At 68.4% G+C, this 56510-nt stretch carries 56 protein-coding genes and 1 tRNA gene (2 of these 57 cut by a window edge); 30 read left to right on the top strand and 27 right to left on the bottom strand.

Annotated features, from left to right (window positions below; translation table 11 throughout):
- The 6 genes in view from HYU53_05825 to HYU53_05800 are tightly spaced (at most 50 nt apart) and all read left to right on the top strand, a layout consistent with a single transcriptional unit that may run on beyond the window.
- Window positions 1–732, top strand: the 3' portion of a protein-coding gene (locus HYU53_05825; protein ID MBI2220709.1) for a tetratricopeptide repeat protein. Its footprint begins 243 nt before the window's first position; the window shows 732 of its 975 coding nt (coding positions 244–975); the start codon falls outside the window, past its left edge; its stop codon occupies window positions 730–732.
- 10 nt (window positions 733–742) lie between these two features.
- On the top strand, window positions 743–1453 hold the full coding sequence (locus tag HYU53_05820; protein ID MBI2220708.1) for a YggS family pyridoxal phosphate-dependent enzyme: 711 nt from the start codon (window positions 743–745) through the stop codon (window positions 1451–1453).
- Window positions 1446–2006, top strand: a complete 561-nt coding sequence (locus HYU53_05815) for a DivIVA domain-containing protein (GenBank protein ID MBI2220707.1) — start codon at window positions 1446–1448, stop codon at window positions 2004–2006. Before HYU53_05820 ends, HYU53_05815 begins: the two co-directional genes overlap by 8 nt.
- 50 nt (window positions 2007–2056) lie before the next feature.
- A complete protein-coding gene (locus HYU53_05810; GenBank protein ID MBI2220706.1) occupies window positions 2057–2371 on the top strand; it encodes a DUF167 domain-containing protein in 315 nt (104 codons plus the stop codon).
- A gap of 37 nt (window positions 2372–2408) precedes the next feature.
- Window positions 2409–3650, top strand: coding sequence for an imidazolonepropionase (locus HYU53_05805; GenBank protein MBI2220705.1), 1242 nt, complete (start codon window positions 2409–2411; stop codon window positions 3648–3650).
- Complete coding sequence (locus HYU53_05800; GenBank protein MBI2220704.1) at window positions 3640–4224, top strand: cyclodeaminase/cyclohydrolase family protein; 585 nt, start codon at window positions 3640–3642, stop codon at window positions 4222–4224. Before HYU53_05805 ends, HYU53_05800 begins: the two co-directional genes overlap by 11 nt.
- Here the strand turns inward: HYU53_05800 and HYU53_05795 are convergent, their stop codons facing one another.
- The 3 genes from HYU53_05795 to lepA are packed head-to-tail and all read right to left on the bottom strand — an operon-like array spanning window position 4225 to window position 7090.
- Entirely contained in the window at window positions 4225–4563 is a 339-nt protein-coding gene (locus HYU53_05795; protein ID MBI2220703.1) for a hypothetical protein, read from the bottom strand. It lies immediately after the preceding gene.
- A 12-nt stretch (window positions 4564–4575) separates the two neighbouring features.
- A complete protein-coding gene (gene lepB, locus HYU53_05790) occupies window positions 4576–5256 on the bottom strand; it encodes a signal peptidase I (protein MBI2220702.1) in 681 nt (226 codons plus the stop codon).
- 28 nt (window positions 5257–5284) lie between these two features.
- Window positions 5285–7090 carry an elongation factor 4 gene (gene lepA, locus HYU53_05785; GenBank protein ID MBI2220701.1) on the bottom strand — a complete coding sequence of 602 codons (1806 nt, stop codon included), beginning with the start codon at window positions 7088–7090 and terminating at the stop codon, window positions 5285–5287.
- A gap of 99 nt (window positions 7091–7189) precedes the next feature.
- On the opposite strand from lepA, the gene HYU53_05780 reads away from it, so the two are divergent.
- Together HYU53_05780 and HYU53_05775 are read left to right on the top strand one after the other, a co-directional pair.
- Window positions 7190–7444 (top strand): antitoxin, encoded by a 255-nt coding sequence (locus HYU53_05780; GenBank protein ID MBI2220700.1) that lies wholly within the window; start codon window positions 7190–7192, stop codon window positions 7442–7444.
- Window positions 7441–7833: a type II toxin-antitoxin system VapC family toxin gene (locus HYU53_05775; protein ID MBI2220699.1), complete on the top strand. Its 393-nt coding sequence runs from the start codon at window positions 7441–7443 to the stop codon at window positions 7831–7833. The genes HYU53_05780 and HYU53_05775 overlap by 4 nt, the downstream gene beginning before the upstream one ends.
- 48 nt (window positions 7834–7881) lie before the next feature.
- On the opposite strand, the gene HYU53_05770 is transcribed toward HYU53_05775, so the two are convergent.
- From HYU53_05770 to HYU53_05760, 3 genes are read right to left on the bottom strand one after another with little or no spacing between them, the layout of a single operon-like run.
- Complete coding sequence (locus HYU53_05770) at window positions 7882–9024, bottom strand: citrate synthase (GenBank protein MBI2220698.1); 1143 nt, start codon at window positions 9022–9024, stop codon at window positions 7882–7884.
- A complete protein-coding gene (locus tag HYU53_05765) occupies window positions 9021–9431 on the bottom strand; it encodes a hypothetical protein (protein ID MBI2220697.1) in 411 nt (136 codons plus the stop codon). Before HYU53_05765 ends, HYU53_05770 begins: the two co-directional genes overlap by 4 nt.
- Window positions 9432–9476: 45 nt before the next feature.
- On the bottom strand, window positions 9477–10970 hold the full coding sequence (locus tag HYU53_05760) for a glycosyltransferase (GenBank protein ID MBI2220696.1): 1494 nt from the start codon (window positions 10968–10970) through the stop codon (window positions 9477–9479).
- 70 nt (window positions 10971–11040) lie between these two features.
- Here HYU53_05760 and larB point away from each other — a divergent pair, with 70 nt between their 5' ends.
- From larB to HYU53_05725, 7 genes are all read left to right on the top strand, one after another.
- Window positions 11041–11802, top strand: a complete 762-nt coding sequence (gene larB / locus HYU53_05755; protein MBI2220695.1) for a nickel pincer cofactor biosynthesis protein LarB — start codon at window positions 11041–11043, stop codon at window positions 11800–11802.
- Window positions 11803–11882: 80 nt separating this feature from the next.
- Window positions 11883–14348, top strand: a complete 2466-nt coding sequence (locus HYU53_05750) for an endonuclease MutS2 (GenBank protein ID MBI2220694.1) — start codon at window positions 11883–11885, stop codon at window positions 14346–14348.
- A gap of 11 nt (window positions 14349–14359) precedes the next feature.
- Window positions 14360–16138: a DNA primase gene (gene dnaG, locus HYU53_05745; GenBank protein MBI2220693.1), complete on the top strand. Its 1779-nt coding sequence runs from the start codon at window positions 14360–14362 to the stop codon at window positions 16136–16138.
- Window positions 16139–16151: 13 nt separating this feature from the next.
- Window positions 16152–17858, top strand: a complete 1707-nt coding sequence (rpoD, locus tag HYU53_05740; protein MBI2220692.1) for an RNA polymerase sigma factor RpoD — start codon at window positions 16152–16154, stop codon at window positions 17856–17858.
- 97 nt (window positions 17859–17955) lie between these two features.
- Window positions 17956–18028, top strand: a tRNA-Ile gene (locus HYU53_05735).
- A gap of 87 nt (window positions 18029–18115) precedes the next feature.
- Entirely contained in the window at window positions 18116–18844 is a 729-nt protein-coding gene (locus HYU53_05730) for a hypothetical protein (protein MBI2220691.1), read from the top strand.
- Between the two features lie 22 nt (window positions 18845–18866).
- A complete protein-coding gene (locus HYU53_05725) occupies window positions 18867–19277 on the top strand; it encodes a reverse transcriptase-like protein (protein ID MBI2220690.1) in 411 nt (136 codons plus the stop codon).
- Here the strand turns inward: HYU53_05725 and pgeF are convergent.
- Window positions 19237–20016, bottom strand: a complete 780-nt coding sequence (gene pgeF / locus HYU53_05720; protein ID MBI2220689.1) for a peptidoglycan editing factor PgeF — start codon at window positions 20014–20016, stop codon at window positions 19237–19239. The two genes, HYU53_05725 and pgeF, sit on opposite strands and share 41 nt — an antisense overlap.
- On the opposite strand from pgeF, the gene acpS reads away from it, so the two are divergent.
- Together acpS and HYU53_05710 are read left to right on the top strand one after the other, a co-directional pair.
- Complete coding sequence (acpS, locus tag HYU53_05715; protein ID MBI2220688.1) at window positions 20015–20422, top strand: holo-ACP synthase; 408 nt, start codon at window positions 20015–20017, stop codon at window positions 20420–20422. The two genes, pgeF and acpS, sit on opposite strands and share 2 nt — an antisense overlap.
- 204 nt (window positions 20423–20626) lie before the next feature.
- Entirely contained in the window at window positions 20627–20929 is a 303-nt protein-coding gene (locus tag HYU53_05710) for a hypothetical protein (protein MBI2220687.1), read from the top strand.
- Between the two features lie 27 nt (window positions 20930–20956).
- Here HYU53_05710 and HYU53_05705 read toward each other — a convergent pair whose 3' ends face one another.
- The 15 genes from HYU53_05705 to HYU53_05635 all read right to left on the bottom strand — a co-directional run bounded on the left by HYU53_05705 (window position 20957) and on the right by HYU53_05635 (window position 39382).
- Complete coding sequence (locus tag HYU53_05705; GenBank protein ID MBI2220686.1) at window positions 20957–22702, bottom strand: radical SAM protein; 1746 nt, start codon at window positions 22700–22702, stop codon at window positions 20957–20959.
- A gap of 147 nt (window positions 22703–22849) precedes the next feature.
- The gene (gene ftsZ / locus HYU53_05700) at window positions 22850–24091 is read right to left on the bottom strand and encodes a cell division protein FtsZ (protein ID MBI2220685.1); all 1242 of its coding nucleotides are present in this window, start codon (window positions 24089–24091) and stop codon (window positions 22850–22852) included.
- A 1-nt stretch (window position 24092) separates the two neighbouring features.
- Window positions 24093–25328 carry a cell division protein FtsA gene (ftsA, locus tag HYU53_05695; protein ID MBI2220684.1) on the bottom strand — a complete coding sequence of 412 codons (1236 nt, stop codon included), beginning with the start codon at window positions 25326–25328 and terminating at the stop codon, window positions 24093–24095.
- A gap of 53 nt (window positions 25329–25381) precedes the next feature.
- Entirely contained in the window at window positions 25382–26227 is an 846-nt protein-coding gene (locus HYU53_05690; protein ID MBI2220683.1) for an FtsQ-type POTRA domain-containing protein, read from the bottom strand.
- Entirely contained in the window at window positions 26224–27603 is a 1380-nt protein-coding gene (locus HYU53_05685) for a UDP-N-acetylmuramate--L-alanine ligase (protein MBI2220682.1), read from the bottom strand. The genes HYU53_05690 and HYU53_05685 overlap by 4 nt, the downstream gene beginning before the upstream one ends.
- A gap of 48 nt (window positions 27604–27651) precedes the next feature.
- The gene (gene murG / locus HYU53_05680) at window positions 27652–28770 is read right to left on the bottom strand and encodes an undecaprenyldiphospho-muramoylpentapeptide beta-N-acetylglucosaminyltransferase (protein ID MBI2220681.1); all 1119 of its coding nucleotides are present in this window, start codon (window positions 28768–28770) and stop codon (window positions 27652–27654) included.
- Window positions 28767–29876 (bottom strand): putative lipid II flippase FtsW, encoded by a 1110-nt coding sequence (gene ftsW / locus HYU53_05675; protein MBI2220680.1) that lies wholly within the window; start codon window positions 29874–29876, stop codon window positions 28767–28769. Before ftsW ends, murG begins: the two co-directional genes overlap by 4 nt.
- A 271-nt stretch (window positions 29877–30147) precedes the next feature.
- Window positions 30148–31512: a UDP-N-acetylmuramoyl-L-alanine--D-glutamate ligase gene (gene murD / locus HYU53_05670; protein MBI2220679.1), complete on the bottom strand. Its 1365-nt coding sequence runs from the start codon at window positions 31510–31512 to the stop codon at window positions 30148–30150.
- Window positions 31513–31516: 4 nt separating this feature from the next.
- Complete coding sequence (locus tag HYU53_05665; protein MBI2220678.1) at window positions 31517–32611, bottom strand: phospho-N-acetylmuramoyl-pentapeptide-transferase; 1095 nt, start codon at window positions 32609–32611, stop codon at window positions 31517–31519.
- A complete protein-coding gene (locus tag HYU53_05660) occupies window positions 32611–34020 on the bottom strand; it encodes a UDP-N-acetylmuramoyl-tripeptide--D-alanyl-D-alanine ligase (GenBank protein MBI2220677.1) in 1410 nt (469 codons plus the stop codon). Before HYU53_05660 ends, HYU53_05665 begins: the two co-directional genes overlap by 1 nt.
- The gene (locus HYU53_05655; protein MBI2220676.1) at window positions 34017–35531 is read right to left on the bottom strand and encodes a UDP-N-acetylmuramoyl-L-alanyl-D-glutamate--2,6-diaminopimelate ligase; all 1515 of its coding nucleotides are present in this window, start codon (window positions 35529–35531) and stop codon (window positions 34017–34019) included. The genes HYU53_05660 and HYU53_05655 overlap by 4 nt, the downstream gene beginning before the upstream one ends.
- Complete coding sequence (locus tag HYU53_05650) at window positions 35528–37612, bottom strand: transpeptidase family protein (GenBank protein ID MBI2220675.1); 2085 nt, start codon at window positions 37610–37612, stop codon at window positions 35528–35530. Before HYU53_05650 ends, HYU53_05655 begins: the two co-directional genes overlap by 4 nt.
- Before the next feature lie 11 nt (window positions 37613–37623).
- Entirely contained in the window at window positions 37624–38016 is a 393-nt protein-coding gene (gene ftsL, locus HYU53_05645; GenBank protein MBI2220674.1) for a cell division protein FtsL, read from the bottom strand.
- Window positions 38013–38894 carry a 16S rRNA (cytosine(1402)-N(4))-methyltransferase RsmH gene (gene rsmH, locus HYU53_05640; protein MBI2220673.1) on the bottom strand — a complete coding sequence of 294 codons (882 nt, stop codon included), beginning with the start codon at window positions 38892–38894 and terminating at the stop codon, window positions 38013–38015. Before rsmH ends, ftsL begins: the two co-directional genes overlap by 4 nt.
- 47 nt (window positions 38895–38941) lie before the next feature.
- The gene (locus tag HYU53_05635; GenBank protein MBI2220672.1) at window positions 38942–39382 is read right to left on the bottom strand and encodes a division/cell wall cluster transcriptional repressor MraZ; all 441 of its coding nucleotides are present in this window, start codon (window positions 39380–39382) and stop codon (window positions 38942–38944) included.
- 211 nt (window positions 39383–39593) lie between these two features.
- Here HYU53_05635 and ychF point away from each other — a divergent pair, with 211 nt between their 5' ends.
- From ychF to HYU53_05570, 13 genes are all read left to right on the top strand, one after another.
- Entirely contained in the window at window positions 39594–40685 is a 1092-nt protein-coding gene (gene ychF, locus HYU53_05630) for a redox-regulated ATPase YchF (GenBank protein MBI2220671.1), read from the top strand.
- A 2-nt stretch (window positions 40686–40687) separates the two neighbouring features.
- A complete protein-coding gene (locus HYU53_05625) occupies window positions 40688–41548 on the top strand; it encodes a glycosyltransferase family 2 protein (GenBank protein ID MBI2220670.1) in 861 nt (286 codons plus the stop codon).
- The gene (locus HYU53_05620; protein MBI2220669.1) at window positions 41545–42252 is read left to right on the top strand and encodes a polyprenol monophosphomannose synthase; all 708 of its coding nucleotides are present in this window, start codon (window positions 41545–41547) and stop codon (window positions 42250–42252) included. The genes HYU53_05625 and HYU53_05620 overlap by 4 nt, the downstream gene beginning before the upstream one ends.
- Before the next feature lie 32 nt (window positions 42253–42284).
- Window positions 42285–43052 (top strand): glycosyltransferase family 2 protein, encoded by a 768-nt coding sequence (locus HYU53_05615; GenBank protein MBI2220668.1) that lies wholly within the window; start codon window positions 42285–42287, stop codon window positions 43050–43052.
- A complete protein-coding gene (locus HYU53_05610; GenBank protein ID MBI2220667.1) occupies window positions 43049–44077 on the top strand; it encodes an NAD-dependent epimerase/dehydratase family protein in 1029 nt (342 codons plus the stop codon). Before HYU53_05615 ends, HYU53_05610 begins: the two co-directional genes overlap by 4 nt.
- Window positions 44074–45171: a DegT/DnrJ/EryC1/StrS family aminotransferase gene (locus tag HYU53_05605; GenBank protein ID MBI2220666.1), complete on the top strand. Its 1098-nt coding sequence runs from the start codon at window positions 44074–44076 to the stop codon at window positions 45169–45171. Before HYU53_05610 ends, HYU53_05605 begins: the two co-directional genes overlap by 4 nt.
- 6 nt (window positions 45172–45177) lie before the next feature.
- Window positions 45178–46140 (top strand): GDP-mannose 4,6-dehydratase, encoded by a 963-nt coding sequence (locus HYU53_05600; GenBank protein MBI2220665.1) that lies wholly within the window; start codon window positions 45178–45180, stop codon window positions 46138–46140.
- A gap of 108 nt (window positions 46141–46248) precedes the next feature.
- Complete coding sequence (locus HYU53_05595) at window positions 46249–46935, top strand: hypothetical protein (GenBank protein MBI2220664.1); 687 nt, start codon at window positions 46249–46251, stop codon at window positions 46933–46935.
- 15 nt (window positions 46936–46950) lie between these two features.
- Window positions 46951–48024 carry a GNAT family N-acetyltransferase gene (locus HYU53_05590; GenBank protein MBI2220663.1) on the top strand — a complete coding sequence of 358 codons (1074 nt, stop codon included), beginning with the start codon at window positions 46951–46953 and terminating at the stop codon, window positions 48022–48024.
- An 11-nt stretch (window positions 48025–48035) separates the two neighbouring features.
- Complete coding sequence (locus HYU53_05585) at window positions 48036–48482, top strand: GatB/YqeY domain-containing protein (GenBank protein MBI2220662.1); 447 nt, start codon at window positions 48036–48038, stop codon at window positions 48480–48482.
- 283 nt (window positions 48483–48765) lie between these two features.
- Window positions 48766–50340 carry a murein biosynthesis integral membrane protein MurJ gene (gene murJ, locus HYU53_05580; protein MBI2220661.1) on the top strand — a complete coding sequence of 525 codons (1575 nt, stop codon included), beginning with the start codon at window positions 48766–48768 and terminating at the stop codon, window positions 50338–50340.
- On the top strand, window positions 50337–51518 hold the full coding sequence (locus HYU53_05575) for an MFS transporter (protein ID MBI2220660.1): 1182 nt from the start codon (window positions 50337–50339) through the stop codon (window positions 51516–51518). The genes murJ and HYU53_05575 overlap by 4 nt, the downstream gene beginning before the upstream one ends.
- 19 nt (window positions 51519–51537) lie before the next feature.
- On the top strand, window positions 51538–52287 hold the full coding sequence (locus HYU53_05570) for a rhomboid family intramembrane serine protease (GenBank protein MBI2220659.1): 750 nt from the start codon (window positions 51538–51540) through the stop codon (window positions 52285–52287).
- Here HYU53_05570 and HYU53_05565 read toward each other — a convergent pair.
- The 5 genes in view from HYU53_05565 to HYU53_05545 are tightly spaced (at most 26 nt apart) and all read right to left on the bottom strand, a layout consistent with a single transcriptional unit that may run on beyond the window.
- Window positions 52281–53279 carry a M48 family metalloprotease gene (locus HYU53_05565; GenBank protein ID MBI2220658.1) on the bottom strand — a complete coding sequence of 333 codons (999 nt, stop codon included), beginning with the start codon at window positions 53277–53279 and terminating at the stop codon, window positions 52281–52283. The genes HYU53_05570 and HYU53_05565 overlap by 7 nt on opposite strands.
- The gene (locus tag HYU53_05560; protein ID MBI2220657.1) at window positions 53276–53836 is read right to left on the bottom strand and encodes a LemA family protein; all 561 of its coding nucleotides are present in this window, start codon (window positions 53834–53836) and stop codon (window positions 53276–53278) included. Before HYU53_05560 ends, HYU53_05565 begins: the two co-directional genes overlap by 4 nt.
- A gap of 18 nt (window positions 53837–53854) precedes the next feature.
- On the bottom strand, window positions 53855–54646 hold the full coding sequence (locus tag HYU53_05555; GenBank protein MBI2220656.1) for an SDR family oxidoreductase: 792 nt from the start codon (window positions 54644–54646) through the stop codon (window positions 53855–53857).
- A 26-nt stretch (window positions 54647–54672) separates the two neighbouring features.
- Window positions 54673–55038: a cupin domain-containing protein gene (locus tag HYU53_05550; protein ID MBI2220655.1), complete on the bottom strand. Its 366-nt coding sequence runs from the start codon at window positions 55036–55038 to the stop codon at window positions 54673–54675.
- Window positions 55035–56510, bottom strand: partial view of a M28 family peptidase gene (locus HYU53_05545; GenBank protein ID MBI2220654.1) — the 3' portion only. Its footprint extends 660 nt past the window's final position; only the last 1476 of its 2136 coding nucleotides appear in the window; the start codon falls outside the window, past its right edge; it ends in the stop codon at window positions 55035–55037. Before HYU53_05545 ends, HYU53_05550 begins: the two co-directional genes overlap by 4 nt.

Raw genomic sequence — 56510 nt, 5'->3', positions numbered from 1 at the left:
TACAAGGTGTCGGCCGAGAAGGACAAGCTGTTTCAGAGCTTTGACGTGCGGGTCCGCCTAGGCGACCCGATGAACGTCAACTTCGTCCTGGTTGCCGGGGCTGGGGCCGCCAACCCCGAGGAAGCGACCAAGAAAGCCGCGGCCCTCCGCGCCTCGTTCGACGAGGCCGTCGCCCTCAGCCAGGCCGGCAAGAACGAAGAGGCGATCGCGAAGTTCAACGAGATTGCCGTCTCGGCGCCGACCTGCGCCACCTGCTTCGCGAATATCGGCGCCATCCACCTCAAGTCCTCGAAGTACGACGACGCCGAGGTCGCTTACAAGAAGGCGCTCGAGGTCGATCCGAACCTGATCGCCGCCAAGACGGGGCTGATGAACGTCTACAACGCGCAGCGCAAGTTCGACCTCGCCGAGAAGATGGCGGCCGAAGTCGCGCAGGCGTCAGGCGGAGGCGAGGGGGGCGGCGGGAATCCCGACGCGCTCTACAACCAAGGCGTCGTCCAGTGGAACGCGAACAAGTTCCAGGAAGCGCAGGCGGCCTTCGAGGGTGCGATCACGGCGGATCCCAACCACGCCGAATCGCACTTCATGCTGGGCAAGGTGTTCATCAACCTCGGCAAGCTCGCCGAGGCGGCAGCCGAGTTCGAAACGTACCTCAAGCTCGCGCCCGACGGCCCGAACGCCAAGGAAGCGCAGACGAACTTCGACGCGCTGAAGGGGTTCATCAAGAAGTAGGAACCGGACACTGATTACCGGGCACGACATCGCACAGAACCTCCAGGCGGTCCGCGAACGGCTTGACGCCGCGGCGCGGGCCGCCGGACGAGACCCCTCGTCGGTCCGTCTCATCGCCGTTTCGAAAACGTTCAGCCTCGACTACGTGAGGGCGGCGGCAGCCGCCGGCCAGCAGGATTTCGGCGAGAACCGCGTGCAGGAGGCCCTGCAGAAGATCGAGGCTTCGACCGAACAACAGGTGAGGTGGCATCTCATCGGCCACCTGCAGTCGAACAAGGCCCGCAGGGCCGTGGGTGCATTCGCCTGCATCCACTCGGTGGACAGCCTGGAGCTGCTGCGCAAGCTGGACGAGGCCGCGGTCGCGCAGGGGGTGCGGCCGGAGGTGCTCGTCCAGGTGGACCTGGCCGGCGAGTCGACCAAATTCGGGGCCCCGCCGGACGAGGCGCGCCGGATCGTCACGGAGGGGGCCGCGTGCCGCGGGCTCCGGCTGGCGGGGCTGATGATCATCCCGCCGTTCCTGGACGAGGCCGAGCAGGTGCGCCCCTACTTCGCCCGGCTGCGCGAGTTCCGCGACGAGCTGGCGCGGGGGGACGCCGACGCCGCGAGCCTTCGCGAGCTGTCGATGGGCATGAGCCACGATTTCGAGGTCGCCGTGCAGGAAGGGGCGACCATGGTCCGGGTTGGGACGGCCATATTCGGGAGGAGAGCGACCCATGTTTGACCCGCGAAAAGAAGAGACCTCGGCGGCGCCGCCCGAGCGCATCATGCGCGTGTCGCCGCTCGACGTGCGGCAGCAGCGCTTCAAGAAGGTCCTGCGCGGCTACGACCGGGCCGAGGTGGTCGCATTCCTCACCGAAGCGGCCGACGATTACGAGCAGGCGCTGCTCGAGATCGACCGGCTGCGCGAGGACGTCAGGCGGCTCGAGGCGCTGCTCGGCGAGCACCGCGAGCGCGAGGCGAACCTGCGCAACACGCTGCTGACCGCCCAGCGGCTCGCCGATGAGATCAAGATCGCGGCGCAGAACGAGGCGAAATTGATCGTCCGCGAGGCGGAGGGGCGCGCGGACATGCTGCTCCAGAAGGCGCAGGGTCGGCTCGACGAGATCGACCGCGACATCAACGAGCTGCGGCTTCGGCGGCGGAACGTGGAGGGATCGCTCGAAGCGTCCATCCAGGCGCTCTACAGCGCGCTCGAGTTCATCCGGGAACAGGACCGCACGCGCGACGAAGGCCAGGTGCTGCTCCACCGCCCGCGCGCGGCCGGCGAGCCGTGACAAAGCGGCCGGTGAAAAAGGGGTCGGGAGCCTTTTTCCCTTCGCGCGACATGAACAAGGCTCCCGACCCCTTTTCCACGGGTGCGCGCGGCGTGGTGATCGCGGTCCGCGCGATGCCGCGTGCCGGTCGCAGCGGCATCGCGGGGCTGCGCGCCGGCGCCCTCCTGGTCAAGCTCGCCGCGGCGCCGGTGGACGGCGCGGCGAACGAGGAGCTGATCGACGTCCTCGCCTCCGCCCTCTCCCTGCCCAGACGCCGGCTTTCCGTTGTCAGCGGCGAGCGCGCGCGCGACAAGCGCGTGCTGGTTGAAGGCGCGTCGCTTGCCGAGATCGGGGCTCGCCTGTCAGATATAATCCGACCGGCCTGACGGTTTCGCCGGCCTGCCCGTTCCCATTTTCCCGTCCGTGACCGCCGACCTCCTCATCCGCCACGCGCATCTCGTCACCGCCCACGGCTCGACACCGCTGGCCGGCGAGGCGCAGCGCGCGGTGGTGTCCGTGCCCGACGGCACGATTGCATCCGCAAACGGACGCATCGTGTACGCGGGCGCCGATCCCGACGGCGGTATTTCCCTCGCGCCGGACGCGACCACGATCGATGCGCAAGGCGGAGCGCTGGTGCCGGGTTTCGTCGACCCGCACACCCACGCGATGTTCGCGGGCGACCGCCGCGCGGAGCTGCAGCGCCGGCTTGCCGGCGCGACCTACGCGGAGATCGCCGCCGGCGGCGGGGGCATCATCGCCACGGTGGCCGCCACGCGCGCGGCGGGCCGGGCGCAGCTCGTCGCGGAGACACGCACGCGGCTCGACGAGATGCTGGCGTGCGGCACGACGACAGCGGAGGTCAAGAGCGGATACGGTCTCGAGACCGGCGCGGAGTTGAAGATGCTGCGGGCGATCCGGGAGCTGGACGCCTCGCACGCGATCGATCTCGTGCCCACCTTCCTCGGGGCGCACGAGGTGCCGCCCGAGTACCGCTCGCGCCGGGAGGCGTACGTGCGTCTCCTGATCGACGAGATGATTCCGGCGGTCGCGCGCGAGCACCTCGCGGCCTGGTGTGACGTGTTCTGCGAAACGGGCGTGTTCACCCCGGGAGAGTCGCGCGACATCCTGCGGGCCGGTGCCGCGGCGGGAATGCAGCCGCGCGTCCACGCCGACGAACTCGGCGCGAGCGGCGGGTCGCAGGTCGCGGCGGAGGTCGGCGCGCGGTCGGCCGATCACCTGATCTTCGCGCCGCCCGAGGGCATCGACGCGATGGCCCGCGCCGGCGTCATCGCGACCCTCCTCCCGTGCGCCGCGTTCTACTTGAAGCTCGGCCGGTTCGCCCCGGCGCGCGAGTTCATCGCCGCGGGCGTGCCGGTGGCGCTCGCGACCGACGTCAACCCCGGCGGGGGTCTGTCGCCGTCCATGCCGTTTGCCATCGCGCTGGCCTGCTTCGGCATGCAGATGACGCTCGAAGAAGCGCTCGCCGCCGCGACGCTGAACGCCGCGTGCGCGCTCGACGCCGGCGATCGCATCGGCACGCTCGAGCCCGGCAAGGCCATGGACGCCGTCCTCGTGGACGGGCTCCCGATCAATCTCGTCCGCGTGGGCGCGCCGGCGATCCGCGCGGTCATCAAGTCCGGAAGGGTCGTTCATGCTCGTTGAGAAGACCGTCTCACAGATCCTGGATGCGTTCGCGTCGTCAGATCCCACGCCCGGCGGGGGATCCGCGTCCGCGCTGGCGGGGGCCGTCGGCGCGTCGCTCCTGCTGATGGTGGCGCGGATGCCGAAGACGAGGACCAGCGCCGAAGCCGACCGTCCATCGCTCGACGGTGCGGTCAACGTGGTCGGGCCCGCCGCCGCTCAGTTGCGCCAGCTGATCGATCGGGACACCGCGGCGTACGACGAGGTGGTCGCCGCCTACCGGTTGCCAAAGGCGAGCGACGAGGAAAAAGCCGCACGCAAGGAGGCCATCCAGCGCGCCGTGCGATCGGCCATCGAGGCGCCGCTCGCGGTGATGCGCGCCTGCCGCGCCGCGCTGGAGGCGGCCTCCGCGATCGAGCGCCACGGCAACCCGAACGCGGCCAGCGACGTGACGGTCGCAACGGAACTGCTGCGCGCGGGGCTCAACGGCGCCCGGGCGAACGTGGCGATCAACCTGCCGTCGATCACCGACGCGCAGTACGCCGACCGCGTGCGCACCGAGATCGCGGGATCTGAGATCCGCACTCTGCGGTGATCACGGCTGGACGTGCCAGGAATCTCCTTTGGGCTCCAGCCTGATCTCGTACACGTAGTTCGGGAGCAGCTTGATGCGCGCCGTGTACGGCGCGGCGATGCGGGTCGCGTTGGTGTCGGTGAGAATGACGACCGCGTCGGGGTCGAGCGGGATCTCGTACTCCGCCGCAAGCTGCAGGACGCGCTCCTTGAGTTGCTCCGGGGTCCGGCCGCGGCCGTAGCGCGCCGTCTCGGTCAGCGCATCATCGAACTGGAAGTAGTGGAGGTAGGCGACACCGGCGTTCCAGCCGGCGTAGAAGATCGCGGCGGCGATCGCGAGCTCGATCAGGCGTTTGAGCATCGGGGCCTCCGATCAGCGGATCACGTGCAGTAGCCGCTCCCAGCGTGTGCGCGTGAACACGTGCGCGACACCAGACACCATGCGGCCGAACGCGCCGTCCTCGCCCGCCTCCGGCTGCGTTTCAAACGACCAGTACACGAGCAGCGCCCTGCCCTTGACGTACTCGCGCGGCAGAAAACCCCAGTAGCGGCTGTCCTGCGAGTTGTCGCGGTTGTCTCCCATCACGAAATATTGATTGGGCGGGACGGTGACCGGGCCGTACTGCTCGCGCACGTCGAACGCGGCGAGCTCGCCGTACGCGCCGGCCGGCTGCAGGAAGTGGACGTACGGCTCGTCGAGCGGCCGGCCGTCGATGTAGACCGTCTTCGCCCGCACTTCCAGCGTTTCTCCCGGCAGCCCGATCACGCGCTTGATGAAGTCCCGCTCCGGATCCTCGGGATACTTGAACACCACGACGTCGCCGCGCCGGACCTGGTCGATCGGGAGCAGCGCGCGCTCGAGGCCGCCGGCGGTCGGGCCGTACCGGAACTTGTTGACGAGGAGATGATCGCCGACAAGCAGGTTGTTTTCCATCGAGCCGGTCGGGATCTTGAAGGCCTGCACGACCCAGGTGCGCACGAACAGGGCGAGGATCACCGCGATGACGATCGACTCGAAGTATTCGCGCAGGGTCGACTTCTGAAACTCGGCCATCGTTATCTCACCGGGCGGACCGCGGCCGCTACCCTTCCTGCCCGACCTTGAGCACCGCGAGGAAGGCTTCCTGCGGGATCTCGACCCGGCCGACGCGCTTCATCCGCTTCTTGCCTTCCTTCTGCTTCTCGAGCAGCTTGCGCTTGCGGCTGATGTCGCCGCCGTAGCACTTCGCGAGCACGTTCTTCCGCAGCGCCTTCACGCTCTCGCGCGCGACAATCCGGCTGCCGATCGCCGCCTGGATCGCCACCTCGAACATCTGCCGCGGGATCAGCTCCCGCATCTTCGACGCCAGCGCGCGCCCGCGCTGGTACGCCGCGTCGCGATGGACGATGATCGACAGGGCGTCCACGGGGTCGCCGTTCACCAGGATGTCGAGTTTGACCAGGGGGGATTCCCAGTAACCGGTCAGATGATAATCGAGGGAGGCATACCCGCGCGAGATCGTCTTCAGGCGGTCGTAGAAATCGAGCACCACCTCTGCGAACGGCAGCTCGTAGGTCAGCATGACCCGGTCCGACGCGAGGAATTCCATGTGCTTCTGCACCCCGCGCTTCTCCTGACAGAGCTGCAGGATCCCCCCAACGTGCTCCGACGGGGTGATGATGGTGGCCGTGATGACCGGCTCCTCGAACTTCTCGATCCGGCCGCTGTCGGGCAGCTTTGCCGGGCTGTCGATCTCGCGCACCTCGCCGTCGGTGGTCGTCACCCGGAACAGCACGCCCGGCGCGGTCGTGACCAGATCCACGTCATATTCGCGCTCGAGCCGCTCCTGGACGATTTCCATGTGCAGGAGCCCCAGGAACCCGCAGCGGAACCCGAACCCCAGCGCGGCCGACGTCTCGGGCTCGAAATGGAACGAGGCGTCGTTCAGGCGAAGCTTCTCGAGCGCCTCGCGCAGTTCGGGATACTCGTGTCCCTCGACGGGGTACAGCCCCGCGAAGACCATCGACTTCAGCTCCTTGAACCCGGGAAACGGGGCCGCGGTCGGACGCGCCGATTCGGTGATGGTGTCGCCGATCTTGGCGTCGCTCACCGTCTTGATGTTGGCGACGAGGAAGCCCACCTCGCCGGCGCCGAGCGCCTCGACGGGCACGGGCTTCGGCGAGAACACGCCCACCTGCTCGATCTCGTACTCCTGCCCCGCCGCCATCAGCGTGACCTGCATCTTCGGGCGGAGCACGCCGTCGATGACCCGCGTGAGAATGACGACGCCGCGGTACGGGTCGTACCAGGAATCGAAGATGAGGGCCTTGAGCGGCGCGTCCAGGTCGCCGGAGGGCGGAGGCAGCCGCTTGACGACCGCCTCGAGGACGTCGCGCACGCCCGTACCGGCCTTGGCGCTGGCGAGCACGGCATCGTGCGCGTCGAGCCCGATCACTTCCTCGATCTGACGCCGCGCTTCGTCCGGCTGCGCGCCCGGCAGGTCGATCTTGTTGATCACCGGGACGATCTCGAGGTTGTTCTCGACCGCGAGATACGCGTTGGCGAGCGTCTGCGCCTCGACCCCCTGCGACGCGTCCACGAGCAGCACGGCCCCCTCGCACGCAGCGAGCGACCGCGTCACCTCGTACGAAAAGTCGACGTGTCCCGGCGTGTCGATCAGGTTGAGGACGTACTCCTGGCCGTCGTCAGCCCTGTAGGTGAGCCGGACCGCGTGCGCCTTGATGGTGATGCCGCGTTCGCGCTCGAGGTCCATGCTGTCCAGGACCTGCTCCTCCATCTCGCGCGCCTGGAGCGCCCCGGTCAGCTCGAGAAACCGATCCGCCAGGGTCGACTTGCCGTGATCGATGTGGGCGATGACGGAGAAATTCCGGATGTACTGGCGATCCATGCGTGGCCGATCCAGAGATTATAGCATTGCGGATCAGGCACTTACCGGCGCCGCGCGGACGCCCGGTGCCTTCTGGCATACGTATGGTATACTCATCATGTGAGTAAGAGGCTTCAGGTGCTGCTCGAGGAGACCGAGTACCGGCGGCTGCAGCGCCAGGCGCGGCGGCACGGCACCACGGTGGCCTCGCTCGTCCGCGAGGCCCTGCGCGCCGCCTGGGACGAGGAGCCGGCCGCCAGCCCGGAACGGAAGCTGGCGGCGGTCCGCGCCGCTGTCCGGCACGCGTTTCCGATTGGCGAGATCGGCCAGGTGCTCGACGAGATCGAGCGCGGGCGCCGCGACCTGTCCCTGTGATCTTCATCGACTCCAATATCCCGGTGTACCTGGTGGGCCAGCCGCATCCCCACAAGGCGGACGCGCAGCGGCTGCTCGAACGGCTCGTCGCCACGCGCCAGCGGCTGGTGACGAGCGCGGAGGTGTTCCAGGAGATCCTGCACCGGTACGCGGCCATCGCCCGCCGCGACGCCATCGCGCCGGCGGTGGAAGCGCTGGACGGCCTGGTCGACAACGTGTTCGGCATCGACATCCAGGACGTCCGGCGGGCGCAGGGCATCGTGCTGGCGTACCCGGTGAGCGCGCGCGACGCGCTGCACGTGGCCGTCATGGAGCATCACGGGGTGAAAGAAATCCTGACGTTCGATCAGGGCTTCGACGGATTCCCCGGCATCACGCGTATCGCCTAGCGACGGCCGCGGCCGGCGTTCGGGCCCGCCGGGCCCGTGGCGTCAGCCTCAGCGCTCTTCGAGGCGCAGGAACCGCTGCGGATATTCCGGCCCGACGTACTCGGTCCGGGGGCGAATCAGGCGGTTGTTCGCATACTGCTCGAGGACGTGCGCGGTCCATCCCGAGACGCGCGAGACCGCGAAGATCGGCGTGAAGAGGTCGATCGGGATGCCCAGCATGTAGTAGGTCGAGCCCGAGTAGAAGTCCACGTTCGGGTACAGCTTCTTCTCGGCCGTGACGATCTGCTCGATCTGCTGCGAGATCTCGAACCAGCGCGCGTTGCCGGCGCGCTCCCCCAGCTCCCTGGACATCCGGCGCAGGTGCGTGGCGCGCGGATCTTCGGTCCGGTACACGCGGTGGCCGAACCCGGCAATCTTCTCCTTGCGGGCGAGCTTGGCCCGCAGGGCATCCTCCACGCGCGAGGCCGGCGCGTCCTGCCCGATCTCCAGCAGCATCCGCATCACGTCCGCGTTCGCACCGCCGTGCAGCGGCCCCTTGAGGGTGCCGACCGCCGCCGTGATGGCGGAGTGGATGTCGGTCAGCGTCGCGGCGGCGACCCGCGCGGCGAACGTCGACGCGTTCAGCTCGTGGTCGGCGTGCAGGATCAGCGCGACATCGAATGCGTGCGCCGCGACCGCGTTGGGCCGATCGCCGGTCAGCATGTAGAGGAAATTCGCCGCGTGCCCCAGGACCGGGTCTGGCGCGATCGGCCCCTTCCCCGCCGCGAGCCGCCCCCACGTGGCGACCACCGACGCGATCTGCGCCGTCAGGCGCACGGCCTTCCGGTCGTTGGCCGGCTGTGAGTGGTCCTCGGCGTCGGCATCGTAATGGGCGAGGGCGGACGCCACCGTCCGCAGCGCGTCCATCCCGTCCACGGGAGGCAGGGACCGCATCAGGCGGATGACGGCTTCGGGAAGCGGCCGCGCGGCGGCAAGCTGCGACTGCAGATCCCCCAGCTCCGCGCGCGTCGGCAGGCGCCGGTGCCAGAGGAGATAGCAGACTTCCTCGAACGTCGCGCCGTGCGCGAGGTCGTGGATGTCGTACCCGCAGTACGCGAGCACGCCGCGCTGCCCATCGAGGTAACAAATCGCCGAGGAACCCGCGACGACGTCTTCGAGCCCGGCCTTGGGTTTCGCGTCCTCAGGGGTCATTTGCGCCTGTACACCATCCCCACCACTGTCCCGTAAATCGCGAACTCGACGATGTAGTCGATGACCAGCGCGAGGAGGAACGTACGGGACAGCGGATAGGCCATGTAGTCCCACACGAGAACAAAGGCGATCAGCATCACGCCGACGAGGACGCCGAACCGCAGCCCTTCCTGGATGCCCGTGCCCCCCTCGTAGCCCTTCGCGTAGGCATAGGCGAAGGCAAAGAACCCGATGAGGGCCGCGGCGAAGGCGAGCGGCAGCCGGGCATTGGCATCGGCGGTGGGCCGCATGAACGCGCTGTGCGCCCCGTAGAGGTCCTCCATCAGAACGGCATGCGCCACGAAGCCCACGATGCAGAAGACGACCCAGGCGGCAAAACCGGCGAGCGCGACCCTGGAGAGATTCATGCGGACTCCTGCCTGATGTGCTGGCGCATTATCAGGCAGGAGTGCTTAATTGGCAATTTCCGGGGCTTTCACGGTCAGGTCGCCCGCGAACTGCTGGACGAGCGACAGGAGGCCCGTGTACAGGAAGCCGACCTGGAAGAGCATCAGGAACGGCAGCGTGCCGTAGATGCCGTTCGACAGCGCATAGACGACCGCGCCCGTGAAATAGATCCCGAGCGACAGCTCGATCAGGGGCTGGAGCGCCATGGTCTGGTGGTACTTCTTGCCGACCCACTCGTCGGCGGTGCGCTCGATGCCGTATTTCGGCGTCCGGGCGAACTCGGACTCCCGGCGCAGCAGCGCTTCGAGCACCGCGCGCGTGTTGTTGATGCAGAGCCCGATGCCGATCGCCATCAGGAACGGCAGGTACTTCACCCGCGACTTCCAATCCGCGTACGCCTCGCGCTGCGACACCAGGTAGAAGTTCGCCACCGACATCGTCGCCGCGAGGAACAGGGGGATGTCGATGAGGAGCATCTCGGTCCAGCCCATGTTGTAGCGGACGTACATCGCCGGGAACATCAGGATGGAGAGCAGCACCATCAGGATGTAGTTGAAGTTCGCGGTGAGGTGGAAGAACGCCTCCGCCTTGACGTGCAGCGGCAGGTCGGACGCGAGGATCGCGGGCAGCACCTTGCGGCAGGTCTGAATCGACCCCTTGGCCCAGCGGTGCTGCTGCGACTTGAAGGAGTTCATCTCCACCGGCACTTCGGCGGGCACGACGAGGTCCGGCACGAAGAGGAACTTCCAGCCGCGAAGCTGCGCGCGGTAGCTGAGGTCGAGATCCTCGGTGAGCGTGTCGTGCTGCCAGCCGCCGGCGTCGCCGATGGCGGCGCGCCGCCAGATGCCGGCCGTGCCGTTGAAGTTGAAGAAGCAGCCGGAACGATTGCGGCCGCCGTGCTCGAGGACGAAGTGCCCGTCGAGCATGATCGACTGGATCTTGGTCAGCAGCGAGTAATCCTGGTTCAGGTGCCCCCAGCGCGCCTGCACCATCGCCACCTTCGGGTCGACGAAGTAGTGAACCGTCCTGGCCAGGAAATCGCGGCCGGGCGTGAAGTCGGCGTCGAAAATCGCGACGAAGTCCCCGCGGGCCTCGCGCAGCGCGGCGTCGAGCGCGCCGGCCTTGAGCCCGGTGCGGTCGGTCCGGTGAAGGAACTTGATGTCGATGCCGCGCTGGGCCTGGCGGCGCACCGCGAGGTCCGCAATCTGCGTGGTCTCGTCGGTGGAGTCGTCCAGCACCTGGATCTCCAGCAGCTCGCGTGGATAATCGAGCTCGCAGACCGCGTCGATCAGCCGCTCCGCCACGTACATCTCGTTGTAGATCGGCAGCTGGACGGTGACGACGGGGAGCGGATCGAAACCGCGTGCGGGCGGCTTCGGCACATTGTCCTTGTGTTTCATGTAAAGATACACAATGTAGTACCGATGCCATCCGTAAACGGCCAGGATGCTCAGGATGAAAAAGTAGAGAACAAGGATGAGCGTTTCAGACGCCGTCATATGAGTGTGGGCCCGCTCCACGGGGCCAATCGCTAATCATATCCAAAGTTCATCCGGTAATAGTCAATAAATGACCGCGAACGAGCTTGAAGCGCTCCTCGAGGCCGTGCAGCGGGGGTCGGTTTCCCCGGCCGATGCGCACCACCGCGTCCTACAATTCGTACGCCAGGCCCCCTTCGAGGACCTCGGGTTCGCCCGCGTCGACCACCACCGCGGGCTCCGGCAGGGCTTCCCCGAGGTCGTGTACGGCCAGGGGAAGACGCCCGAGCAGATCGCATCAATCGCCGAGCGTATCGCAGGCCGCGGACATAGCCTGCTGGTGACCCGAACGTGCCCGGAGGCGTTTCTGGCGGTGCAGGCGCGGGTGTCCGGTGCAGCTTTCCATGACACGGCGCGCGCGATTACGCTCCGGCAGCAGGACATCCCGCCCGGGGTGGGCACGATTCTCGTGGCCGCGGCCGGCACGTCGGACCTCCAGGTGGCCGAGGAAGCGGCGGTCAGCGCGGAGTGCATGGGCAACCTCGTCGACAGGATCTATGACGTCGGGGTGGCCGGCCTGCACCGGCTGCTCGCCGAAACCGGACGCCTCCAAGACGCCCGGGTCGTGATTGCCGTGGCGGGGATGGAGGGGGCGATGCCGAGCGTCATCGGCGGCCTCGTGGCCGCACCGGTCATTGCGGTCCCTACCAGCGTGGGCTACGGCGCGAGTTTCGGGGGTTTGACCGCACTGCTTGGGATGCTGAACAGCTGCGCGTCCGGGGTGGCTGTTGTCAATATCGACAACGGCTTCGGCGCCGCGGCGATGGCGTCGGCCATCAATCATCTGCGCTGAAGATTGCCAAATTGCCAAGTCCGCCTATCTTTAAGTAAACTATCCGTTTGCCCGCAGTCTGGCGCCCCCTGCCGGAACAGATGCATCTCGGAACACTGAAGGCCCTCGAATTCGATCGGATCGCGACCGCGGTGCGACGGTTGGCGTTGACGCCGCTCGGCGCCGCGCGCCTGGCAGAGCTGCGTCCGGTCACCGATGCGCGGCAGGTGGCTGCCTTGCTCGGAGCGACCACCGAAGGCGTCCGGTTCACCGGCGAAGGGGGCGCGTTCCCGCTCGATGCGCCCGCCGATCTGGATGGCGCGCTCACGGCGCTGGCGGTCGAGGGGCGCGCGCTCGAGCCGATGCCGCTGCTCGGCCTGGCGCGCTTTTTCGGGTCGGTCGAATCCACGCGCTGCGGCATCCGGCGAGCCCGGGGCCACTACCCTGCCCTGCGCGCGATCGTCGAATCGGCGGCGAATTTCGACGCCGAAGTCGAAGACATCCGGCGGAAGATCGAACCCTCGGGCGAGGTCTCCGACGATGCGTCGCCGCAGCTGCGCGCGATCCGGGAGCGCCTGCGCAAGCAGCGGTCGCGGCTGCGCTCGACGCTCGAGTCGTACTTGCGCGGCAAGGACACGGCGCGCTACCTGCAGGATCAGATCGTCACGGACAGAAACGGCCGCTTCGTGCTGGTCGTCAAGGCGGAGAACCGCGGCGCAATCCCCGGCATCGTGCACGGCAGCTCGGCGAGCGGTGCCAGCCTCTATCTCGAGCCGCTCAGCACGGTCGACATCAACAACGACATCGTCGCGCTCGAGCAGCAGGAGGCGGAAGAAGTGCACCGCATCCTGCTCGCGTTGAGCGACGCGTTCCGCCGCCGCGCGATCGAGCTGCAGCGCACGCTCTCGGCCGCCACCGAGCTGGACGTCGTCCAGGCGAAAGCGCGCTTCTCGGCGCTGTGCGATGCGAGGGAGCCGCTGCTGGCGCAGGACGGCCGCCTGGAAGTGCGGGGCGCGCGCCATCCGCTGCTGATTCCCTCCGTCAGGGATCTGCTGCGCGAGGAAGGAGACGAGTCGCGCCCCGCGCTCGCCGGCGGGCGCGCCACGGCGGGCCCGGTTCCCGTGGACATCCTGCTGATTCCGCCCACGCGCGTGCTCATCATCAGCGGGCCGAATACCGGGGGCAAGACCGTTGCGTTGAAAAGCGCGGGACTGCTGGCGCTGATGGCCCAGGCGGGGCTGCACGTGCCCGCGGAAGACGGAACGCAGGTGACGCCGTTCCGCTCGGTCTTCGCCGACATCGGCGACGAGCAGTCGATCGCGGCGAGCCTCAGCACGTTTTCGTGGCACATCACGAATATCTCGTCGATGGATCGGACCCTGGCGCTGCCCGCGCTGGTGCTGATCGACGAGGTGGGCGCCGGAACGGATCCGAACGAAGGCGGCGCGCTTGGCACGGCCATCATCGACCACTTCCGCAAGCGCGGCGCGCTGGTCGCGGCCACGACGCATTACGACGCGCTGAAGTCCTACGCGGGCACGACCGAGGGTGTCGAGATTGCCGCGTTCGGGTTCGACCCGGAGTCGTTCGCACCCACCTACCGGCTGGTGTACGGCTCTCCGGGACGCAGCCTGGCGCTCGAGATTGCCGCGCGGCTCGGGATCGCGCCGGCCATCATCGAGGCCGCCCGCGCGTATCGCAGCGAGCGCGAGACGCAGCTGGCCGAGCACCTCGCGCGCATGGAAAAGGAGTTGAACGCGCTCGACCATGAGCGTCGCCTCACCGCGCGGGAGCGCGAGACGCTCGCGGACACGACCGCGCGGCTGCACGCGCGCGACGAGGAACTGAAGCGCCGGGAGGAGGCGTTCCAGCGGCGTTTGCGGGAGCGCGCGGACGAACGGCTGCGCGACGCGCGCCGCGAGATCGACGAGGTCGTCAGGGAGCTGCGGCAGCGCGCGGCGACCATGGCCGGCGCCCCCCGGCACGTGCCCGCGCTCTCCACGGGCGAGACCGGCGCGATCCGCGCGGAGGCCCGCGCCGCGCTCGAGGCCATCGAAGGGCGGCTGGCGAGCGGCACGCCGGCGCCGGCGCCGGCGGGAACGGCGGCGGGCACGCCGGTGCGCGTGGGGGACACGGTGGCGGTCGGCGCGTTCGGCTTCGAAGGGGCGGTCCAGAGCGTGCACGGCGAGGCGGCCGAAGTGGACGTGCGCGGAAAGCGGATGCGCGTGCCGCTGGCCGACCTGAGGGTGGTCGGGCGCGCGAGCGCGGCGCCGCAAGGGCGGGTCAACGTGCAGGTGGAAACGCCGCGGAGCGACGACCTGGTGCCCTCGGACCTGAACATCATCGGCTGCACGACGGACGAAGCGATCGCGCGCGCCGAGAAGTTCCTGGATGACGCGGTGCTGCAGGACCGGCGGAGCGTGCGCTTCATTCACGGCCACGGGACGGGTCAGCTACGGCGCGCGATTGGCGAGCTGCTGGCGAAGCACCCGCTCGTCGCGCACTATTCGCTCGCGCCGGACAACGAGGGGGGCTCGGCCATCACGGTGGCGGAGCTGAAGGACTAGCCCGTAACCTGATGGGGCTGTTTCCACAGTCGTTCATCGACGACCTGAAGTCGCAGGCGGACATCGTCCGCCTCGTCGGCGAGTCTGTGCAGCTCCGCAAGGCTGGAGCCGCGTACAAGGGACTGTGCCCGTTTCACGGCGAGAAGACGCCGTCGTTCCACGTCAACCCGGATCGCGGGTTCTTTCACTGCTTCGGGTGCGGCGTGGGGGGGGACGTGTTCAAGTTCATCGAGCTGCAGGACAAGGTGACGTTCCCCGAGGCGGTGCGGACGCTGGCCGCCAAGTTCGGCGTGCCGGTCCCGGAGCCCGAGGAGGCGCGCCAGGACCCCGAGGCAGAGCGCGATCGCGAAGCGCTGCTGAAGATCCACGAAGTGGCGGCGGCGTGGTTCCGCGAGCAGCTCGCGACGCCGGCCGGCGCGCGGGCGCGGCAGGCGCTCGCCGGGCGCGGGCTGGCGCCGGAGCTGATGGAGCGATTCGGGTACGGGTACGCGCCGGCAAGCCGCGACGCGCTCCGGCAGCACCTGGTGAAGCAGGGATTTGCCCTGCCGATCCTGGCAAGGAGCGGCCTGGTCGTCGAGCGCGAGGACGGGAGCGTCGTCGATCGGTTTCGAAATCGGCTGATGATTCCGATCGCGCGCGAAAGCGGAGCCGTCGTGGCCTTCGGTGGCCGCGCGATGGAGACCGACCAGCAGCCGAAGTACCTGAACTCGGCCGAGACCGCCATCTACACGAAAGGGCGCGTGCTGTACGGGCTCAGCGTGACGAAAGCCGAGATCCGCCGGCTCGGATACGCGGTCCTCGTGGAGGGGTACTTCGATTTCGCGCAGGCGTATCAGGCCGGCGTGATGCCGGTGGTCGCCGTGTCCGGCACGGCGCTGACGCCGGCGCAGGCAAAGTTGCTGCGCCGGTTCACGACAAAGCTGATCCTCAGCCTCGACCCGGACGCAGCCGGCCAGGGCGCCGCCGCGCGATCGTCGGAACTGCTGGTGAGCGAAGGGTTCCAGGTGAACGTCGCCATGTTGCCGGGGGGGGCCGATCCCGATACGTTCATCCGACGGCAGGGTGCAGCGGCGTACCGTGAAAAACTGCGCACTTCCCGGCCGTACCTGGAATATCTCCTCGACCGCGCCGCCGAGGGGGTGGATCTGTCGCGCGATGAAGGGCGCCGGGGTTTCCTGGATCGCATGCTGACGGTGGCCGCTCGGATCCCGGACCCGGCCACGCGCGACCAGTTTGCCGATCGGCTCGCGCACAAGGCGCGCATCACCGAAGAGGTCGTGCGTGCCGAGATACGGCGCGCCGCGGTGAACCGGCAGACGAGCCTTGAAGGGGTCGAAGCGGCACGCGGGCTGAGGCTGGTCGGCGAGGTGCGGCCGGCGGAAAAAGGCCTCATCTGGGCGCTGCTCCACGAGCCGCGGCTGGCGCTGGAGGCGCTGGCGGAGCTGGAGGACGGCGATTTCGACGGGCTGGCGGCTGGCGGCGTCCTGCGGGCGGCCCGGGAAATGGCGGATTGGCCCGCGGAAACAGTGACAGAATCGCTTGTGGCGCGTCTAAGTACTGGTGAGGCCGGCCTCCTGGCGGCCATCCGGTCCCAGCCCGGCCCGCTCGCTCCCCCGACAGAGTGCGCGCGAGCGCTGCGACGGCTGCGCTACGAGCGTGAGCGGGCGGAGCTGCAGCGGGAAATCGATCACCTGCAGGATCTGGGCGCGGCGCATGCAGGGCAGATTGACGCGCTCTGGCTGAGGAAGAAGGACCTGTTGCGGCGGCTCGACGCTCTCGACCGAGGTTAGTTTTTGGAGGGAAATGGCGTTGTCGATTGAAGAGAAATACGACGAGGTACGGCAGCTCATCAACGTCGGCAAGGAGAAGGGCTATCTCCTGTATGACGAGGTGAACGAGCTTCTGCCGGCCGACATCACGTCTTCGGAGGAGCTCGACGACCTGTTCAGCGCGTTCGGCAACGCGGGGATCGAGGTCATCGACTCCGACCAGAAGTTCCGGAAAGACGAGCTGCTCGACCGCCCCGAAACCGAAGAGCCGGAGCTCGACCTCACGCCGGGCGCCCTCGACAAGACGAACGATCCCGTCCGCATGTACCTGCGCGAGATGGGCACGGTCCCCCTGCTCACGCGCGAGGGGGAAGTGGAAATCGCCAAGCGGATCGAGCGCGGCAAGCTCACGGTCATCAAGTCGATCTCGCGGATGCCGAGCGTCACCCGCTTCATCATCCACATGGGGGACCAGCTCCGCGCGGGGGAGCGGACGGTTCGCGAGCTCGTCATCTTCAACGACGAGGAGATCACCGACGAGCGCATCGAGGCGCGCGCCCGTGAGGTGCTGCGCCAGATCGACGCGGTCCGCAAGGCGTGGGCGAGCGTCGAAAAGTGCGCCGAGAAGCTGGAGAAGACCCCCAAGGGGGCGACGACGCGGGACAAGCGGAAGTACCGCCGCGTGCGCTGGGCCTGGCTGCGGGAGAGGGTGGTGCTCTCCAAGGCGATCCGGCGGATCGAGTTCACCGAGACCGTCAAGCGCCGGATGATCGACGCGGTCAAGGAGAAGGTCGAGCACGTCCAGAAGCTGCAGTGGGAGGTCAACGCGATCGAGCGGCAGGTCGCCGGCAAGTCGAAGCGCGGCAAGATCAAGGAGGAGGAGCGCAAGGAGCTGCTCCGCAAGCAGAAGGACATCCGGCTGCAGATGAAGACGTTTGCCGACGAACTCGGCGAAAGTCCCGAGCAGCTGCTCGATACCCTGGAGACGATTACCCGCGGCGAGGCGCAGGCGGAGCAGGCCAAGAAAGAGCTCGTCGAAGCGAACCTCCGCCTCGTGGTCTCGATTGCCAAGAAGTACACCAACCGCGGGCTGCAGTTCCTCGATCTCATTCAGGAAGGCAACATCGGCCTCATGAAGGCGGTGGACAAGTTCGAATACCGCCGCGGCTACAAGTTCTCGACGTACGCGACGTGGTGGATCCGCCAGGCGATCACCCGTGCGATCGCGGACCAGGCGCGCACCATCCGCATCCCGGTCCACATGATCGAGACGATCAACAAGCTGATTCGCACCTCGCGCGCGCTGGTGCAGGAGCTGGGACGGGAGCCGACCTCGGAGGAGATTGCCGAGCGGATGGACATCCCGGTGTCGCAGGTGCGCAAGGTGCTCAAGATCGCGCAGGAGCCGATCTCGCTCGAGACGCCCATCGGAGAAGAGGAAGACTCGCACCTCGGGGACTTCATCGAGGATCGCAACGTGATGTCCCCGTCGGACGCGGTCATCAACTTGAACCTGAAGGAACAGACCGATCAGGTGCTGAAGACGCTCACGCCGCGCGAGGAAAAGGTGATCAAGATGCGGTTCGGCGTCGGCGACGGCAGCGAGCACACGCTCGAGGAAGTGGGCCAGAACTTCGCCGTCACGCGCGAGCGCATCCGGCAGATCGAGGCCAAGGCGCTGCGCAAGCTGCGGCACCCGTCGCGCAGCCGGAAGCTCAAGGCGTTTCTCGAGGGACGGTAGAATACGGAGGTCAGGGGCCAGAGGCCTGAGCCCAGAGGCCAGTGACGGCCGCACACGTTTCCCTGGTACCTGGCCTCAAGTACCTGGCCTCTATTTCGGGCCCATAGCTCAATGGTCAGAGCCGCCGGCTCATAACCGGCTCGTTCCAGGTTCGAGTCCTGGTGGGCCCATTCAGCCTTCGCTCACGATGCCGGCGAGCCGTGAGCGGCGGCCGACAAGTCACGGCGAAGGCGGACGTGCCGTTACAATGACGCGTAATGCTGGTTGATCTGCAACATCTCATTCACCTGCAACAACTGGACAACGCCTCGGAAGAGGCGCGGCGGCGGCTCGACGAGCTGCCGTCGCGTCATGCCGGGCTCGACGCCCGGGCGGCCGACGCGGACGCGCGCGTCGCCGAGGCGAAGCAGCGCCTCAGCGCGGCGCAGGGCGCACGCCGCGAGCTGGAGAAGCAGCTGGCCGAAGTGCAGGGTCGTCTCTCGAAATACAAGGATCAGCTGATGTTGGTGAAGACCAACAAGGAATACCAGGCCATGCAGCACGAGATCGCCACCGCGGAGCGCGACGTGCGCACCCGGGAGGACCGCATCCTCGAGCACATGGAGGTCGCCGAAACCGAGACGCGCGTGGTCAAGGACGCCGAGGCGCTCGCCAGGCAGGAACATGCGGAGATCGCGGACGCGCGGCAGGCGATCGAACGCGAGAAGGTGGAGCTCGAGGCCGCGATCGCGCGGCTCGCCCGCGAGCGCGAGGCGCTCCGGCCGAAGGTGGGCGGCGAGGCGCTGCGCCTGTTCGACCACCTCGGGAAGCAGCGCAAAGGGGTGGCGATCGTCGAGGCGCGCGACGGCCACTGCACGTTCTGCCACGTCCGCCTGCGACCGCAGGTCTTCAACGAGATCCGCCGCAACGACAAGATCGTCCAGTGCGACAGCTGCCTGCGCATCCTCTATTACGAAGAGCGCGCCGGCGAGGCGGCTGGCGCGTGATCGTGCCGTAAGCTGACCGATCATGCTCATCGCCTATATCGACGGCGGCGCCCGCGGAAATCCCGGGCCCGCCGGCTACGGCGCGCGCATCGAGGATGCGAGCGGGCAGGTTGTCGCCGAGCTGCACGGCGGCCTGGGCGTCGCCACCAACAACGTCGCCGAGTACAACGGCTTGCTGGCCGCGCTGCGTTACGCCGCCGAGCGCGGCGAGCGTGAGGTGCAGATCCGCGCCGACTCCGAGCTGCTGGTCAAGCAGATGCGCGGCGAGTACCGCGTCAAGCACGCCGGCCTGAAGCCGCTGTTCCTCGAGGCGTGCTCGCTCGTCCGCCGCATCGGGCACGTCACCTTCACCCACGTGCCGCGGGCGCAGAACAAGGAAGCCGACCGCCTGTCTAATCTCGGGATGGATGAAGCGGAGCGCGCGGCCGGATAGCGCCCATCATGCGGCCCGCCTCCGGGCCTTCCTTCCGGTAGGAGTAGAACGCATCGAGGCGGCAGGCCGTGCAGAGCCCGCTGTCGTGGATCTGGTCGCGCGGCACGCCTGCCGACGCGAGTTGATCGCGATTCGCCGCGGCGACATCAAACTGCAGGCGATCGCCTCGCCCCGGTGAAAACCACCCCGCCGCCTGCCTGCCGGCGAACGCCTCGCGCACCAATGGTCCAACCTCGTAGCAGCACGCGCGGATGAGCGGCCCGATCGCGACGACCAGGTCCGCCGGATCCGACCCGAACACGCGCTGGAGAGCGGCGACCGCCGCGACCGCGGCGCGCGCCGCCGTGCCGCGCCACCCCGCGTGCACGGCCGCGACCGCACGGCCCGTCCGGTCGGCGATGAGGATCGGCGCGCAGTCCGCTACCCGCACGCCGACGGCCCGGCCGGGATCGTCGCTCACCAGCACATCCCCTTCGACGCCGGAGGGCGCCGCGGCCCCGCGGCGAACGGCCAGCACCTGGCAGCCGTGCACCTGGTGCACCTGCACGATCCCCGCGGGCGTCAAGCCGAGCGACGCGGCCACATGCGCGACGGCGGGATCGGCGGGATCGCGCGCGGCGCCGACGGCGCGCGAGGTGAACAGGTGCGGGGCGAGCGCCAGCATCGGCACGCACCGGAGCGCCGCGCCCCACGGTTCTTGCGTCCAGGCAAACGAGCCATTAGGCTGGGGGAACGGCATGGATCGCTCGGACGGCATCACAGGCATCACGATCGTGGGACTCGGCATCGACGCGACCGATATCCCGCGTGTCAGGGAAACGTATCAGAAATACGGCGGCCGTTTCCTCCGCCGGGTGTTCACGGACGAGGAAATCGCGTACTGCCTCCGGCGGCGGGACCCTGTGCCGCACCTTGCCGGCCGCTTTGCCGCCAAGGAGGCGGGCATGAAAGCGATCGGAACCGGCCATACGCGCGGCGTGCTGTGGCGGGACGTGGAGGTCCTGCGCGGCGGCGGCCCCCCGCAACTGAGGTTCCACGGCGCCGCGGCCCGGCACGCGCAGGCACTGGGCATGACCCGCTCCCTTCTCACCATTACGCATTCGGAAATGCTGGCCTTCGCGCAGGTGATCCTGGTCGGCGCCTGAACGACAACCCGCGTTTCCCTCCACGCCCGTCGCACCGCGGCACGCACCTCTCGATTCCCCCGTCTCGCATCCCATCGTCCGTCCGCTCAACAACTTCCAGCGCCGTCGCGCACCGGGCTGCGACTGGCCTTCCTCTTGATGCTTCTCGCCACGCCGGCGCCCATCGACACCGCGCAGGGGAAGGCAGAGAAAAGAGGACGAGCAATGGTTGTGAAGATTGTGCCGAACGGCAAAGGGAACCCGCCAGGAAAGCTCGCGGATGCGGAGCTGCACTTCACGAGCGGCCCGCTCGAGGGCCTGAAGCTGATTGGATTCGCGGTGTGGGAGCGGCGCTCCGGCGGCGGACGCAACGTGACGTTCCCCGCCCGCCAGTACACGGTCAACGGCGAGCGCCGCTCCTTCGCGCTGCTGCGGCCGCTCGTGGACTCCACGGCGCAGGAACGCGTCCGCGATCTGGTGCTCGAGGCATACGCGGAGTACGAGGCGGAGGTCGCCGTCGCGTCGTAAAAGACCGTGGCCTCTGGCCTCTGGTACCTAACCAAGCACCGGCAGGAACTTCGTGTTCTCCTGCTGCCGCTTTGGAGGAAGGGTCCATTCCGCGTCGAGTGCTTTCTGCCACTCGGCGCGAAAAAATCCTTCTTTCATGCCGCCGTCGATGATGTGCCACGGCAGGACGCGATCGCGCGAGCGGTCGCGGAACAGGTAGGCATCGGCCTTGAGTCCGACCTCGGCCACCGCCGCGCGCCACTGTCCGCCGTTGCGTTCGGCGGCGGCGATCGCGGGAGCGACCCGGCGATCGCCGAGCGAGAGCAGCGCCTGGTAGTACGAATGCCGCTCCGACTTGACGGTGAAGTACACGTTGTCGATGTCGGCCAACAGCGTCTTGAGCCGCTTCGTCTTGCGGTCGATGGACGCGGCGTCTTCGAGCGGGACCCACTGGTAGGCGGTCCCCGGCTTTGGAATCAGGGGGTTCACGCTGCCCACGATGCGGCCGATGTGGCCGCGCGGCCGGGCGTGCGACACCATGATGTCGCGCATCCGGACGGTCAGGTCGCGGATCGCCTCGAGGTCCTCGTCCGTCTCGGTCGGCAACCCGATCATGAAATAGAGCTTCAGGTTGTCGATGCCGCTTCGGAAGATCAGGTCGGCTTTGTCCAGGATCTCCGCGTTCGTGACGGTCTTGTTGATCACGCGGCGCAGTCGATCGGAGCCCGTCTCGGGCGCGATCGTCAGCGATTTCTCGCCGCTCGCCTTCAGCAGCCCGACGATCTCGGGCGTGAGGTCGTCGAGCCGCAGCGAGGCAGGGCTGATCGAGTAGCCCATCTCGTGGAGCGACCGGAGGATGACTTCGATGTCGGGATGATCGCACAGCGCGATTGACACGAGCCCGGCCCGGCCCGCGTGCGGTCGTGCGGCCTTCGCGAGCGCGAGGATCCGGTCGGTGGGAAACGGACGGACCGGCAGGTAGTTGTAGCCGGCCCAGCAGAAGCGGCACAGGTTTGCGCAGCCCCGCACGACCTCGACGAGAAAGCGCGAGCCGAACTCGGTGTCGGGCGTGAAGATGACGGTGCTAGGGGGATCGAGCGTCTCGGTTGTCTTCACCGCCGCTTTCCTGACGACGGGAGGTGCGCCAGTGCCCGGGCGTGGCACGAACGCGTCAACGATGCCGTCGCCGCCGTACTGCACGTCGTAGAACGAGGGGATGTAGAAGCCGCTCTCGGCGGCAAGGGCACGAAGCTGGTGGTCGCGGGTGTTCGCGGCCGCCATCACGCGGGCGAGGACGGGAACGAGCGCCTCCCCCTCGCCCGCGGCAATCACGTCCGCAAAGGGCGCGAGCGGCTCCGGGTTCACGAACGTCACGGCCCCGCCGATGACCACGAGCGGGTGGCGCTCGGCCCGCTCGGCGGCGTAGACCGGCATGCCGGCGAGCCGCAGCATCGAGAGAACGTTCGTGTAGTCCCACTCGAAGGAGACGGAAAAGGCGAAGACGTCGAAGTCCGACACCGGTGTCTGCGACTCGAGCGTGACGAGCCCCGCGCCGGCGGCCAGCTGTGCCTGCAGTTCCTGCTTCGGTGGCAGGAACACGCGCTCGCACACCACGTCGTCGAGGGCGTTGAAGAGCTTGTAGAGCGTCTGCAGGCCCAGGTTGGACATGCCGACCCAGTACGTGTTGGGAAATGCGAGCGCGACGCGCAGACGGCCGCCGTGCGGTTTCTGGACGAAACCGACCTCGCGCGCCAGGACTTCTCGAGCGCGCTCGCGCAGCTCCCAGGACTTCATCTGTGATGGATACGATCCGACAAAACCGGAGAAAAACAGTTGAGGCCGGATGCTGGATCCGGCCTCTGCGGCTCAGAAGACGACGGTCTTCCGTGCCGTGGGTGTATTCAGTGTACCACAGGGCTTCAGCTCGGCCGCGAGCGTGCCCTAGTCGGTTTGCCGCCGAAGGAACGCCGGCACGTCGAGCGGCGAGGCGGGCTCGAACTCCGCGCCCGGTCCCTCCGGCAGCGGCTCGGCGCGCGCCATCAGCGGCAGATCAACCGCCGGGCGCCGTGACAGCGTGAGGCGAGGGGCGAGGCTGCCACCGGCTGCCGCCACCTTCTCCGCCACGGAGTCCAGCCGCCACGCCGCGTAGGCGGTGAGGTCCACCGGTGTTTCCGCGTGCGACGGGTGCGCCGAGGCGGACAGCCCCGGACGGTCGAAGCCGGTCGCGATCACCGTGATCTTCACTCGCCCCTGCATCTTCGGATCGACCACCGCGCCGAAGATGATGTTTGCGTCCTCGTGCGCGGCTTCCTGGATGATGGCCGACGCCTCGCTCACCTCGATGAGCGACAGGTCGGGGCCGCCGGTGACGTTGATGATCACGCCGCGCGCCCCCTTGACGGACGCATCTTCGAGCAACGGGCTGGAGATGGCGGCGTTGGCGGCGGCCACCGTCCGGTTCTCCCCTTCCGCCACGCCGGTGCCCATGATGGCGAGGCCCATGCCGGCCATGATGGTCTTCACGTCGGCGAAGTCGAGATTGATCATGCCGGGCACGAGGATCAGGTCCGAGATGCCCTGGATCGCCTGTCTCAGCACATCGTCTGCGGTCGCGAACGCGTCGGTCATGGCCGTCGTGCGCGCGATCGTCGCCAGCAGCCGCTCGTTGGGGATCGTGATAACGGTGTCGACGCATTCGCGCAGTTCGGACAGGCCGCGCTCGGCCTGCTTCTGGCGGCGCGCCCCTTCGAACCGGAATGGCTTGGTGACGACGGCGATCGTGAGGGCGCCAAGCTCGCTGGCGAGGCTCGCGATGACCGGCGCGGCGCCGGTCCCCGTCCCGCCGCCGAGGCCTGTGGTCACGAAGACCATGTCGGCGCCGTCGAGCGTCTCGATGATCTTGTCCGTGTCTTCGAGCGCGGCCTGCCGGCCGACGTTCGGGTCCGCGCCGGCGCCAAGCCCCTTGGTCAGCTTCGCGCCGATCTGCAGCTTCGACGGCGCGGCGTTCATCTTCAGGGCCTGCAGGTCGGTGTTGGCGACGACAAACTCGACGCCGTCGAGCCCGGCCTGCACCATCCGGTTGACGGCATTCCCCCCGCCGCCGCCGACGCCCACCACCTTGATGCGAGCCCCCATCCGTGCCTCCTCGTCCAGCTTCAAACGCAGCGCTGAAGTAGTCTCCATGTCAGAAGAACTCCTTGAAGAGCGTGCGCAGCCGGCCGGCCACGCGCCCAAATGCCCCCGCGCCCGCCGGTCGCGCCGGCTCGCCGGCGTAATTGCGGTGGGCGTACATCACCAGCCCGACCGAGGTCGCGAAGGCCGGGTTGTTCACGTGGTCCGCCAGCCCTCCCACGCCCGTCGGGTGGCCCCGCCGCAGGGGAAGGTCGAAGATCTGCTCGGCGATCTCGGCCATGCCCTCGAGCAGCGCGCCGCCGCCCGTGAGCACGATGCCGGAGTTGAGTGACTTCTCGTAGCCGGCGCGCCCGATCTCGTCCCACAACAGGTGGAAGATTTCTTCGGCGCGCGGCTGCAGGATCTCGGACAGGATGCGGCGAGCCATCAGGCGCGGCTTCCGGCCGCCGACGCTCGCGACCTCCATCGTCTCGTCCTCGGCGACCATCGACGAGAGGGCGCAGCCGCAGCGCCGCTTGATGCGCTCCGCATCGGGAATCGGCGTGCGCAGCCCGACCGCGATGTCGTTGGTGAAGTGGTCGCCCCCGATGGCGATGACGCCGGTGTGCCAGATGCTGCCGCGCTCGAAGATGGCGAAATCCGCGGTTCCGCCGCCGATGTCCACGAGCGCGACGCCGAGGTCGCGCTCGTCCTGCGTGAGGACGGACTCGGCCGCCGCGAGCTGCTCGAGCACGGTCTCGGTCACCTCCACGCCCGCGCGGTTCACGCACGCGACGATGTTCTGCGTGGACGACACGCTGCCGGTCACGACGTGGACGTTCACTTCCAGCCGCGCGCCGGTCATCCCGACGGGCGCGCCGATGCCGTCCTGCTCGTCGACGACGAAGTCCTGCGGGAGGACGTGGAGAATTTCGCGCCCGCTCGGGAGCGAGACGGCCTTTGCCGCATCGATCGCCCGTCGGACGTCTTCGCGGGTGATCTCGCGGTTCTTTCCGGCCACCGCGACGACGCCGCGGCTGTTGAAGGCTTTCACGTGGGCGCCGGAGAGCGCCAGGTAGACCGAATCGATCTCGATCCCCGCGGTCAGCTCGGCCTCGTCGATGGCGCGTTTGATCGACTCGACAGCCGCTTCCAGGTTGACGACCACGCCGCGGCGGATGCCGCGGGCGTCCGCCAGCCCCAGCCCGATGATGTCCAGCCCCCCATCATCGGTGACCTCGCCAACGATGGCGGTCACCTTGGAGGTGCCGACGTCGAGCCCAACCAGATACCGCTCTCTCCGCGCCATAGAATTGGTCCTTCGTCCCTGGTCCTGGGTCCCCGCCTCGCGCCTGCTGCCCGTTACCTGGCCTCTGGTACCTGGCCTCTGACGTCTGCCCGCGCGGGCCGCACGTACACCCGCTCATCGAATCGCAGGTCCACGTAATCGATGGTCGGCACGCGCGCGTGCAGCGCGGGCGCCAGCTCCACGTACGACTGCAGCCGTTCGGCGAACTGCGTGTCGCCGAGGTGCAGCAGCGCGGTCTCGCCATCGAGCATCACCACGGCGTCGTGCGCGTCGGTGACGTCGATCTGCGACACGCGCCGCGCCAGCGACGTGTTTGTCGAGAGCGCGCGCATCACGCGCGCCGCCAGCTCGGCGCGGGCCGCGTCGATCGACGGCTCGCCGTGCCGCGGTGGACCGGCGAGCCCGTCGATGATCGGCAGATCGAAGTCCGCGTATTGCGGCCCGAACTCGTCGATGATGGCGCCCGTGCCGTCCACGAGATACAACTGGTCGAGCAGCCGGCACAGGCCCATCGGCGACCGTTCCCGGACGGTGATCTCGATCGTGCCCGGCAGCACCCGCCGCAACGCCGCGTCGGCCACCCACGGAGAGTCCACCAGGCGCCCGCGGTAACCGGACAGGTTCGCCGTCAGCACGCTTTCGTTCCGCAGGCCGGGCACGAGCGCGAGCACCTCGCCGGTGGACAACCGCGCGTTGCCGCGCACCGTGACGCGCGTGACGCGGAACAGCCCGGCGCCCGTCACGAGAGCCATGGCCTGGTAGCCGCCGTACGCCACGAGCATCGCCGCCAGCGCGCCGCGCAGCACCGGCCACCGCAGCAGGCGTGTCACGCCGCGCCGCTGCGACGGCCGCACGCTCGGGCGGCGGAACCGCTTGTCGGCAGGTGCGGCAACGCTCACCGTTCCAGCTCCTGCAGGATGCGCGGCCCAACCGTGCCAATCGATCCCGCGCCAAGCGTCAGGACGACGTCGCCGTCGCGCGCGAGCGCCGCGACGCGCGCGGGCAGCTCCTCGAGCGCGGGGACGACGTGCAATCGCGCGCTGGCGCCGCGCCGCATGGCGCTGGCGAGCGCGTCGATCGTGACGTCCGGAATCGGCGGCTCGCCGGCGGAGTAGATGTCGGTCAGCACGACCTCTTCGGCCCCTGCGAACGCCGGCCCGAACTCCGCCATCAGTTGCTGCGTCCGCGAATAGCGGTGCGGCTGGAACACGGCCACGATTCGTCGCCGCAATGTGCGGGCCGCCGCGATGACCGCGGCAATCTCCGTCGGGTGGTGCCCGTAGTCGTCCACGACCAGCACCCCGCGCGCTTCGCCAAGCTTCTGGAAGCGACGCTCGGCTCCGTGGAACTCCGCAAGCGCGCTCGCAATGCGGTCGAACGGGACCTTGACCTCGAGCCCCACGGCCACCGCCGCCAGCGCGTTCAGGATGTTGTGACGCCCCGGCACCGATAAGGTCAGGTCCCCCAGCGCCTCGCGCGAGCCGCCCCGGCGCAGCCACACGCGGCTGACGGAGGCAAACGGCGACAGCACGGCGTCGCTCGCGGTCATGTCCGCGTCGGTATTCAGCGCGTAGGTCACGAGCGGCCGGCTGATCGCCGGCAGGATGGCGGCGAGCGCGCGGTCATCCGCGCAGGCCACGACGAGGCCGTCGAACGGCACGTTGTTCGCGAACTCCGCGAACGCCCGCTGGATCTCCTCGAACGTGCCGTACGTCTCCATGTGCTCCCGGTCCAGGTTCGTGATGACCGCGATCGAGGGAGACAGGCGCAGGAACGACCTGTCGCTCTCGTCGGCTTCCGCCACGATGTACGCGCCGCGCCCGAGCTTCGCGTTGCTGCCGAAGGCGCTGAGGCGGCCGCCAATCACCGCGGTCGGGTCCATGCCTGCGCGCTCGAGCACCAGCGCAATCATCGAGGTCGTCGTCGTCTTGCCGTGCGCCCCCGCGACGGCGATGCCGCGCTGCAGCCGCATCAGCTCGGCGAGCATCTCGGCGCGCGGGATCACGGGGATGCCGCGCACGCGCGCGGCCGCCACCTCCGGGTTGTCCGGCGCGATGGCGGAGGAGGTCACCACGACGTCGGCCGCGCCCACCTGGTGCGCGGCGTGCCCCACCTGCACCGTCACGCCGAGCCTGGCGAGGCGGTCGGTGATCTCCGAGCGTTTCGCGTCCGAGCCGCTGACCTCGTAGCCGAGGTTCACGAGCAGCTCCGCGATCCCGCTCATCCCGATGCCACCGATGCCGACGAAGTGAATGCGCTTCGTCTGGCCTAACATCTGAGCGTGCCGGGAGTCTCGAGCTCGCTGCGGGCGATCCCCATGGCCTCAGCGCCCCCCGCCCGCGAGAGCCAGCGCCTTTTGCGCGATCTTTCGCGCGGCCTCCGGTTTCGCGAACTGCCGTGCCGCGGCGGCGATCCGCGCCCGCCGCGGCTCATCGTCAACGAGCGCGAGCAGGCGGCGGGCCAGGATGGCCCCCGTCAGCCCGCGCTCGTCGATCACTTCCGCCGCGCCTGCCTCCGCGAGCACCCGCGCGTTCTTCCGCTGGTGGTCGTCGGTCGCGGTCGGAAGCGGTATCAGGATCGCCGGACGTCCGGCTGCCGTCAGTTCCGCGAGCGTGGTCGCGCCCGCGCGGCAGACGACGAGGTCCGCGTCCGTCATCTCCCGTTCCATTTCGAAGATGAAAGGCTCCACGCGCGCCGTGACGCCGGCCCGCCGGTACCCATCCCGGACGAATTCCAGATCCCGTTCTCCTGTCTGATGCGTGATCGATAGGCGGCGAGCATGAGCTGCCAGCTCGGCCGCCGCCTCCACCATCGCGACGTTGATCGCGTGCGCGCCCTGGGAGCCGCCAAAGATCAGGACCCTCGCTTCCGCACCGTGGTCACCGCGTCGCGCGCCGGCCGGTGCGGAATCCGCGGCGCGCGCGACGAACTCGGGACGGACGGGATTGCCACTGACGAACCCGCGCGCGCCGAAGTACGGCAGCGTCGCGTCATACGTGACCGCCGCGGCGCGGACCACCCGCGCGAGGAGGCGATTGGTCATCCCGGGCACGGCGTTCTGCTCGAGCACCATCGTCGGGATGCCGCGGGCGGCCGCGAGCGCCACGACCGGGCCCGAGCTGTAGCCACCGACACCGATCACCACGTCCGGACGGCGGGCGGAAAGGACGCGCCAGGCGTCCCACGCGCTGGCAGGCAGGAGCGAGACACCCCGGGCCAGCGCCGCGATCGACTTGCCTTTCAGCCCCGCGCTCCTGATCACGTCCAGCTGAAATCCTTCCTTCGGCACGGCACGCGTCTCGATGCCGCGCGCGGTGCCCACGAAAGCGATGTCCGCATCCGGCTCGCGCGCGAGAATCTCGCGCGCCACGGCGATTCCCGGAAACAGATGCCCGCCGGTGCCGCCGCCGGCGAACAGAACCCGCACCCGCCTGCCGCTCACGCATCCGCCGGCGGCATCGACGCATGCTGCGAGACGTTCACGAGCATGCCCATGCCGACGAGACTGATCAGCAGCGACGACCCGCCGGCGCTCACCAGCGGCAGCGGGATCCCCTTGGTCGGCATCAGGCCAAGCACGACGCTCATGTTGATGAAGGCCTGGATGGCGACCATCATCGTGAGCCCGAGCGCCAGGAACGCGCCGAAGCGATCGGGGGCGCGAAGCGCCGTCCGCAGCCCGCGCCACGTGATGATGCAGAAGCAGACGAGGATCGCCGTCGCGCCGATCAGACCCAGCTCCTCCGAGATCACCGCGTAGATGAAGTCGGTGTGGGGCTCCGGGAGGTAGAACAGCTTCTGCACCCCGCCCATCAGCCCGCGCCCGAACAGCCCGCCGGTGCCCACCGCGATCAGCGACTGGATCACCTGGAAGCCGTCGCCGAGCGGATCGTCCCAGGGATTCAGGAAGGAGAGCAGCCGCCGGCGCCGGTACTCGGCGCTCCACAGGATCAATGCCGCGGTCGGCAGCCCCACGAGCGCGAGGCCGAACAGGTACCGATACGGGAGCCCTGCCGCGAAGATCATCACCGCGACGATGCCCACGAGCGATACCGCCGTGCCGAAATCGGGCTGCAGCAGGATCAGCCCGGTGACCGCCGTCACCGCGATGCCAATCGGCAGCAGCGAATAGGAAATCTCCTCGACGCGATCCATCCGGCGTTCGAGGATCGCGGCCGTGAAGAGCACGATCGCGATCTTGGCGAGCTCCGACGGCTGCACGCCGATGCCGCCCACGCCGAACCAGCGGCGCGTGCCGTTGATCTCGCGGCTGAACAACACCGCCACGAGCGCCATGCCGACCACCACGAGCATCGACCAGATCACGACAGGCTGCTTGTAGTTGTGATAGTCGATGCGCATCACCACGAAGAACAGGAACAGCCCCAGCACCGCCCACGTGAGCTGCTTGGCCAGGAACAGATAGGGCTGGTGATAGCGATCCATCGCCAGGACGGCGGACGCGCTGTACACCATGACGACGCTCGCGCAGACGAGCAGCAGCGTGGCGAGAAAGAGCAGCTTGTCGGTTTTCAGTTTTCGCGCCATACTGCACGGCTCTAAAGGCCGCTGCCGCAGCGGCCGAGAATACGGGCGGCATCGTCAGCTCCCGTGAGCGGTCAGCAGTCACCAGCGAGCCTCGGATAGAGACACCAGCCTCGCAGGCCGGGGCAGCCTGCGCTCCCAGCGGCCAGTTCCCTATCGCTGGGGCCCCCTGATGACTGCTCACCGCTCACGGATTGATCTCACGGACGGCCGGCTGCGGCCTGCGCCACGGTCAGCCCGACCCGCGAGTAGCCGCCGGTCCGGAGGCCGGCGGCTAAACCCCTTCGATCTCCTTCTTCAACGCCGCCACTTCCGCTTTGAACGCCCGGCCGCGCTCCGCGTAATCGCGGAACATGTCGAAGCTCGCGCACGCCGGGGCCAGCAGCACCGTTCCGGGCGCGGATGCGGCGCTGTAGGCGGCGCGCACGGCATCGTGAAAAGTGTCGACCTCTCGCACGGCCACCGCCCCTTCGAGCGCGCCTGTCACGAGCCCACGGGCCTCGCCCATGGCGATCACCGCGGCGGCACGCGCCGCCAGCGGCTCGCGCAAATCGGCGAAATCGCCGCCTTTGAACCGGCCGCCGAGAATCACGACGAGTCCGGCATCGAAGCTCTCGATCGCGCGCCGCGCCGCCTCGATGTTGGTCGCCTTCGAGTCGTTGACGAACCGAATCCCGCGCACCTCGCCGGCCGGTTCGAGCGCGTGCTCCAGGCCGGTGAACCCCTCGACGGCGCGCGTCATGGCCGCGGGTGCGACTCCGGCAATCGAGGCCACCCCCGCCGCCGCCGCGACATCCGCGAGGAGGTGCCGGCCGATCAGCTTCACGGACGACAGCGGCACGAGCGTTTCATCCCGCCCCCGCGATCGCCTGACGATCGCGGTTGACGTCGTCGCAATCCCTTCGTCGAGCGTGGCACCGCCGAAAAACAGGCGGCGCGCGCGGCCGCCGCGCGCCAGCTCCAGGACCTGGGGATCGTCGGCGTTGATGACCGCCCAGTCGCCCGGTTCCTGGTTGGCGAAGATTCGCGCCTTCGCACCGGCATACTCCTCAACGGACGCATGGCGGTCGAGGTGATCGCGCGAAAAGTTCAGCAGCACCGCCACCCACGGGTGAAACGTCCCGGTGCCCTCCAGCTGAAAGCTGCTGACTTCAACCACGTGCAGCGTGTCCGGCGTCGAGTCTTCGACCTGCGCGCTGAGCGCAAGGCCGATGTTCCCGCCGACGGGCGCGCGCATGCCCCCTTCCGCGAGCATGCGTCCGATGAGTGTCGTCGTCGTCGACTTCCCCTTCGTGCCGGTGACCGCGATGATTCGTCCTTTCAGCCAGCGTGAGGCGAGCTCCACCTCACCGATGACCGGGATGTTCCTGGCGCGCGCGACGTCAATCGCCGCCTGGCGCGACGGGACACCGGGGCTGAGCACCACGAGGTCGGCACGAGCGAGCGTGTCCGCACCGTGGCCCCCCAGCTCGAGATCGACTCCCGCCGCCACCAGCGCCTCCGCCCCCTCGACCTGCGGTTTCACGTCGGTGAGCGTCACGCGTGCGCCTCGCTTCGCCAGCAGGTGCGCCGCGGCCAACCCGCTTCGCGCCGCGCCGACGACCACCACCCGCTGCCCCGCCACGCTGAAGTTCGCCACGCCATCACCTGAGCTTCAGCGTTGTCAGGCTGAACAACGCGCAGAGGATCGCGAGGATCAGAAAGCGGGTGATGACCTTGGGCTCGCTCCACCCGATCAACTCGAAGTGATGGTGGAGCGGGGCCATGCGGAACACGCGCTGCCCGGTCAGCTTGAACGAGGCGACCTGAATCACGACCGACGCGGCTTCGGCCACGAACACCCCGCCGACAATGATGAGGAGCAGTTCCTGCTTGATCAGGATGGCGACGGTCCCGAGCGCGCCGCCAAGCGCCAGCGACCCGACGTCTCCCATGAAGATTTCGGCGGGGTACGAGTTGTACCAGAGGAACCCGAGGCTCGCGCCGACGAGCGAGCCGCAGAAGATCGTCAGCTCGCCCGCGAGCGGCGTCAGCCGCAGCAACTGCAGGTACTCCGCGAAAATCCGATGCCCGCTGATGTAGGCGAGCGCGGTGAGCGCCGCGGCGGCGACGGCGAAAATGCTGATCGCCAGCCCGTCCAGACCGTCGGTGAGGTTCACGGCATTCGACCAGCTCACGAGCACCAGCACCGCAAACGCGACGTAGAACACTCCCAGGTCGGGGATCAGGCGCTTGAAGAACGGGAAGATCAGGCGCGTGTTGTAGAGCGGCGGCTGCGTGTTGGACAGCCAGAGCACCGCCAGGCCAACAAGCAGCGCGACGACGACCTGCCCGCCCATCTTGTCGCGCGGGCGCAACCCGTGATGGGAGCGCCGCGTCACCTTCAAGTAGTCGTCGAGAAACCCGACGCCGCCGAACGCCGCGGTTGCGAGCACGGCGATCCAGATGTACGGGTTCGTCAGATCGGCCCAGAGCAGCGTGGGGATCAGCGCCGCCGCGAGGATCAACAGCCCCCCCATGGTGGGTGTGCCCGCCTTCGTGCGGTGCGTCGCGGGGCCGTCGTGGCGGACGACCTGCCCAATCTGGAACTCGCGGAGGCGCCGGATCAGCCAGGGGCCGAGTAAGAGGCTGATGGCGAGCGCCGTGACGCTCGCCGCCGCCGTGCGGAACGTGATGTACCGCGTCACGTTCAGCGCCGAGATCGACGTGTGCAGCGGGTACAGGAGGTGGTAGAGCATTACGCCGCCGCCTCCTTCATGCGCGCCACCACGCGGTCCGTGCCGATTCCGCGGGAGCCCTTCACGAGGACGAGATCGCCCGGGCGGACGCGCGCGAGCGCGGCTTCCGCGGCCTCGGTGCTGTTCGGCACGTGGAGCACGCCTTCCTGCGGCACGCCCGACCGCGAGGCCGCGCGCGCCAGGGCGGCAGCCGGCTCGCCGCCGACCGCAATCAGCCACGCCAGGCCTGCTCGTCCGGCCGATTCGCCGCAGCGTTCGTGGAGCCCGGCCGCCAGGTCGCCAAGCTCCAGCATCTCGCCGAGCACCGCCGCCCTGCGGGAGTACCCGGTGCTCCGCGCGACGACATCCAGCGCGCGCTGGAGCGCGGACGGGCTCGAGTTGTACGAGTCGTCGATGAGCGTCACGCCGCTGGCCAGGCGGATCACTTCGCCGCGGTGGTACGCGGGTCGAAGAGAGGCCGTGCGACTTGCCACCTCGTCCAGCCCGATGCCGAAGTGCAGGGCGACCGCCGTGGCTGCCAGCACGTTGTACAGATTCCCGCGGCCGAGCAGCGGTGTGCTCAGTGTCCGCTCGCCGTGCGGCATCACGACGCGCGCGCGCGAGCCGTCCACGCCACGATCCTCCACCTGCCCGGCTTTCACGTCTGCCGGACGATCGATCCCGAACGTGATCGTGCTCCCCGGGAAGCGCCGCACCCGCTGCATGACGCGCGCATCGTCTGCGTTGGCCACCACGATGTCGCCGGGGGCGGCCAACTCGAGAACCTCCGCCTTCGCGTCGGCGATCGCGTCGGGCGTGCCGAAGAACCCCAGGTGCGCGTCGCCCACGTTGGTCCACACGCGAACGTCCGGGCGCGCGATGTCGACGAGCGTGCGGATCTCGCCCGGATGGTTCATGCCAAGCTCCACGACGGCGACGTCCGGCGCGTGCCTGAGCTCGAGAAGGGACAGCGGCAGCCCGATATGGTTGTTCAGGTTCCCCGTGTTGCGAAACACCTGGTACCGGGCGCCGAGGAACTCCGCCGCGATCTCTTTCGTGGTCGTCTTCCCCGCGCTGCCGGTCACGGCCACGACCCGGGTTCCGGACGAACGGCGCACCGCCGCAGCCAGGGTCTGCAGGGCGCGAAGCGTGTCGTGCACCGCAATCGCGACACCCGCCGTGTCTGCCGGCCACGTGAAGCCGCGGTCCGCGATGACGCCGGACGCCCCTTTCGCGAGCGCCTCGCGGATGAACGCGTTGCCGTCGAATCGCTCGCCACGCAGCGCGATGAACAGATCGCCGGGCGCGAGCGTCCGCGTATCGATCGAGAACCCGTCGATCGCCTGGCGCGGATCGCCCGCGACGAGCGTCCCGTCGCAGGCCTGCGCGATCCACTGCGCGTTCAGTCGCATGTGCTCGCGGCGCGTCATGAGGAGACCCGGCTCCCGGCGCGCCGGCGCGCCAGCGCGCCGCGCGCCACTTCGACGTCGTCGAACGGCAGCACGCGCGTGCCGACCGTCTGGGTGCGCTCGTGCCCCTTGCCGGCGATCAGGACGAGGTCGCCGGCGCGCGCGTCCTTCACCGCCCGGTCGATGGCCGCGCGGCGATCGACAATCGTGAGCACCTGGGGTCGCTTCGCGGTGCTCTTCTGACTCCCTGCCGGGATGCCCCGCTGGATCTCGTCGATGATGCGGTCCGGGTCTTCGCTCCGTGGGTTGTCGGAGGTGAGGATGACGACATCGCTCAGTCGAGCGGCGACGGCGCCCATGAGCGGCCGTTTCGTTCGATCGCGATCGCCCCCGCACCCGAAGACGGTGATCACCCGGGCCGCAGCGAGCGGCCGCGCGGTCTCGAGCAGGTTGCGCAGCGCATCGTCCGTGTGGGCGTAGTCGATCACGACGCGGACGTCGTCGCCTTCGCCCGAGACAACCTGGAACCTGCCGGGCACGTGCTCCAGGGCCTCGACGCCGCGTTCGAGCGCGTCGAACGGCAGGTCGAGCGCCACGCTGACGGCCACGGCGGACAGGATGTTGTAGACGTTCGGGCGGCCGACGAGCCTGGAGCGGACCCGCAGCAACCCGCGCGGCGTGCGGATCTCGAATGCCAGGCCCTCGATGGACATGTCAATCGGGCCGGGCGTGACGTCCGCGGGGCGGTCGACGGCATACGTGACCGGGCGTGGCGAAACCTCGACGAGCGCCGCCGCGCGCGCATCGTCTGCGTTGATCGAGGCGACGCTGCCCGGTGGCAGCATCTCGAAGAGCCGCCGCTTCGCCTCGAAATACGCGTCCATGTTTTCGTGAAAGTCGAGGTGGTCGCGCGTCAGGTTCGTGAAGATCGCGGCGGCGAAGCGCATCGCGTCCACCCGCCTGAGGGCGAGCGCGTGCGAGGAGACCTCCATCGCGCAGGCGCCGCTGCCGGCGTTGACCATTTCGCGCAGCATCGCCTGGATGTCGGGAGCTTCGGGCGTCGTATGCGGCGCGGCGCGCTCCTCTCCCGCGACGCTGTACCCGACCGTCCCGATACGCCCGCATTTCACGCCGGCGGCTTCGAAGATGGACTGGAGCAGGTACGACGTCGTCGTCTTGCCGTTGGTGCCGGTGATGCCGACCACCTGCATCGCCTCGCTCGGGCGATCGAAGAACGCCGCCGCAAGCTCTGCGATCGCCTGGCGCGCGTCCGCGACGACGATCCACGCGACGGGCAGGTCCGGATTCGGCGTTTCGGCAATCACGGCCATCGCCCCGCGGGCCACGGCCTGGGGGGCGAACGACGCGCCGTCGGCACGCTCGCCGCGCATCGCGATGAACACGGACGCCGGCTGAGCACGACGCGAGTCGTACCCGATCGCGCTCACCTCGCGCCGGGCGAGCGCGCGGTCGATCGTGCCGGCGGCAACGCGCGTCGATGCGGCGGCCTGGAGCAGCACGCCCAACGTCACGGCGTGGCTCCTTCCCGTCCCAGCACGATTTCGCACGGGGTGCCGCGCTCGACGGCCGTCCCGGGCAGCGGGGACTGTTCAACCACGAGCCCGCGCCCGCGAAGATGCGTCGCCAGCCCGAGCTTCGCCGCCATGCGCAGGGCTTCGCGCCCGCTCAGCCCGCGGAGGTCCGGCATGAGCCCGTCGCGCGCAACCTGGACGCCGGCGTCAAGGACGGCGGCGGCACGCGTGGGCACCGGCACGTCGCGGCTGTCGCCCGCGTTGCGCGCGACGAGCACTGGAGGAACCGGGTTGACGGTCGGGGGCACGCCGAGGTGCCGCAACGCGGCTTCGGCGACGCGCTTGAACACCGGCGCGGCGACCACGCCGCCGTAGTAACCCTTCGAGCGCGGCGAGTCGATCACGACCAGGATCGTCAGAGCAGGACGACGCGAGGGCACGAAGCCGATGAACGACGCGTGGTACTCGCTCTTCGAGTACCGTCCGCCGACGAGCTTGGCCGCCGTGCCGGTCTTGCCCGCTACCTGATAGGACTCGAGCTTCGCCGCCCGGGCCGTCCCGCGCTCGACGACGTCCTCGAGAATGGCCGTCAGCTCGGCCGCCGTGTTCGCAGAAATGGTCCGCCGGAGCGCCTTTCGCGGAGTTTCGGTGCGACGGCCGTTGCGGACCACGGCACGAACGATGTGCGGCTCCATGAGCTCGCCGCCATTGGCGACCGAGCTGACCGCGGTGGCCATCTGCAGCGGCGTGACGCCGATCTGGTAGCCCATCGAGACCGACGCCAGCGCGCTGTCGTTCAGCTCCCCCGCGTTCCACACGATCCCCTGCGATTCGCCGCGCAGCTCGGGCGACAGCGTCTGGCCGAACCCGAAGCGATGCACGTACCGGTTCAGGCGCTCGGGTCCGAGCTTGAGGCCAATCTTGATCGCGCCGACGTTGCTCGACTTCACGAGCACGTCGGTGAACGACAGGATCCCGTAGTCGTGCGTGTCGTGGATGACGCGCGCACCGAACGCGATCCGGCCGCCGGTGACGTTGATCAGATCCTCGGGATCGACCACCGATTCCTCGAACGCCGCCGACGCCGTGACGATCTTGAAGGTCGACCCCGGCTCGTAGATCTCCTGGATCGCCCGGTTCCGCGTGTGAGAGCGCTGGTAACGCCAGAACGTGTTGGGGTTGAACGTCGGGTAGTTCGCCAGCGCGAGGATCTCGCCCGAGTTCGGCTCCATGATGACGATGGTGCCGCCCGTCGCGCGGTTCTCCGCGACGGTCGCGCGCAGCTCACGCTCGGCGATGTACTGGAGGTACTCGTCGATCGTCAGCTCGATGTCGGCGCCGGCGGTGGCCGGGCGTTCGACCCGGCTGAACACGGTGTGGCGGCGCGCATCGGCCTGGATCAGGATCCGGCCGGCACGCCCGCGAATCTGCGAATCGAAGGCGGACTCGATCCCCGCCAGCCCGACGTTCTCAACGCCCGCGTAGCCGATGACGTGCGCGGCGAGCTCCTTCTTCGGGTAGTAGCGGCGGTTCTCCTTGAGGAACCCGATGCCGTCGAGCTTGAGCGAGGCGATGCGCCGGGCCTCGTCCGGTGAGAGCTGCCGGCGAACGAAGGCGAACGCCTTCTGGCGCCGCAAGCGCTCCTCAATGCGCTGCCGCTCCCGGCTGTCGCAGTCGTCAAACGCGCCGCACAGCGTCGCGGCGGTCCGCGCGGGATCCTTCACTTCCGTGGGAACGGCGTACACCGACTCGGCGTCGACGCTGTAGGCGAGCACGTGGCCGTTGCGATCGAGGATCTCGCCCCGCTTGGCCACGGCGTCGACCGTCCGCATCTGCTGGCGCTCGGCGCGGGCCGTGAGATCCGAGTGCTGAATGACCTGGAGCCACACGAGGCGCGCCTGGATCCCCGCGCCCCACGCCGCAAACAGGAGTGCCGTGACGACGAGCCGCTTCTGGACGACGGCGCGCCAGCCGGGAGGGGTCGCCGCCCCGTCGCGGCGGCGCGCGGCGCGCGCAGGCCGTCCGCGACCGCGCGCACGCGCGATCAGCGTCGACAGCCGTACCCCCCGCCGATCGGCCAACGAACGCTCCTTTACCGCGACGCGACGACCGCCTTGTCAGGCGGGGCCGGCGGCGTGACCTTCTCGATGACGATGGCGTCGCCCGCCGCGGGCGCCACCATGTGCAGCTTCTCTGTCGCGATCCGCTCGATCCGCGCGGGCGACTTCAGCGTCTCGATCTCGAGGCGCAGGTGACGGTTGATCTCTTCCTCGGCCGCGCGCTCCCGCTGCAGCCGTTCGATCTGGTAGCCATGGCTGATCAACTCGAAGTGCTGCCACGCCGAGAAGAGCAGGACGCCCACGAGGAACGCGCCGACCGCGAGCGAGCGCCACAGCTCGCGCTGCCGCGCCTCGTCCACCTCCCGGACGATGGGGTTGTTGCGGATGTCCTTCTTGATGGCGTATTCGAAATCAACCGCGCTCATGACAGCTTCTCGGCCGCGCGCAGCTTGGCGCTGCGCGCGCGCGGATTGCGGTCGGCCTCCGCGTCCGAAGGGCCGATCGGCTTGCGCGAGAGCAGGCGCACGGCACCGTCCCGCTCCAGCTCACGCATCGTGTGCTTGATCACCCGATCCTCCAGGGAGTGAAAGCTGATGACCGCGGCGCGCCCCCCGCGCGCCAGCACGCCGACCGCTGCCCGGACGAACCCGTCGAGCCCGTCCAGCTCGCGGTTGACCCAGATGCGCAGCGCCTGGAAGGTGCGCGTCGCCGGGTCGATCCGCTGATACCCCCGGTGCGGCACCGCGCGCCGCACCACTTCGGCCAGCTCGCCCGTCGTCTCGATCCGCCGCGCCTTGATCGCGCGGGCGATGCGGCGCGAGTGGCGTTCTTCCCCGAACCGGAAAATCACATTGGCGAGATCCTCCTCGCCGGTCTCGCGCAACAGCTCGGCGGCCGTCGGACCCGAGGAGCGGTCCATCCGCATGTCGAGCGGCTCGTCGCGCCGGAAACTGAACCCGCGTCCTTCCGCCTCCAGCTGCATCGACGACACGCCGAGGTCGGCGAGAATCCCCGTCACGTGCTCGATGCCACGCGCGGCGAGCGCCGAGGGCAGCTCGCGGTAGTCGGCGTGGGCCAGCGTGACGCGGTCCCCGAAGGGCTCGAGCCGTTGTGCGGCAATGGCCAGCGCGTCCGCGTCGCGATCGAAGCCGACGAGCCGGGCGGCGCCTCCGTCGAGCAAGGCCCGCGCGTGTCCTCCCAGGCCGACCGTGCAATCGACGAACGTGCCGCCGCGTGCCGGTTCGAGCGCCACGAGCACTTCGGCCAGTAGGACCGGCTCGTGCACGTAATCTGTGGGTGCCACGAATTTTTCCCGGAGATGGGATTAATTTGTGGCAGCCACAAGACCGGTCATATTCCGAACTCCGACAGCGCCCGCGCGTCGTCGTCGGTGAACGGCTCGCGCTGCAGCTTCGCGAGGAACCGGTCGTGGTTCCAGATCTCGAGGTAGTTGTACTGGCCGAACACGTCCACCTCGCCGCTCATGCCTGCCGAGTCGCGCAGCCGCGGGTGGATGATGACCCGCCCCTGCGTGTCGAACTCCGCGGCCTGGCCGTAGTAGTTCACGCGATCGAAAAATCTTGCCCGCGCCGGATGCGTCGAGGGCACCTTCGCGAGCTTGGCCTCGATGTCGAGCCAGACCGGCATCGGATAAATCCGAACCGACTCGCCCGAGAGGCTGGTGACGTAGAGGTTCGAGCCGTGCTGTTCCTGGACGAGTACCCGGAAGGTGGTAGGCACCTTCAATCGACCCTTGTCGTCGATTTTGGCCGAGTAGTTCCCCCGCAGCACGCCAGTTACTCCACTTCAGTCCACAAAAGTCCACGCCGATGTTAGGGAATACCCCCGGTAATGTCAACGCCAAACTGCACAGCCTCAGTGGGTTACGCCTAACTTTCGCCTGCCGATAAGTGTGACAGTCACACTTATCCGGCCAAGAAGTGTGACTGTCCCCCTTCCGAAGTGTGACTGTCACACTTTTGGGCTACGATCGGGGTTTCTCATGCTCCGCGCAGGCCTCATAGGTTTCCCGTCTTCCGGCAAGACCACCCTGTTCCAACTGATGACGTCGGCGAGGGAGGCCCCGAAGGCCTCGGCCAAAGCCGACGCCAACGTGGGTGTATCCCGGGTGCCCGACGAGCGGCTGGACCGTCTCACGGCGCTGTTCAACCCGAAGAAGCACGTGCCCGCCACGGTGGAATTCGCCGACATCGCGCACGGCGCCGCCCGAGGCGGGAGCGCGGCGCAGGCTTTGCTCGACGTCGCGCCTTACCGCAACGCCGACGCGCTGCTGCACGTCGTCCGCGGGTTCCGCGACGAGTCGGTGCCGCATTCCAAGCAAACGATCGACCCCGCGCGCGACGCGCGCGAGATGGAAGAAGAACTGATTCTCGCGGACCTCGGCGTCGTCGAGCGGCGGCTCGAGCGCCTCGAGCGCGATCTCAGGAAGCAGAACCTCCCGGAACTCAAGCGAGAGCAGGACGTGCTCCAGCGCTGCCGCGCGCGGCTCGACGAGGGGCGCGCGCTGCGCGGCCTGGAGCTGGAGCCCGAAGACGCTCGCCGTCTCCGAGGGTTCCAGCTGCTGTCGGCGAAGCCTGTGCTCCTGGTGCTGAACGTGGATGAAGCCGACCTCTCGCACGCCGACGAGGCGATCCACGACGCCGGCTTCGACCAGATTCTCGCGTCGGGCGCCGCGCGCGCCGTCCCCGCGTGTGCGAAGATCGAGCTTGAAATCGCGCAGCTCGAACCCGCCGACGCGGCTGCGTTCATGGCGGATCTGGGGCTGAAGGAATCGGGGCTGGATCGCGTCATCCGGGCCAGCTACGATCTGCTGGGATACATCTCGTTCTTCACGGTGGGCGAAGACGAGTGCCGCGCGTGGTCGATCCCGCGCGGAACCTCGGCGCAGCTCGCCGCCGGCGAGATCCACAGCGACCTCGCGCGCGGCTTCATCCGCGCGGAGGTCGTGCCGTATGATGCGCTGCTCTCGCGTGGATCGCTTGCCGCCTGCAAGGAACACGCGGAACTGCGCCTCGAAGGCAAGGAATACGTAGTGCAGGACGGCGACGTGATCAACTTCCGCCACGCAACCTAACGATGGCCGACGCAGCTTCGGTTTCGGTGCTGATTCCCGCCTACAACGAAGCGGCGGCGATCGGCGACGTCGTCGCGCGCGTTCGCGCCGCCGCCCCCTGGCACGAGATCATCGTCGTGGACGACGGGTCCACGGACGCCACGGCCGAGCGCGCGCGCGAGGCCGGCGCGACCGTCGTCCGGCACCCCTACAACAAGGGAAACGGCGCGGCGGTGAAGACCGCGATCCGCCAGGCGCGCAGCGACTACGTGCTGATCCTCGATGCCGACGGCCAGCACCAGCCCGAGGACACGCGCCGCCTCACCGCACCGCTTGGCGAGTACGACCTGGTGATTGGCGCGCGCTCGGGCGCGACGCAGGCCACGCTGGCGCGGCGGTCCGGCAACGCCATGCTCAACTGGCTCGCCGGGTATCTCACCGGACGACCGATCCCGGATCTCACGTCCGGCTTCCGCGCCGCGCGGCTCGCGCGCCTGCGCGAATTCATTCACCTGCTGCCCAACGGCTTCTCCACCCCGACCACGACGACGCTGGCGTTCCTGAAAGCCGGGTACAACGTCCTGTTCGTGAACATCGACGCGAGGCCGCGGGTGGGCACGTCGAAGATCAAGTTCGCGCGAGACGGCTTCCGCTTCTACATCATCCTGCTGCGCGTCGTCACGCTGTTCAGCCCCCTGCGGATTTTCCTCCCGGTGAGCATCGCGGCGTTCCTCCTCGGCGCGTTGTACGCCGTCTGGACGGTCGTGACGCAGAGCCACGTCACGAACTCGTCGGTCCTGCTGATCCTGTTCTCGGCCGTCGTGTTTCTCGTCGGTCTTGTGTCCGAACAGATCGCGGCGCTCAGGTTCGAGGGGCACCAGTGAACGCGCTCGTCATCATTCCCACCTACAACGAGCGCGAGAACCTGCCGGAGATCGTGCCGCTCGTCCTGCAGCACGACGTCCGGTTGCTCGTCGTGGACGACGGCTCACCGGATGGGACCGGGGATGTGGCCGAGCAGCTCGCACGGACGTACCCCGGCCGGATGTCCGTGCTGCATCGCACGGGCAAGCGCGGGCTGGGCCGGTCGTACGTGGACGGTTTTCGCCGGGCCCTCGAGATGGGGGTGGACGTCGCCGTGCAGATGGATGCGGACCTGTCGCACGACCCGGTGTACCTGCCAAAGGTGCTCGCCGGGGCGGAGCGGTTCGACATCACGATCGGCTCGCGTTACGTGAACGGCATCAGCGTAGTCAACTGGCCGCTGAAGCGTCTGATCCTCAGCACCACGGGCAACAACTACGTGCGCGCGGTCACCGGAATGGCGACACACGACTGCACGGGCGGCTTCCGCGCGTGGACGCGCAAGGCGCTTTCCGCCCTTCCGCTCGATCGCATCGTCTCGGACGGCTACTCGTTCCAGGTGGAGACGCTGTACGAGGCGATGCGCGCCGGCTGCACGGTTGGCGAGGTGCCGATCGTGTTTGTCGAGCGACGGGAGGGAGAGTCGAAGCTCTCGAAGGGGGTCGTCTTCGAGTCGCTGCTGATGCCGTGGCGGCTGCGCCTTCGCAGCTTGTCACGCAAATAGCTGACGTGCTAAGGTTTTCCGTTCCCTGAGGCATGGTCGATTCTGGTGTGCAGAAGCCGGCTGGCCTGACCGTCTTCTTCCCTGCCTACAACGACGGCGGCACGATCGCGAGCCTCGTGATCATGGCGGTGCAGGCGGCGCGTCAGCTCACGTCCGACTTCGAAGTCATCGTCGTCAATGACGGCAGCGCCGACGCGACGCCGCGCGTTCTCGCGGAGCTGGCGCGCCTCTATCCGCAGGTTCGGGTCGTGACGCACGAGCGCAACCGCGGGTACGGCGGCGCGCTGCGGAGCGGCTTCGCGGCCGCGCGGAAAGATGTCGTCTTCTACACCGACGGCGATGCGCAATACGACCCGTCGGAGATGGCGCTGCTGTGGCGGCGCTTCGCGCCCGACGTGGACATGGTCAACGGGTACAAGATCAGCCGCTCCGATCCCTGGCACCGCGTGGTCATCGGCCGCCTGTACCACCACGCGGTGAAGCTGCTCTTCGGGCTCCGCATGCGCGACGTGGACTGCGACTTCCGCATGATGCGCAGGAGCATCTTCGATCGCGTGCAGCTCGAGAAGGACAGCGGCGTCATCTGCCTGGAGATGATGAAGAAGATCCAGGACGCGGGGTACCGCATCGCGGAGGTGCCGGTACACCACTACCATCGCGCGTACGGCCGCTCGCAGTTCTTCAACTTCAGGCGCGTCTTCAGGACGGGCGTGGACGTGCTGAAGCTGTGGTTCGCGCTCGTGGTCAGGCGCGAGCACCAGCCCAACGGCGCGCGCGCCGACGCGCGGGCAGGGCAATGAGCGACCATCGCGCCTTCTACCGCGGCCGGCCGGTGATGATTACCGGCGGCCTCGGGTTCATCGGGAGCAATCTGGCCCGCGCGCTGGTCGGCCTGGGCGCGGACGTGCTCCTCGTCGATTCGCTCATTCCCGACTACGGCGGCAATCTCTTCAACATCGACGGCATCGCGGAGCGCGTGCGCGTCAACGTCGCAGACATCCGCCAGCAGTCCACGATGGACTACCTGGTGCGCGGCTGCGATGTAATCTTCAACCTTGCCGGACAGGTCAGCCACATCGACAGCATGCGGGATCCGCACACGGACCTCGACATCAACTGCCGAAGCCAGCTGACGATCCTCGAGGCGTGCCGCCGCAACAATCCCGGGGTGAAGGTCGTGTACGCCGGGACCCGGCAGGTGTACGGAAAGCCCGAGCGCCTGCCGGTGGACGAGCGGCAGCTCGTCCGGCCGACCGACATCAACGGTGTCAACAAGGTGGCGGGCGAGTACTACCACCTCGTGTACAACACCGTCTTCGGGATCCGCGCCTGCTCGCTGCGGCTCACCAATGTCTACGGTCCCCGTCAGCTCGTGAAGCACAATCGCCAGGGCTTCATCGGCTGGTTCATCCGGCTCGCGGTTGAAGGACGCGAGATCCAGGTGTACGGCGACGGATCCCAGGTGCGCGATTTCGTATTCGTCGACGATGTGGCCGACGCGTTCCTGCGGGCTGGCGCCACGGATGCGGTGAACGGCGAGGTGTTCAACGTCGGCGGCAGCGAGCCGACCACGCATCGCGACCTCGTGCGGCTGCTCATCGATGTGGCGGGCAGCGGATCCGCCAGGTTCGTGGAGTGGCCCAGGGACAAGAAGGCGATCGACATCGGCAGCTTCTACGCCGACTCGTCGCGGTTCATGGCGCTGACCGGCTGGGCGCCGCGCGTCCCGCTTCGCGAAGGACTGCGACAGGCGGTCGCGTTCTACCGCGAGCACCTGGACAAGTACCTGGACGCTCCGGCGGGCGCACCGGCACCGCTCGCATGACGGCGACCGGCATCCCCTTCCTCCAACTGCGACCCGGCGAAGACGCCGACGAGGTGCGCGCCGCCATCGCGCGCGTGCTCGACCGCGGCTGGTTCGTGCTCGGCCCGGAGCTCGATGCCTTCGAGCACGAATTCGCGGAGGCCTGCGGCAACGCGCACGCGGCGGGCGTCGGCACCGGCACGGACGCGATCGCCCTTGCGCTGCGCGCGCTCGGCATCGGGCCGGGCGACGAGGTGATCACGCCGCCTCTCTCCGCCGCCTATTCCGCCCTCGCCGTCATGATGGCCGGCGCGCGCCCGGTCTTTGCCGACATCGACCCGGAGCGCCTGACGCTCGATCCTCGCGCGGCCGCGGCGGCCGTCACGCCCCGCACGGCGGCGCTGCTGCCCGTCCACCTGTACGGGCAGCCGGCGGACATGCCCGCACTGATGGACGTGGCGCGGCGACACGACCTCGCGGTCGTCGAGGACTGCTGCCAGGCGCACCTGGCGACGGCGAACGGCATCCCCGTGGGCACGTTCGGCGCCGCCGCCGCCTTCAGCTTTTACCCGACGAAGAATCTCGGCGCCCTGGGCGACGCCGGCGCGGTCACGACATCGGACGCCGCTCTGGCCGAACGCATCCGGCGCCTCCGCAACGGCGGGCAGACCGATCGCTATCGTCACCAGGAACCGGGCGTGAACACACGGCTCGACGAGATCCAGGCGGCGATCCTCCGCGTGCGGTTGCGCTTCCTGCCGAAGTGGACGCGCGAGCGCCGGGCGCTCGCCGCCGCCTATCGCGCGGGGCTCGCGGCAGCGCGCCACGTGAGGGTGCCGCGCGAGTGCGATCGCGGGCACGTCTATCACCTGTTCGTCGTGCTCGCGGCCGACCGCGAGCCGCTGCGCGCACACCTGCAGTCGCGCGGCATCGAGACGCTCATCCACTATCCGGTTCCGATCCCGCGCCAGCCGGCGATGGCGTCGGTCGAACCGGCCGAGTGCCCTCGCGCCGACGAGGTCTGCGGCTCGATCCTCTCGCTCCCGCTCCACCCGTCGCTCGCGCCGGACGCGGTTAACCAGGTCTGCGCGGCCGTCCGCGCCTTTGGAGGCTGAAGCAGCATGCGTGCGTTGATTACCGGCGGTGCCGGTTTCGTGGGCTCCCACCTCGCCGAACGGCTTCTCGCCGACGGGCACGAGGTGTTCGTGCTCGACAATCTGTCCACCGGCTCGATGGACAATATCGTCCACCTGAAGGACCATCGGAAGTTCCACTACACCATCGACGACGTGACCAACGAGGGGGTGCTGGCGGAACTGATCGATCAGGCCGACGTCGTGTTCCACCTGGCTGCGGCCGTCGGCGTGAAGCTGATCGTCGAGGCGCCCGTACACACGATCGAAACCAACGTGCACGGCACCGAGGTCGTTCTGAAGCACGCGAACAAGAAGAAGAAGCTGGTGGTGATCGCCTCCACCTCCGAGGTCTACGGCAAGAGCGCCGATGTGCCGTTCCGCGAGGACGCCGACCTGGTGATGGGCCCAACGCTGAAGCACCGTTGGGCGTACGCGTGCAGCAAGGCGATCGACGAGTTCCTGGCGCTGGCGTACTGGAAGGAAAAGAAGCTGCCCGTCATCGTGGTGCGGCTGTTCAACACCGTCGGCCCGAGGCAGACCGGGCAGTACGGGATGGTCATCCCGAACTTCGTGCGCCAGGCGATGGCCGGCCAACCGATCACGGTTTTCGGCGATGGCACGCAGTCACGCAGCTTCACCTACGTGGGCGACGTCGTCGACGCGCTGCTGAAGCTGGTGCAGGAACCGCGCTCGGTCGGCGAGGTCTTCAACATCGGCAACCCGGGCGAAATCTCGATGAACGATCTCGCCGAGAAGATTAGGAAAATGGTCGGCAGCGCGTCGCCGATTTCGCTCGTCCCCTACGACCAGGCCTACGAGAAGGGCTTCGAGGACATGCCGCGCCGGGTGCCGGACATCTCGAAGATCCAGGCGCTGGTCGGCTTCAAGCCCACCGTTCAGCTGGATGAAATCCTCGAGCGGGTGATCGACCACTTTCGGAAAACGTAAGAAGGGGTCGGGAGCCTTTTTCGCGTGCGTGCGCACGCGAAAAAGGCTCCCGACCCCTTTTTACGTTCAGCTCGATACGCTTTGAGCGGGGCGCTATACTGATCGAAGATGCGCAAGGTCCTCCTGCTCTGTTCCCTCGGGTTCGCGGTGGCAGCTCCGGTCGTTACCGACGCCGACGAGCTGAAGCTCACCATCGGTGGCGGGCGCGTGACGCTCATCGCCGAGCAGGTGCCCGTGCGCACGCTCCTGCAGGAGTGGGCGCGCATAGGGCAGAGCAAGATCGTCAACGCCGAGAAGGTACAGGGCGCTCCTCTGACGCTTCGCCTGATCGACGTCCCCGAAGACCAGGCGCTCGACATCGTGCTGCGGTCGGCCAGCGGCTACCTTGCCGCGCCGCGCGAAGTGCAGATCGCTCACGCGTCACGGTTCGACCGGATCATCATTCTCCCGACCAGCCGCCCGACGACAACTGCCGCCGCGGCGCCTGCACCGATGCAGCCGCAGCCGCAGCCCTTCCCCTCCAACCCGATGCCGGCGCCGATGGCCCCGATGGCCGAGGAGGAGGAGGAGGAAGAGCCGGACGATCCTCCGGATCCGCAGCATGCCGTACCGCCGCAGGTGCCGGTCACCTCGGGGCGGCCGGGCCCGATCCAGGTATCGAATCCGAACAGTCCGAACGATCCGAACAACCCGAATGCGCCAGGCGCCGGTCAGCAGATGCCGGTGACCTCGCCGCGCCCTGGCGTGATCCAGCCGCAGCCACGGCCCCAGCCGCCCACGAAACCCATTCCCTGACGTATATTTCAGGGCATGGCGGAAATCGACCGCTTCCGTCGCGACGATCGACGCGCGACCGACGCGCTGTATCGGCGCGTGTTCGGCGCCGACGCCGCCGACGCGCAGCACCTCCGATGGGACTGGGAATTCGCGCGGAATCCGAACACCCCCGCTGAAGGCCCGCTCATCTGGGTCGCCCGAGAAGGACCTGCGCTCGTTGGACAGTGGGCCGCGATTCCGGTGCGGCTTGTCGTCTCCGGGCAGGAGGTTCTCGCCGGGTGGGGCACCGACGTCATGGTGGCACCCGAACGCCAGCGGCAGGGCCTTGGCGAAGCGATGCTGCGCACGTGGGACCGCCACGTCGGTGCCGCGCTCGGGCTGAACCCGTCCGAGGCTTCCTATCAATTGTTCCGCAAGCTCGCCTGGCCGGACGTCGGGATGGTGCCCTGCCTCGTGAAGCCGCTCACCCGGCGGGCGGTGCGGCTGCCGCGGTGGCCGGTGCCGCTCAACCGCCTGCTCTCGGCCGTCACCTGGCCGTTCGTGCAGATCATCGCGCGCACGCGCCCGCTCCGCGCGCAGACGCGGATCGTGCATCGCTTCGACGATTCGGCGACGGCATTGTGGAGCCGCGTGGCATCCCGCTTTGACCTCGCGGTCCGGCGCGACGCGACCTATTTGAACTGGCGGTACGGCTCCACGCCGCACGTGCGCTACAGCGCCGCCCTGCTCGAGCGTGAAGGGCGCCTGGACGGCTGGGCGGTCTTCCGCCACGTCCACGAACCGCTCGGCCGCGTAACACTGCTCGTGGACCTGCTCGCCGATCCGGACGACGACGAGGGGATCGCAGCGCTGCTCCGCCGCGTGGATCGCGAGGCGCGCGCGGCGGATTCCGACAAGATCCGCGCCTTCATGATGCACGCGGCATTCCGCAAGGTGTTGAAGCGCTCGGGCTACTTCCAGGTGAAGTCCTGGCTTCGGCTGATTGCGAAGATCAACGCGGTGCCCGTCCCGGCAAACTTCTACAGGCACACCGACCGCTGGCACGTGACCCTCGGTGACAGCGACGTCGACCGCGGTACATTCGAGCTGGAATTCGACGAACATTGACGGATCTTTTTATGACACTGACCGAACAAGTGAACGCAGACCTCGCGAGCGCGATGCGCGCGAAGGAGCCGAGCCGCCTGGTGGCCCTCCGCATGCTCAAGACGGCCTTGACGAACAAGAGCATTGAGAAGGGACGCGACCTGGACGACCACGAGGGGCTCCAGGTGATCGGGACGCTCATCAAGCAGCGCCGCGACTCAATCGAGCAGTTCGAAAAGGGAGGGCGCAAGGACCTCGCCGCGAAGGAAGCGGCGGAAATCGCGGTGCTGGAGGGCTACCTGCCGCCGCCGGTCAGCGAGGCGGAGCTGGCCGATGCCGTCGAGGCCGCCGTGGCCGAGACCGGCGCGTCCTCGCCGAAGGACATGGGGACGGTGATGAAAGCGGTGATGGCGAAACTCGCCGGCCGCACGGCCGACGGCCGCACCGTCAGCGACATGGTGAAGCGGCGCCTCGGCTGAAACGGAAGCGAACTTTTTCGGGGGGGGCGGCGTCTAATCAGTTGGAAGGCACGACAGAGCCTCTCATCCATCCTCCGAGGAAACCCCTGCTGCTGTGACGGGCGGCAGGGGTTTCTTTTTTTGTCCTCGCGGGGCGGCCTCTTGGGGCGGCGTTGGGAGTTCGCGTAACGCTCTGATCGAGTATCGCTTGCGGCAGCGCGGGGCGGCGCCTGGCGGCGTCCCGCCGACGGACACCGTCCGCGAGCGGCCACGTTCCGCTGTGGTACGCTGGCCTTCGCTCCGCATGAGCACCCGCCTCGCCCGGTCAGCCGGGCTCATCAGCATCGCCACGATGACCAGCCGACTGCTGGGCGTCGCGCGCGAGACCGTCCTCGCGGCCTTGTTCGGCGCCGGCCGCGAGATGGACGCGTTCAACGTCGCGTTTCGCGTGCCCAACCTGCTTCGCGACCTCTTCGCGGAAGGGGCCATGACGGCGGCGTTCGTCCCCGCGTTCACGCGGAACCTCACCCACGGCGGCCGCGACGAGGCGTGGCGGCTGGGCAACCTTGTCATAAACGCACTCCTGGCGGTCACCGGCGTGATCGTCGTGCTCGGGATCATCTTCGCCGCCCCGATCACGCATGCCATCGCCGGAGACTTTGGAGAGGTGCCGGGCAAGCTCGAACTCACGACGCTGCTGACGCGCATCATGCTGCCCTTCCTGACGACGATCGCGGTGGCGGCCGCGTTCATGGGCATGCTGAACTCGCTCCACCGGTTCTTCATCCCGGCGATGTCGCCCGCGATGTTCAACGTCGCGACGATTTTCTGCGCGTTCGCGCTCGTTCCCGTGATGCCGGCGCTGGGGCTGCCGCCGATCGCCGCGATTGCCGTCGGCACACTGCTCGGCGGGCTCGGACAAATCGCGCTGCAGTGGCCGGCGCTGCGGAAGGAGGGCTTCCGGTATCACCCGATCGTCAATTTTCGGGATCCCGATCTGCGCGAGGTGCTGCGCCTGATGGGTCCCGGCACGCTCGGCCTCGCGGCGGTGCAAATCAACGTGTTCGTGAACACCTACCTTGCCGCAACACAGGAGCAGGGGGCCGTTTCCTGGCTCAGTTACGCCTTCCGCCTGATGTACTTGCCGATCGGGCTCTTCGGGGTGTCGATTGCGACGGCGGCGCTGCCTGACATCTCGCGACACGCGGCCGTGAAGGACACCGCGTCCATGCGGCAGACCATCTCCACGGCGCTCAGGATGATGCTGATGCTGAACGTGCCGGCGACGATCGGGCTGATGGCGCTTGCCGATCCCATCGTGTCGCTGCTGCTCGAGCGCGGCCGGTTCACCGAAGCCGATACGGCGGCGACGGCGGCGGCGCTGATCTTCTACGCACCCGGGCTGATCGGCTACTCGGCCGTGAAGATCGCCTCGCCGACCTTTTACTCGCTGCGCGACAGCCGCACGCCAGTCACGATCAGCGTCATCTCCGTCCTCGCGAACCTGTCGATCAACCTGGCGCTGGTGCGCGTCATGGGCTACCGCGGTCTCGCGCTCGGCACCTCGCTGGCCGCGATGTTCAACGCCGGGGCGCTGCTCTGGCTGCTGCGGCGCCGCCTTGGCGGCCTCGAAGGGCGCCGCATCGCGACGGCATCCGCCAAGATCCTGATCGCCTCGGCGGCCATGGGTCTTGCCGCGCATGCCACGGCCGCGTGGTTCGACGGGGTCTGGCCCGCCGCGTCGTTGGCCGCCAAGCTTGTCCAGGTCTTCGGCGCGATCGCCGCGGCGGTGGCCGTGCTGATGGCGGCTGCGCGGCTCCTCCGCATCCAGGAATTCGAGGGCGCGATCGCGCGCGTGCTCAGGCGGATCTCCGGATGATCCCTCGCCTCCATTCAACCGTGCTTCGGATGGCCAGCGCGCACATGATGGTCGATGGCTTCGGCAACATCTACGCGCCGTTGCTGCCGCTGCTCATCCCCAAACTGGGCTTGTCGCTCGCGATGGCGGGCACGTTTGCCATGTTGTTCCAGCTGTCAGCGTCGGTCGCGCAGCTGGGCTTCGGGCACATCGCGGACCGCTGGAGGCCGCGCGTCCTGCTGATCGCCGGCCCGTTTCTCGCCGTCGGCGTGCTCAGCTTCGTCGGCGTCGCGACGTCACGACTGATGCTCGGCGCCGTCCTGATGGTCGGAGGGCTCGGCACGGCGGCCTTCCACCCGCCCGCCGCCGCGCTGGCGCACCGGCTCGGCGGCCGGCAAAGCGGGCTGGCCATGTCGGTCTACATCACGGGCGGGTCGATCGGCCTCTCGCTCGGGCCGCTCGTGTTCGCCCCATTCGTTCAGCGGTTCGGCACGACCTGGACGCCGCTGCTGGCGCTGCCCGCACTGGTGGTCGTCGCCGCGTTCGCCACGCGCGTGCCCACCTTCGAGTTGAACTCAGGGCGATCGGGCGGCGGACTGCGTTCGCTGCGGCCCTACGCGAAACCGCTGTCGCTGCTGTACACCATCGTCGTGCTTCGCACGCTCACCTCGCTCGCGATGGCGACCTTCGTGCCCGTGCTGCTGACACGGCGCGGCCTGCCGGTCGGCGCGGCGGGATCGATCGTCGCGGCGTATCTCTTCGCGAGCGGCCTGGGCGGCTTCATCGGCGGCCCGCTGGCGGACCGATTCGGCGCGCGGCGCGTGATTATCCTGTCACTCCTGTTGTCGGTGCCGTTCCTCCTGGCCGCACCGGCGCTGCACGGGGGCGCGTTCATCGCCGTGCTGGCCATCGGAGGGTTCTTCCTGCAGTCCACGCTGCCGGTGAACGTCACGTTCGGCCAGGCCATCGCGCCCGTGAGCGCGGCAACCGTGTCGTCGCTGATGATGGGCTTTGCCTGGGGAACCGGCGGCCTCACCGTGCCGCTGGTAGGAATGCTGGCGGACCGTATTGGAATTGAACGGACGCTGACGATCCTCGGCTGCGTGCCGCTGCTCGCTGCGGCCACGGCTTCACCCCTTCCGCGCGAGCTTTCGCCCGCCGACTCGGACAAGGCCGTTTCGGTACCTCTCGTGCAGTAGTGGTACGATCGAAGAGCTGATGGCCCGAGTTCCTCGTCCGTACGGCGTTTCGTACTCCTTTGGTCCCGGCCCGGTCACCCCGGCGGTGAAGGCGCTGCTGGTCGCGAACATCCTCATGTTCGTGCTGCAGCTGGCGGCCCCCGCGCTGACGCTCCTGCTCGGCCTCCGACCGCAGTCCGTGGTCGAGCACGGATGGGTGTGGCAGCCGCTGACCTACATGTTCCTCCACGGGAACTTCACGCACATCCTGTTCAACATGCTTGGTGTGTGGATGTTCGGCGTGGAGCTCGAGCGGCTGTGGGGAACGACCTTCTTCGTCCGCTATTTCTTCGTCACGGGCGTCGGCGCGGCCGCCACGTCCCTCATCGTCTCGCTGCTGCCGCTGCCCTTCGCGAACGAGGTCTACGTTGCAACGACGGTGGGGGCTTCAGGCGCGCTGTACGGCCTCCTGCTCGCGTACGGCTACTACTATCCGGATCGCCCGATCCTGATGTTCCTGCTGTTCCCGGTACCCGCCAAGTACTTCGTGATGATCATCGGCGCGATCTCGTTCCTCTCGGCCACCGGCGGCGGCAGCACGACGGCGCACTCCACGCACCTGGGCGGGCTGCTCGTCGGATATCTCTACCTTCGAAGCGGGCGCGGCGGACTCATGGCGGAGCTGAAGTACCGGTGGGTGAAGTGGAAGATGAATCGTCTGCGCCGCAGGTTCGACGTTCACCCGGGCGGACGCGGTGGCGACGCCCGCTGGGACCGCACGATTCACTGAGCCTGCGGATGCGCCTGCAGGTAGGCCATCTGCCGCAGCGCGGAAATGCGCTTGACCATCGGCGGGTGCGTGGCGAACCAGTCCGCCCAGTAGCCTTCCTTCGACGTCACCGCGCGACCGAGCGGATCGGCGATGCACAGGTGGGCGCTGCCCTGCTTGATGGCCTTGGTCGGCCCGGCGGCGTACTCGATTTTCTGCAGCGCTTCGGCGAGCGCGACCGGATTGCGCGTCAACTCCGCGGACGAGGCGTCGGCGAGATATTCGCGGCGCCGCGAGACGGACAGGGCGAGCAGGCGCGAGACGAACGGCGCGACGAGGAGGGCGACGATCCAGATCGCCAGCAACACGAGGCCCGCCGCATTTCCCTTGCCCTTGCCTCCACGCCGACCCCCGCCGCCGCCGAAGCCGTGACGCATCGCGCGCCCGGTCCAGTCGGCAATCAACGCGATCGCGCCCACCAGCGCCGCGATGATGGTCATGAGCCGGATGTCGTAATTCCGGACATGGCTCATCTCGTGGCCCACGACCCCTTGAAGCTGCTCGCGGTTCAGCATGTCCAGCAGGCCGCGGGTGACGGCCAGCGAGGCGTGCTCCGGATCGCGCCCGGTCGCGAACGCGTTCGGGTCGGGATCGGGAATGACGTAGACCGCCGGCTTCGGCAGGCCGGAGGCAATCGCCATCTCCTCGACGATGTTTTCGTACTGTTTCAGCTTCAGTGGCCCGTCCGGCCACTCCAGCGCCGCAGCGGCCTGTTCGATCGGCACGGCGCCGGACGACAGCAGCACGGCGCGGTCGCCGTGCAGGTAGCCGGTCCAGGCGCTGGCGCCGCCGACGCCGAGCGCCGCGAGCGCGCCGAATGGGATCGGCACGCCGTTCTGGCCGAGGACGAACAGGTCGAAGCCCGCCCCGAGGAGCAGCAGGAATCCCACGAAGACGGCCATGATGAACCACGTCTTCCGGCGGTTGGATTTCTGCTGATCGAAGAGATTCATTTCATCGACAGGTCGACGGCCGGCACGGCGCGCTCGGCCTCGTCAGCCAGCTCGAAGAGCTCCGCCGCCGTGAAGTTCATGCTCGACGCGACGATGTTCGAGGGGAACGTCTCGCGCGCCGTGTTGTAGGCCGTCGCCACATCGTTGTAGAACTGCCGGGCGAATCCGATCTTGTTCTCCGTGGATGCCAGCTCCTCCTGGAGCATCTTCACGTTCTCGTTGGCCTTCAGCGCGGGATAGCTCTCGGCGACGGCGAACAGGCGCCCCAGGGCCTGCGTCAGCTCTCCCTCGGCGCGTCCCGCGGCCGCCGGCGTGGCGGCCGACACCGCCTTCGCGCGTGCCTCCATGACGCGAGTGAGGGTGTCCCGCTCGAACTCCATCGCCCCCTTGACGGTGTTCACGAGGTTCGGAATCAGGTCGTGCCGGCGCTTCAACTGCACGTCGATCTGCCGCCAGCCGTTGGCGACCTGGTTCTTGAGGCGGACGAGGCGGTTGTAGATCCCGATCCCCCAGAACAAAACGACGGCGACAATCGCGAGGAGCACGAGGAATCCCATGGTCAGCCTCCTGGCTTCCTAAAGAATGCCGGCGACGGCGCCGCCATCCACCTGGATCACGCTGCCGGTCATGTAGCCGGCCCGATCGGACGCGAGGAACGCGATGAGATCCGCCAGCTCGCGCGGCTCGCCGAGCCGTCCCATCGGAATCTGCGACACGAGCTTCTGTTCGATCGCCGCGACCGGTTGCCCCTCGCGGGCGGCCGCGGCCTCGTTGAGGCGGGTGATGCGCGCGGTCCGCGTGTAGCCGGGTGCGACGCAGTTGACGGTGATGTTGTCTCGCGCCAGCTCGCGCGACAAGGTCTTCGCAAAACCAATCACCGCCGCGCGCACGGCGTTCGAGAGCATCAGGCCGGCGACCGGCTGCTTCACGGCCACGGACGTGATGTGCACGATCCGCCCGCCGCCGCGGGCCTTCATGTGCGGTATGGCTTCGCGCGAGAGCCGCACCGCGCTCATCAGCAGCAGGTCCACCGCATCGTACCAGTCGCTGTCTGCGAGCGTGTCGAACAATCCGGGTTTCGGGCCGCCCACGTTGGTGACCAGCACGTCGAGGCCGCCGAAGGCCTCCACGGTCTTCGAGACCAGGCGCGAGATGTCCGCCGCGTCCCTGAGATCGGCCGCCACGGCGAGCACCTCGACGCCGCGTTCGCGGCGGATCTCGCCGGCCGCCTGCTCGATCGCCGGCTCGCGGCGCGAACAGATGGCCAGCCGGCACCCTTCGGCCGCGAGCGAGTCGGCGGCCGCGCGCCCGAGCCCCTCGCTCGCCGCGCACACGAGGGCAACCCTGCCTTTCAATCCTGTCTCCACGTTTTCCCTTCTTGTCTTTCTACTTCTTACTTCTTGTGAAAGTAGTCATCCGTCTTGTCCAGCCAGTCCTGCCGGATCGGGCTGAACAGGTCGAGCTCGAACGTGTCGTCGAGCGCCTCCGCCTGGTGTTCCACCCACGACGGAATGTGGAGCACTTCTCCCTCGCGCACGGTGATTTCCTCGCCGCCGATGACGAACTTCAGCGCCCCCTGCAGGACGTACGTCATCTGCTCGCTCTCGTGCTTGTGGGCCGGAACGATGGCGCCTTTCTTCAGATAGATCTGCGCGAGCATCTCTTTCGCGCCGGTGACGAGCTTGCGCGAGATCATCTCGGTGACTTTCTCGTGTTCGATCTCGTCCCAGCGGTGCAGCGTGACCGTTTCGGTCGTCATCGGGTGCCCTTTCCGCTCGTCGTCTTACGCGCCGGCAACGGCACGGTCTTCACGGTGACGATGCCGGCGGCTTTTGCCGAATCAAGGTAGCTCGCGACGTCCTCGAGCGTCACCGTGCCGTAGTACCAGTCGCCGGCGGCGTCCGCCTCGGCCGATACGGCCCGGAAGATGTCGAGATACGTGTTCGTGCCGTCCACGAAGTTCATGACCTCATACGCCATCAGGCTGTGGAGGGCAGGCGGGCGCTTCAGCTGCGCGCGCGTGTCGAGGTACTCCTGGATGGACACGGCGATGGACGGCACCATGGTCGCCAGCTCTTTCTCGCGCGGAGACGGCGCCGCGGCCGACGCCGGCTTCGTGCCGGTCACGCCGGCGACGTACGCGGACAACCGCATCTCCGCGTTGTCCTCGGTGGGCAGCTGCTGGATGAGCGCCTTCAGCGCCCGCTCTCCCGCGCCGCCGGGCGTGGCAAACCGTGAGACCGACTCGAGGGTCCGCCGCTCGCGCCGTGCCGCCTGTCGCACCAGGTTCGCGCCGCGCGCGTAGTCGTTCATCGTCATGGCCACGCGCGCGTCGCGGCTCAGCCGCTCGAGGGCGCGCCCGTACAGCTCCGTGCCGAGCGTGACCGCCTCCGCGTCACCGGCGTTGGCGAGGTAGAGCGCCGCACCCGCGACCGCGACCGCGTTGCGCTTCAGCTGCGTCGGGTCGATCTGCCACAGGTCGTCGTCACTCGAATGGATGAAGGGGTCGGGCCAGTTCGTGAAGGTGACGCCAGGCACGCCGATGACGGCCATGTTGAACACCTGGTGGTCGGTGTTGTTGTGGAACGGCACAACCCGGGCGTCGTAGCGTTCGTGCGTGCCAAGGCGGGACAACACGGGCCTGCTGAACGGTGCATCGCTCGTGGTCGTGGCAGGAATCGCGTCGGGACCCTGCCGGAGCTGCGCCGCCTGCCCCGCGGAAAGGAACGCCGTGTTGCCGGCGACGAGCGACTCGACGATCGACTCGATGACGTCACCCAGGTACGAGGCGCGCGAGTGCGGCGGCCGCGTCACGAACTGCACGCGGCTTCCGGCGGATTGCTTCGCGCCAACCATGTCCTGGTTGATGTTGGCCAGCAGCTGCTTCGTCTCCGCGGGGTTGTCGGCGAAGTACTGCTCGGACGCGCTGATCTCGTCGAGCCACCAGAACCGGATGTCGCGGCGCGGCCGCGGCAGCGTCCCCTCATCAACCATCTTCTTGAGCGCGCGGGCGATCTCCAGCACGTTGGCGCAGCCGCTCGCATCGTCGTTCGCCGAGAACATCTCTTCCTGGAGGTGGCCGGTGAGCACGAGGTCCTGATCGTGGATCTCGGTGCCGCGGATCACCCCTTCCACGATCGACTGGTAGGACTCCTTGTGGAACTCGGCGTTGACGGCCGCGCGAACCTTGTAGGGGCGTTTCGTCGCTTTCAGCTCGGCGCGAAGCCGTTC

This window comes from Acidobacteriota bacterium (genome assembly GCA_016184105.1).
Taxonomy (GTDB): domain Bacteria; phylum Acidobacteriota; class Vicinamibacteria; order Vicinamibacterales; family 2-12-FULL-66-21; genus JACPDI01.
This window is presented reverse-complemented; position numbering and strand designations above follow the sequence as displayed.

Excerpts from the sequence above, each read along its gene's own strand:
- HYU53_05815 (MBI2220707.1), top strand. The coding sequence starts at position 1,446 with ATGTTTGACCCGCGAAAAGAAGAGACCTCGGCGGCGCCGCCCGAGCGC.
- HYU53_05810 (MBI2220706.1), top strand. The coding sequence starts at position 2,057 with ATGAACAAGGCTCCCGACCCCTTTTCCACGGGTGCGCGCGGCGTGGTG.
- HYU53_05800 (MBI2220704.1), top strand. The coding sequence starts at position 3,640 with ATGCTCGTTGAGAAGACCGTCTCACAGATCCTGGATGCGTTCGCGTCG.
- HYU53_05795 (MBI2220703.1), bottom strand. The coding sequence starts at position 4,563 with ATGCTCAAACGCCTGATCGAGCTCGCGATCGCCGCCGCGATCTTCTAC.
- lepB (MBI2220702.1), bottom strand. The coding sequence starts at position 5,256 with ATGGCCGAGTTTCAGAAGTCGACCCTGCGCGAATACTTCGAGTCGATC.
- lepA (MBI2220701.1), bottom strand. The coding sequence starts at position 7,090 with ATGGATCGCCAGTACATCCGGAATTTCTCCGTCATCGCCCACATCGAT.
- HYU53_05770 (MBI2220698.1), bottom strand. The coding sequence starts at position 9,024 with ATGACCCCTGAGGACGCGAAACCCAAGGCCGGGCTCGAAGACGTCGTC.
- HYU53_05765 (MBI2220697.1), bottom strand. The coding sequence starts at position 9,431 with ATGAATCTCTCCAGGGTCGCGCTCGCCGGTTTTGCCGCCTGGGTCGTC.
- HYU53_05760 (MBI2220696.1), bottom strand. The coding sequence starts at position 10,970 with ATGACGGCGTCTGAAACGCTCATCCTTGTTCTCTACTTTTTCATCCTG.
- larB (MBI2220695.1), top strand. The coding sequence starts at position 11,041 with ATGACCGCGAACGAGCTTGAAGCGCTCCTCGAGGCCGTGCAGCGGGGG.
- HYU53_05750 (MBI2220694.1), top strand. The coding sequence starts at position 11,883 with ATGCATCTCGGAACACTGAAGGCCCTCGAATTCGATCGGATCGCGACC.
- dnaG (MBI2220693.1), top strand. The coding sequence starts at position 14,360 with ATGGGGCTGTTTCCACAGTCGTTCATCGACGACCTGAAGTCGCAGGCG.
- rpoD (MBI2220692.1), top strand. The coding sequence starts at position 16,152 with ATGGCGTTGTCGATTGAAGAGAAATACGACGAGGTACGGCAGCTCATC.
- HYU53_05730 (MBI2220691.1), top strand. The coding sequence starts at position 18,116 with ATGCTGGTTGATCTGCAACATCTCATTCACCTGCAACAACTGGACAAC.
- HYU53_05725 (MBI2220690.1), top strand. The coding sequence starts at position 18,867 with ATGCTCATCGCCTATATCGACGGCGGCGCCCGCGGAAATCCCGGGCCC.
- acpS (MBI2220688.1), top strand. The coding sequence starts at position 20,015 with ATGGATCGCTCGGACGGCATCACAGGCATCACGATCGTGGGACTCGGC.
- pgeF (MBI2220689.1), bottom strand. The coding sequence starts at position 20,016 with ATGCCGTTCCCCCAGCCTAATGGCTCGTTTGCCTGGACGCAAGAACCG.
- HYU53_05710 (MBI2220687.1), top strand. The coding sequence starts at position 20,627 with ATGGTTGTGAAGATTGTGCCGAACGGCAAAGGGAACCCGCCAGGAAAG.
- HYU53_05705 (MBI2220686.1), bottom strand. The coding sequence starts at position 22,702 with ATGAAGTCCTGGGAGCTGCGCGAGCGCGCTCGAGAAGTCCTGGCGCGC.
- ftsZ (MBI2220685.1), bottom strand. The coding sequence starts at position 24,091 with ATGGAGACTACTTCAGCGCTGCGTTTGAAGCTGGACGAGGAGGCACGG.
- ftsA (MBI2220684.1), bottom strand. The coding sequence starts at position 25,328 with ATGGCGCGGAGAGAGCGGTATCTGGTTGGGCTCGACGTCGGCACCTCC.
- HYU53_05685 (MBI2220682.1), bottom strand. The coding sequence starts at position 27,603 with ATGTTAGGCCAGACGAAGCGCATTCACTTCGTCGGCATCGGTGGCATC.
- ftsW (MBI2220680.1), bottom strand. The coding sequence starts at position 29,876 with ATGGCGCGAAAACTGAAAACCGACAAGCTGCTCTTTCTCGCCACGCTG.
- HYU53_05665 (MBI2220678.1), bottom strand. The coding sequence starts at position 32,611 with ATGCTCTACCACCTCCTGTACCCGCTGCACACGTCGATCTCGGCGCTG.
- HYU53_05660 (MBI2220677.1), bottom strand. The coding sequence starts at position 34,020 with ATGACGCGCCGCGAGCACATGCGACTGAACGCGCAGTGGATCGCGCAG.
- ftsL (MBI2220674.1), bottom strand. The coding sequence starts at position 38,016 with ATGAGCGCGGTTGATTTCGAATACGCCATCAAGAAGGACATCCGCAAC.
- ychF (MBI2220671.1), top strand. The coding sequence starts at position 39,594 with ATGCTCCGCGCAGGCCTCATAGGTTTCCCGTCTTCCGGCAAGACCACC.
- HYU53_05625 (MBI2220670.1), top strand. The coding sequence starts at position 40,688 with ATGGCCGACGCAGCTTCGGTTTCGGTGCTGATTCCCGCCTACAACGAA.
- HYU53_05615 (MBI2220668.1), top strand. The coding sequence starts at position 42,285 with ATGGTCGATTCTGGTGTGCAGAAGCCGGCTGGCCTGACCGTCTTCTTC.
- HYU53_05610 (MBI2220667.1), top strand. The coding sequence starts at position 43,049 with ATGAGCGACCATCGCGCCTTCTACCGCGGCCGGCCGGTGATGATTACC.
- HYU53_05605 (MBI2220666.1), top strand. The coding sequence starts at position 44,074 with ATGACGGCGACCGGCATCCCCTTCCTCCAACTGCGACCCGGCGAAGAC.
- HYU53_05600 (MBI2220665.1), top strand. The coding sequence starts at position 45,178 with ATGCGTGCGTTGATTACCGGCGGTGCCGGTTTCGTGGGCTCCCACCTC.
- HYU53_05595 (MBI2220664.1), top strand. The coding sequence starts at position 46,249 with ATGCGCAAGGTCCTCCTGCTCTGTTCCCTCGGGTTCGCGGTGGCAGCT.
- HYU53_05590 (MBI2220663.1), top strand. The coding sequence starts at position 46,951 with ATGGCGGAAATCGACCGCTTCCGTCGCGACGATCGACGCGCGACCGAC.
- HYU53_05585 (MBI2220662.1), top strand. The coding sequence starts at position 48,036 with ATGACACTGACCGAACAAGTGAACGCAGACCTCGCGAGCGCGATGCGC.
- murJ (MBI2220661.1), top strand. The coding sequence starts at position 48,766 with ATGAGCACCCGCCTCGCCCGGTCAGCCGGGCTCATCAGCATCGCCACG.
- HYU53_05575 (MBI2220660.1), top strand. The coding sequence starts at position 50,337 with ATGATCCCTCGCCTCCATTCAACCGTGCTTCGGATGGCCAGCGCGCAC.
- HYU53_05570 (MBI2220659.1), top strand. The coding sequence starts at position 51,538 with ATGGCCCGAGTTCCTCGTCCGTACGGCGTTTCGTACTCCTTTGGTCCC.
- HYU53_05565 (MBI2220658.1), bottom strand. The coding sequence starts at position 53,279 with ATGAATCTCTTCGATCAGCAGAAATCCAACCGCCGGAAGACGTGGTTC.
- HYU53_05560 (MBI2220657.1), bottom strand. The coding sequence starts at position 53,836 with ATGGGATTCCTCGTGCTCCTCGCGATTGTCGCCGTCGTTTTGTTCTGG.
- HYU53_05550 (MBI2220655.1), bottom strand. The coding sequence starts at position 55,038 with ATGACGACCGAAACGGTCACGCTGCACCGCTGGGACGAGATCGAACAC.